The organism is Actinoplanes derwentensis (genome assembly GCF_900104725.1).
Lineage (GTDB): Bacteria > Actinomycetota > Actinomycetes > Mycobacteriales > Micromonosporaceae > Actinoplanes > Actinoplanes derwentensis.
In genome coordinates, this window is record NZ_LT629758.1 from 8,881,041 (window position 1) to 8,936,721 (window position 55,681).

The 55,681-nt window shown below is 69.4% G+C and carries 59 protein-coding genes and 2 pseudogenes (2 of these 61 only partly in view); 39 read left to right on the forward strand and 22 right to left on the reverse strand.

The window, feature by feature from the left end:
- The 5 genes from BLU81_RS39690 to BLU81_RS39710 form a co-directional block, all read left to right on the forward strand.
- On the forward strand, positions 1-1,527 hold the 3' portion of the coding sequence (locus BLU81_RS39690) for a hypothetical protein (RefSeq protein ID WP_157751983.1). Its footprint begins 3 nt before the window's first position; 1,527 of the gene's 1,530 nt are visible here — the last part of the coding sequence; its start codon lies beyond the left edge, outside the window; its stop codon occupies positions 1,525-1,527.
- A complete protein-coding gene (locus tag BLU81_RS39695) occupies positions 1,524-2,480 on the forward strand; it encodes a glycosyltransferase family 2 protein (protein ID WP_092553482.1) in 957 nt (318 codons plus the stop codon). Before BLU81_RS39690 ends, BLU81_RS39695 begins: the two co-directional genes overlap by 4 nt.
- Positions 2,467-2,850, forward strand: a complete 384-nt coding sequence (locus tag BLU81_RS39700; protein WP_092553485.1) for a GtrA family protein — start codon at positions 2,467-2,469, stop codon at positions 2,848-2,850. Before BLU81_RS39695 ends, BLU81_RS39700 begins: the two co-directional genes overlap by 14 nt.
- A complete protein-coding gene (locus BLU81_RS39705; RefSeq protein WP_092553488.1) occupies positions 2,835-3,497 on the forward strand; it encodes a helix-turn-helix transcriptional regulator in 663 nt (220 codons plus the stop codon). The genes BLU81_RS39700 and BLU81_RS39705 overlap by 16 nt, the downstream gene beginning before the upstream one ends.
- A 128-nt stretch (positions 3,498-3,625) precedes the next feature.
- Positions 3,626-4,222 (forward strand): GNAT family N-acetyltransferase, encoded by a 597-nt coding sequence (locus tag BLU81_RS39710; RefSeq protein ID WP_231953730.1) that lies wholly within the window; start codon positions 3,626-3,628, stop codon positions 4,220-4,222.
- 24 nt (positions 4,223-4,246) lie between these two features.
- Here BLU81_RS39710 and BLU81_RS39715 read toward each other — a convergent pair.
- Positions 4,247-5,393, reverse strand: a pseudogene (locus BLU81_RS39715) (IS630 family transposase).
- 191 nt (positions 5,394-5,584) lie between these two features.
- A complete protein-coding gene (locus tag BLU81_RS39720) occupies positions 5,585-6,115 on the reverse strand; it encodes a MarR family winged helix-turn-helix transcriptional regulator (RefSeq protein ID WP_092553494.1) in 531 nt (176 codons plus the stop codon).
- Between the two features lie 64 nt (positions 6,116-6,179).
- On the opposite strand from BLU81_RS39720, the gene BLU81_RS39725 reads away from it, so the two are divergent.
- Positions 6,180-7,388 carry an FAD-dependent monooxygenase gene (locus BLU81_RS39725; protein WP_092553497.1) on the forward strand — a complete coding sequence of 403 codons (1,209 nt, stop codon included), beginning with the start codon at positions 6,180-6,182 and terminating at the stop codon, positions 7,386-7,388.
- 18 nt (positions 7,389-7,406) lie between these two features.
- Complete coding sequence (locus BLU81_RS48850) at positions 7,407-7,766, forward strand: hypothetical protein (RefSeq protein ID WP_157751985.1); 360 nt, start codon at positions 7,407-7,409, stop codon at positions 7,764-7,766.
- Positions 7,767-7,774: 8 nt separating this feature from the next.
- On the opposite strand, the gene BLU81_RS39735 is transcribed toward BLU81_RS48850, so the two are convergent.
- Complete coding sequence (locus BLU81_RS39735) at positions 7,775-9,037, reverse strand: nucleotide sugar dehydrogenase (RefSeq protein WP_092553503.1); 1,263 nt, start codon at positions 9,035-9,037, stop codon at positions 7,775-7,777.
- 14 nt (positions 9,038-9,051) lie between these two features.
- A complete protein-coding gene (locus tag BLU81_RS39740) occupies positions 9,052-10,791 on the reverse strand; it encodes a stealth family protein (protein ID WP_231953731.1) in 1,740 nt (579 codons plus the stop codon).
- A gap of 179 nt (positions 10,792-10,970) precedes the next feature.
- Here BLU81_RS39740 and BLU81_RS39745 point away from each other — a divergent pair, with 179 nt between their 5' ends.
- The 5 genes from BLU81_RS39745 to BLU81_RS39765 all read left to right on the forward strand — a co-directional run bounded on the left by BLU81_RS39745 (position 10,971) and on the right by BLU81_RS39765 (position 15,237).
- Positions 10,971-11,189: a hypothetical protein gene (locus BLU81_RS39745; RefSeq protein ID WP_092553509.1), complete on the forward strand. Its 219-nt coding sequence runs from the start codon at positions 10,971-10,973 to the stop codon at positions 11,187-11,189.
- 65 nt (positions 11,190-11,254) lie between these two features.
- Entirely contained in the window at positions 11,255-12,814 is a 1,560-nt protein-coding gene (ffh, locus tag BLU81_RS39750) for a signal recognition particle protein (RefSeq protein ID WP_092553512.1), read from the forward strand.
- A gap of 56 nt (positions 12,815-12,870) precedes the next feature.
- Positions 12,871-13,404, forward strand: a complete 534-nt coding sequence (locus BLU81_RS39755; protein ID WP_157751986.1) for a PDDEXK family nuclease — start codon at positions 12,871-12,873, stop codon at positions 13,402-13,404.
- A gap of 93 nt (positions 13,405-13,497) precedes the next feature.
- Positions 13,498-14,151, forward strand: a complete 654-nt coding sequence (locus BLU81_RS39760; RefSeq protein ID WP_231953732.1) for a Uma2 family endonuclease — start codon at positions 13,498-13,500, stop codon at positions 14,149-14,151.
- A gap of 9 nt (positions 14,152-14,160) precedes the next feature.
- Positions 14,161-15,237, forward strand: a complete 1,077-nt coding sequence (locus BLU81_RS39765) for an amidohydrolase family protein (RefSeq protein ID WP_092553518.1) — start codon at positions 14,161-14,163, stop codon at positions 15,235-15,237.
- Here BLU81_RS39765 and BLU81_RS39770 read toward each other — a convergent pair.
- Complete coding sequence (locus BLU81_RS39770) at positions 15,227-16,654, reverse strand: hypothetical protein (RefSeq protein ID WP_092553521.1); 1,428 nt, start codon at positions 16,652-16,654, stop codon at positions 15,227-15,229. The genes BLU81_RS39765 and BLU81_RS39770 overlap by 11 nt on opposite strands.
- Positions 16,644-17,147, reverse strand: coding sequence for a SigE family RNA polymerase sigma factor (locus tag BLU81_RS39775; protein WP_092553523.1), 504 nt, complete (start codon positions 17,145-17,147; stop codon positions 16,644-16,646). The genes BLU81_RS39770 and BLU81_RS39775 overlap by 11 nt, the downstream gene beginning before the upstream one ends.
- An 83-nt stretch (positions 17,148-17,230) precedes the next feature.
- On the opposite strand from BLU81_RS39775, the gene proS reads away from it, so the two are divergent.
- The 13 genes from proS to BLU81_RS39835 all read left to right on the forward strand — a co-directional run bounded on the left by proS (position 17,231) and on the right by BLU81_RS39835 (position 25,550).
- The gene (proS, locus tag BLU81_RS39780) at positions 17,231-18,637 is read left to right on the forward strand and encodes a proline--tRNA ligase (RefSeq protein WP_092553526.1); all 1,407 of its coding nucleotides are present in this window, start codon (positions 17,231-17,233) and stop codon (positions 18,635-18,637) included.
- A gap of 2 nt (positions 18,638-18,639) precedes the next feature.
- A complete protein-coding gene (locus BLU81_RS39785; RefSeq protein ID WP_092553529.1) occupies positions 18,640-19,293 on the forward strand; it encodes a DUF402 domain-containing protein in 654 nt (217 codons plus the stop codon).
- 173 nt (positions 19,294-19,466) lie between these two features.
- Complete coding sequence (rpsP, locus tag BLU81_RS39790) at positions 19,467-19,931, forward strand: 30S ribosomal protein S16 (protein WP_092553532.1); 465 nt, start codon at positions 19,467-19,469, stop codon at positions 19,929-19,931.
- The gene (locus BLU81_RS39795) at positions 19,909-20,166 is read left to right on the forward strand and encodes an RNA-binding protein (RefSeq protein ID WP_092553535.1); all 258 of its coding nucleotides are present in this window, start codon (positions 19,909-19,911) and stop codon (positions 20,164-20,166) included. Before rpsP ends, BLU81_RS39795 begins: the two co-directional genes overlap by 23 nt.
- 3 nt (positions 20,167-20,169) lie before the next feature.
- Complete coding sequence (rimM, locus tag BLU81_RS39800) at positions 20,170-20,739, forward strand: ribosome maturation factor RimM (RefSeq protein ID WP_092553538.1); 570 nt, start codon at positions 20,170-20,172, stop codon at positions 20,737-20,739.
- Positions 20,736-21,500: a tRNA (guanosine(37)-N1)-methyltransferase TrmD gene (trmD, locus tag BLU81_RS39805; RefSeq protein ID WP_092553541.1), complete on the forward strand. Its 765-nt coding sequence runs from the start codon at positions 20,736-20,738 to the stop codon at positions 21,498-21,500. Before rimM ends, trmD begins: the two co-directional genes overlap by 4 nt.
- A gap of 120 nt (positions 21,501-21,620) precedes the next feature.
- Positions 21,621-21,977 (forward strand): 50S ribosomal protein L19, encoded by a 357-nt coding sequence (rplS, locus tag BLU81_RS39810; RefSeq protein ID WP_092553544.1) that lies wholly within the window; start codon positions 21,621-21,623, stop codon positions 21,975-21,977.
- Positions 21,978-22,143: 166 nt separating this feature from the next.
- The gene (gene lepB / locus BLU81_RS39815) at positions 22,144-23,034 is read left to right on the forward strand and encodes a signal peptidase I (RefSeq protein ID WP_092553547.1); all 891 of its coding nucleotides are present in this window, start codon (positions 22,144-22,146) and stop codon (positions 23,032-23,034) included.
- Positions 23,031-23,690 (forward strand): signal peptidase I, encoded by a 660-nt coding sequence (lepB, locus tag BLU81_RS39820; RefSeq protein WP_092553550.1) that lies wholly within the window; start codon positions 23,031-23,033, stop codon positions 23,688-23,690. The genes lepB (BLU81_RS39815) and lepB (BLU81_RS39820) overlap by 4 nt, the downstream gene beginning before the upstream one ends.
- Before the next feature lie 24 nt (positions 23,691-23,714).
- The gene (locus tag BLU81_RS48855; protein WP_157751987.1) at positions 23,715-23,885 is read left to right on the forward strand and encodes a hypothetical protein; all 171 of its coding nucleotides are present in this window, start codon (positions 23,715-23,717) and stop codon (positions 23,883-23,885) included.
- 1 nt (position 23,886) lies between these two features.
- Positions 23,887-24,726, forward strand: a complete 840-nt coding sequence (locus BLU81_RS39825; protein WP_092553553.1) for a ribonuclease HII — start codon at positions 23,887-23,889, stop codon at positions 24,724-24,726.
- Positions 24,723-25,046, forward strand: coding sequence for a DUF2469 domain-containing protein (locus BLU81_RS39830; RefSeq protein ID WP_092553556.1), 324 nt, complete (start codon positions 24,723-24,725; stop codon positions 25,044-25,046). The genes BLU81_RS39825 and BLU81_RS39830 overlap by 4 nt, the downstream gene beginning before the upstream one ends.
- A gap of 66 nt (positions 25,047-25,112) precedes the next feature.
- The gene (locus BLU81_RS39835) at positions 25,113-25,550 is read left to right on the forward strand and encodes a murein hydrolase activator EnvC family protein (RefSeq protein WP_092553559.1); all 438 of its coding nucleotides are present in this window, start codon (positions 25,113-25,115) and stop codon (positions 25,548-25,550) included.
- Here the strand turns inward: BLU81_RS39835 and BLU81_RS39840 are convergent.
- Complete coding sequence (locus tag BLU81_RS39840; RefSeq protein ID WP_092553562.1) at positions 25,541-26,728, reverse strand: aminotransferase class V-fold PLP-dependent enzyme; 1,188 nt, start codon at positions 26,726-26,728, stop codon at positions 25,541-25,543. The two genes, BLU81_RS39835 and BLU81_RS39840, sit on opposite strands and share 10 nt — an antisense overlap.
- A 41-nt stretch (positions 26,729-26,769) precedes the next feature.
- Positions 26,770-27,912, reverse strand: coding sequence for a tyrosine recombinase XerC (locus BLU81_RS39845; protein WP_092553565.1), 1,143 nt, complete (start codon positions 27,910-27,912; stop codon positions 26,770-26,772).
- A 107-nt stretch (positions 27,913-28,019) separates the two neighbouring features.
- Between BLU81_RS39845 and BLU81_RS39850 the strand changes: the two genes are divergently transcribed.
- On the forward strand, positions 28,020-28,481 hold the full coding sequence (locus BLU81_RS39850) for a pyridoxamine 5'-phosphate oxidase family protein (RefSeq protein ID WP_092553568.1): 462 nt from the start codon (positions 28,020-28,022) through the stop codon (positions 28,479-28,481).
- A 476-nt stretch (positions 28,482-28,957) separates the two neighbouring features.
- On the opposite strand, the gene BLU81_RS39855 is transcribed toward BLU81_RS39850, so the two are convergent.
- Positions 28,958-29,362 (reverse strand): winged helix-turn-helix domain-containing protein, encoded by a 405-nt coding sequence (locus BLU81_RS39855; protein ID WP_092558300.1) that lies wholly within the window; start codon positions 29,360-29,362, stop codon positions 28,958-28,960.
- Positions 29,363-29,628: 266 nt separating this feature from the next.
- Positions 29,629-29,886 (reverse strand): hypothetical protein, encoded by a 258-nt coding sequence (locus tag BLU81_RS39860; RefSeq protein WP_231953733.1) that lies wholly within the window; start codon positions 29,884-29,886, stop codon positions 29,629-29,631.
- Positions 29,887-30,424: 538 nt separating this feature from the next.
- Here BLU81_RS39860 and BLU81_RS39865 point away from each other — a divergent pair.
- A complete protein-coding gene (locus BLU81_RS39865) occupies positions 30,425-30,610 on the forward strand; it encodes a regulator (protein ID WP_067698744.1) in 186 nt (61 codons plus the stop codon).
- Positions 30,611-30,751: 141 nt separating this feature from the next.
- Here BLU81_RS39865 and BLU81_RS39870 read toward each other — a convergent pair whose 3' ends face one another.
- From BLU81_RS39870 to BLU81_RS39880, 3 genes are all read right to left on the reverse strand, one after another.
- Positions 30,752-31,927: a DNA-processing protein DprA gene (locus BLU81_RS39870; RefSeq protein ID WP_231954879.1), complete on the reverse strand. Its 1,176-nt coding sequence runs from the start codon at positions 31,925-31,927 to the stop codon at positions 30,752-30,754.
- A gap of 619 nt (positions 31,928-32,546) precedes the next feature.
- Positions 32,547-34,082, reverse strand: a complete 1,536-nt coding sequence (locus tag BLU81_RS39875) for a YifB family Mg chelatase-like AAA ATPase (protein ID WP_092553574.1) — start codon at positions 34,080-34,082, stop codon at positions 32,547-32,549.
- Complete coding sequence (locus tag BLU81_RS39880) at positions 34,082-34,441, reverse strand: YraN family protein (protein WP_092553577.1); 360 nt, start codon at positions 34,439-34,441, stop codon at positions 34,082-34,084. Before BLU81_RS39880 ends, BLU81_RS39875 begins: the two co-directional genes overlap by 1 nt.
- 335 nt (positions 34,442-34,776) lie before the next feature.
- Between BLU81_RS39880 and rpsB the strand changes: the two genes are divergently transcribed.
- The 7 genes and pseudogenes from rpsB (at position 34,777) to BLU81_RS39915 (ending at position 41,853) form a co-directional block, all read left to right on the forward strand.
- On the forward strand, positions 34,777-35,724 hold the full coding sequence (rpsB, locus tag BLU81_RS39885) for a 30S ribosomal protein S2 (RefSeq protein ID WP_092553580.1): 948 nt from the start codon (positions 34,777-34,779) through the stop codon (positions 35,722-35,724).
- 74 nt (positions 35,725-35,798) lie between these two features.
- The gene (gene tsf / locus BLU81_RS39890) at positions 35,799-36,629 is read left to right on the forward strand and encodes a translation elongation factor Ts (protein WP_092553583.1); all 831 of its coding nucleotides are present in this window, start codon (positions 35,799-35,801) and stop codon (positions 36,627-36,629) included.
- Between the two features lie 108 nt (positions 36,630-36,737).
- Positions 36,738-37,493, forward strand: coding sequence for a UMP kinase (pyrH, locus tag BLU81_RS39895; RefSeq protein ID WP_172890879.1), 756 nt, complete (start codon positions 36,738-36,740; stop codon positions 37,491-37,493).
- A 72-nt stretch (positions 37,494-37,565) separates the two neighbouring features.
- A complete protein-coding gene (gene frr, locus BLU81_RS39900; protein WP_092553589.1) occupies positions 37,566-38,123 on the forward strand; it encodes a ribosome recycling factor in 558 nt (185 codons plus the stop codon).
- Positions 38,124-38,374: 251 nt separating this feature from the next.
- Positions 38,375-39,259: pseudogene (locus BLU81_RS39905) on the forward strand (phosphatidate cytidylyltransferase); the annotation flags it as partial.
- Positions 39,260-39,302: 43 nt separating this feature from the next.
- Positions 39,303-40,496: a 23S rRNA (adenine(2503)-C(2))-methyltransferase RlmN gene (rlmN, locus tag BLU81_RS39910; RefSeq protein ID WP_092553592.1), complete on the forward strand. Its 1,194-nt coding sequence runs from the start codon at positions 39,303-39,305 to the stop codon at positions 40,494-40,496.
- 37 nt (positions 40,497-40,533) lie between these two features.
- Positions 40,534-41,853, forward strand: a complete 1,320-nt coding sequence (locus tag BLU81_RS39915) for a DivIVA domain-containing protein (RefSeq protein ID WP_092553595.1) — start codon at positions 40,534-40,536, stop codon at positions 41,851-41,853.
- 56 nt (positions 41,854-41,909) lie between these two features.
- Here BLU81_RS39915 and BLU81_RS39920 read toward each other — a convergent pair whose 3' ends face one another.
- On the reverse strand, positions 41,910-42,143 hold the full coding sequence (locus BLU81_RS39920; RefSeq protein ID WP_092553598.1) for a DUF2631 domain-containing protein: 234 nt from the start codon (positions 42,141-42,143) through the stop codon (positions 41,910-41,912).
- 129 nt (positions 42,144-42,272) lie between these two features.
- On the opposite strand from BLU81_RS39920, the gene BLU81_RS39925 reads away from it, so the two are divergent.
- Positions 42,273-43,823 carry a Rieske 2Fe-2S domain-containing protein gene (locus tag BLU81_RS39925; protein ID WP_092553601.1) on the forward strand — a complete coding sequence of 517 codons (1,551 nt, stop codon included), beginning with the start codon at positions 42,273-42,275 and terminating at the stop codon, positions 43,821-43,823.
- Between the two features lie 9 nt (positions 43,824-43,832).
- Here BLU81_RS39925 and BLU81_RS39930 read toward each other — a convergent pair whose 3' ends face one another.
- Both BLU81_RS39930 and BLU81_RS39935 read right to left on the reverse strand, forming a co-directional pair.
- The gene (locus tag BLU81_RS39930; protein ID WP_092553604.1) at positions 43,833-45,386 is read right to left on the reverse strand and encodes a phytoene desaturase family protein; all 1,554 of its coding nucleotides are present in this window, start codon (positions 45,384-45,386) and stop codon (positions 43,833-43,835) included.
- A 10-nt stretch (positions 45,387-45,396) separates the two neighbouring features.
- Positions 45,397-46,209, reverse strand: coding sequence for a YhjD/YihY/BrkB family envelope integrity protein (locus BLU81_RS39935; RefSeq protein ID WP_231953734.1), 813 nt, complete (start codon positions 46,207-46,209; stop codon positions 45,397-45,399).
- A gap of 48 nt (positions 46,210-46,257) precedes the next feature.
- Here BLU81_RS39935 and dxr point away from each other — a divergent pair, with 48 nt between their 5' ends.
- Genes dxr through ispG form a run of 3 tightly spaced genes read left to right on the forward strand, consistent with a single transcriptional unit; the run spans position 46,258 to position 49,900 of the window.
- Positions 46,258-47,460, forward strand: coding sequence for a 1-deoxy-D-xylulose-5-phosphate reductoisomerase (gene dxr, locus BLU81_RS39940; protein WP_092558306.1), 1,203 nt, complete (start codon positions 46,258-46,260; stop codon positions 47,458-47,460).
- Positions 47,460-48,719: a M50 family metallopeptidase gene (locus BLU81_RS39945; RefSeq protein WP_092553610.1), complete on the forward strand. Its 1,260-nt coding sequence runs from the start codon at positions 47,460-47,462 to the stop codon at positions 48,717-48,719. The genes dxr and BLU81_RS39945 overlap by 1 nt, the downstream gene beginning before the upstream one ends.
- Positions 48,720-48,727: 8 nt before the next feature.
- Entirely contained in the window at positions 48,728-49,900 is a 1,173-nt protein-coding gene (ispG, locus tag BLU81_RS39950) for a flavodoxin-dependent (E)-4-hydroxy-3-methylbut-2-enyl-diphosphate synthase (protein WP_092553613.1), read from the forward strand.
- Positions 49,901-49,998: 98 nt separating this feature from the next.
- Here the strand turns inward: ispG and BLU81_RS39955 are convergent, their stop codons facing one another.
- Positions 49,999-50,838: a GNAT family N-acetyltransferase gene (locus tag BLU81_RS39955; RefSeq protein WP_092553616.1), complete on the reverse strand. Its 840-nt coding sequence runs from the start codon at positions 50,836-50,838 to the stop codon at positions 49,999-50,001.
- A gap of 123 nt (positions 50,839-50,961) precedes the next feature.
- Between BLU81_RS39955 and BLU81_RS39960 the strand changes: the two genes are divergently transcribed.
- Positions 50,962-51,552: a PadR family transcriptional regulator gene (locus tag BLU81_RS39960; RefSeq protein ID WP_092553619.1), complete on the forward strand. Its 591-nt coding sequence runs from the start codon at positions 50,962-50,964 to the stop codon at positions 51,550-51,552.
- 178 nt (positions 51,553-51,730) lie between these two features.
- Here BLU81_RS39960 and BLU81_RS39965 read toward each other — a convergent pair whose 3' ends face one another.
- The 5 genes from BLU81_RS39965 to BLU81_RS39985 form a co-directional block, all read right to left on the reverse strand.
- Entirely contained in the window at positions 51,731-52,702 is a 972-nt protein-coding gene (locus tag BLU81_RS39965) for an LLM class F420-dependent oxidoreductase (RefSeq protein ID WP_092553622.1), read from the reverse strand.
- A gap of 77 nt (positions 52,703-52,779) precedes the next feature.
- Positions 52,780-53,847 carry an ABC transporter permease gene (locus BLU81_RS39970; RefSeq protein ID WP_092553625.1) on the reverse strand — a complete coding sequence of 356 codons (1,068 nt, stop codon included), beginning with the start codon at positions 53,845-53,847 and terminating at the stop codon, positions 52,780-52,782.
- Positions 53,844-54,737 carry an ABC transporter ATP-binding protein gene (locus tag BLU81_RS39975; RefSeq protein ID WP_092553628.1) on the reverse strand — a complete coding sequence of 298 codons (894 nt, stop codon included), beginning with the start codon at positions 54,735-54,737 and terminating at the stop codon, positions 53,844-53,846. The genes BLU81_RS39970 and BLU81_RS39975 overlap by 4 nt, the downstream gene beginning before the upstream one ends.
- 34 nt (positions 54,738-54,771) lie before the next feature.
- The gene (locus BLU81_RS39980; protein WP_092553631.1) at positions 54,772-55,440 is read right to left on the reverse strand and encodes a response regulator; all 669 of its coding nucleotides are present in this window, start codon (positions 55,438-55,440) and stop codon (positions 54,772-54,774) included.
- Positions 55,437-55,681, reverse strand: partial view of a sensor histidine kinase gene (locus BLU81_RS39985; RefSeq protein ID WP_092553634.1) — the end only. Its footprint extends 994 nt past the window's final position; only the last 245 of its 1,239 coding nucleotides appear in the window; its start codon lies beyond the right edge, outside the window — the gene reads right to left on this strand; its stop codon occupies positions 55,437-55,439. Before BLU81_RS39985 ends, BLU81_RS39980 begins: the two co-directional genes overlap by 4 nt.

Here is a 55,681-nt window from a genome sequence, read left to right on the forward strand (position 1 = left end):
GTGGTGGAAACGGAGTCCGAAACTCCGCGACTGTGGGGTCACGTCGCCCGCCGGTGCGTCCTCGTCCCGCTCATCGTGCTGACCCCGCTGCTGGCCGTCGCACCCACCCGGGACCACCGGTTCAACGTCTACTGGCACGGCGGCATGTTCCGCGACGACCCGGCCGCCATCGTCTCGCACACCATCGCCAGCGGCGACGCCTACCTGCACCTGGGCAACTTCCGCCCACTCGGCCGGATGCTGGAGAAGAGCCTCGACCTGCTCGCCTTCACCGGCATGCAACAGCTCGGCCTGCCCGCCTCGGTCATGCTGCGGGCCGTCTCGATCCTCGCCGCGGTCGCGCTCACCTTCGCCACGGTCCTGCTCGCCGAGAGCCTGCTCAACCGGGGCCGGCTGCTCGGCTCCACCCCGTCCACGGTGGCGCTGCTGCTGCCGTACGCGGTCGGCGCCGGTTTTGTGGCCGCCGGCCAGGACAGCACCACCATCCTCTTCGGCGGACTCTACTTCGGCACCGCCGCTCTGGTCCTCGGTGTCGCCGCGATCGCCTGCCGCCTCGACCGGTTCCGCTGGTGGCACGGGGTGCTCGCGGTGACCGCCGGGGCGGCGCTGGCGGTCTTCAACGAACCGGCCTACTTCGCCGTCCCGATCACCACCGCGGCGGTGCTGCTGCGCGGCCGTTTCGTCCTCGGCCGGACCTCACGGGAACTGCTCGGCTCAGCCGGTCTCCGGTTCGCCGCCTTGCTCTGGATCGGCTTCCTGCCGGTCTTCGCCACGGTTCGCTGGCTGATCAGTGGTATCTGCGCCGGCGGCGGCTGCTACCAGGGTTCCGACCTGATCGTGGACGGCCGGACGATCCTGCTGCTGCCGGTCCGGATGACCGCCTGGCTGCCGCCGCTGCAGTGGCGGGCGGCCACCGCCTCAACGAGCGGGACCTGGCTGTGGGGGCTGGTGCCGGTGATCGTGCTGGTGCTGCTGACGGTGCTCGCCGTTCGTACCGGCAAGGCTCTGAGAAGCGCCCCGCGTCCGGCGAACCGGGACCTGACCGGCCTCGCCGCCCTCGCCGTCGTGATCGCCGCGGCCGGCGCTCTGCTGGCCGCCTTGAGCGTCGCTGTGCGCACCGCGATGAGCGGCCGGGAACTGTGGGAACAGGGCTGGCGCGATTCGGCGCTCACGGTACCCGGCGGGATGCTGCTGGCCGTCGCGCTGCTGCTGATGGCGGGCCGGCACGCACTGCTCGGGGTACTGGCCGCCGCGGTGCTCTGCGGCACGGTCTCGGCCACCGCGAACCGGGCCTTCGCCGACACCGCGGGCACGGTCCGGGCCGCCCAGCTGGACAACCGGATCGCGGCGGCGATGGGCTCGTTCGAACGCGGCCGTGCCGGAAACGCCCGCCGGTGCGCGCTGCTCGACGAGGCACTACGCGCCAACACCGGTAAACCGTTCCTGCAGCACCGCTACGCCGACTCACTGGACGTGGCGTCCCGGACCCTGGCCGAGGTGCCCTTCTGCGATCGGAGCGCCGGATGATCTCCGTGGTGGCACCGATCTACAACGAGGGGCCCGGCGTGGACCGGTTCGTGGCCCGGCTGTCCGAAGTGCTCGGCGAAGCCAAGATCGACTTCGAGCTGGTCCTCGTCGACGACGGCTCGGCCGACGACTCCTGGTCCCGGATCACCCAGCAGGCACTGATCGACCCGCGGGTCCGCGGCCTGCGGCTGTCCCGCAACTTCGGCAAGGAGGCCGCCCTGCTGGCCGGCCTCGAACACGCCAACGGCGACGCCGTAGTGGTGATCGACTCGGATCTGCAGCATCCGCCGTCCGCCATCCCGCCGATGGTGCGCCGCTGGCAGGAGGGCGCCCAGGTGGTCGAGGCGGTCAAACGCAACCGGGCCGGCCAGTCCCTCGGCAACCGGCTCTCCGCACGACTGTTCAACCGCACGTTCACCAGACTGACCCGGGTGGACCTGGTCGACGCGACCGACTTCCGGCTACTGGCCCGCCCCGCCGTGGACGCGTTGCGCCGCATGCCCGAACACTCGTCGTTCTTCCGCGGCACCAGCAGCTGGATCGGATTCACCCGCGCCACGGTCGAGGTGGAGATCGACCACCGCGAGGGCGGACCGTCCCGCTGGACCGCGCGCGGCCTGGCCCGGCTGGCCGTCAACGGGCTGACCTCGTTCACCTCCGCACCCCTGCACATGGTGACCCTGGCCGGCCTCGGATTCGCCGTGTTCTCCCTGTTCCTGGGAGTGCAGACACTGGTCCGCTGGATCGGCGGCGGCTCGGTGGCCGGCTTCACCACGGTCATCCTGCTACTGCTGGTGACCGGCACGTTCGTCCTGATCGGCCTGGGCGTGATCGGCGAATACCTGGCCCGCATCCACGAGGAGGTCCGCGGCCGCCCCCGCTACCTGATCCAGGAACGAGCCGGCGTCACCGTCCCGGACCGCTGGGTGGTCGAACAACGTGCCGAACGTTGACCAATTGCCCCGCCTGGCCCGCTACGGCGTCAGCGGGGCCCTGAGCGCATTGACACATTTCACCCTGGGGTTGACCGCCGCGACGATTCTCGGGTTCCCGCCGGTACCCGCCTCAACCACCGGTTTCGTAGCCAGCATCGCGGTCTCCTATCTGCTCCAGCGCACGTGGGTCTTCCACTCCGAAACCGGCCACACGGTGACCGCCCCCCGCTTCCTGACGGTGACAGCGGCAGCGTTCACACTGAACACGGTGGTCCTATGGGCCGGGGCCGAGCTGCTGGGCGCCCCGTTCGCCGTGGTCCAGATAGTCGCGATCCTGCTGATCCCCGGCTTGAACTACGCGATCAACTCCAGGTGGACCTTCGCCTGAAAACCCGCATTCGATACGCCTACACCGCCCGCGAATCCAGACCTCCCGCACCTACCACGCAAGGCCCGGCGTCCCTTTCGGTGGCGTCGATCCCGGTGTTGGCCCTGCTGCCGGACGTCATCCACATCCGCGCCAGCGCCGCCGACCCGGACCTCGCCGACACGGTCCGGCTGCTGGGCCGCGAGCTGGCCCGGCCCCGCGCCGCGACCGCGGTCCTGCTGGACCGCCTCGTCGACATCCTGCTCATCCAGGTCCTGCGCGCTTGGCTCGACTCCGGCACCAGCCCCGACATCTCCTGGTGGGGAGTCCTGCGCGATCCCCTGCTGTACCAGGCGGTCACCCGCATCCACGAGGACCCGGCCCGCGACTGGACCACCGCTTCTCTGGCCCGCGAGGCAGCCGTGTCCGCCAGCACCCTGAATCGGCGGTTCCTTGCGGCTACCGGCGAGACCCCGGGCGCCTACCTCACGCGATGGCGCATGACACTCGCGGCCAAACACCTGCGCGACACCGACGCGACGCTCGAAGCCGTCGCGGAGAAGGTCGGATACACCTCGGTGTACGCGTTCAGCCGCGCCTTCCGCCGCGAGCGGCACCTGCCGCCGGAACCGACAGGTTGTTGTCAGACGACGGTGCCGGCGGCCTAGTGCGGTGACCACATAGGTTCGCCTGGTCGATTGGGTGGCCGTCCTGCCGGTCATCAACATAGGTGTCTTCATCGTGTCCTGCCCGTCCAGGTCGAGCTGGTGAGATCGGGCAACATGCCGGGGTCTGAGTGCCGGAAATCCGCTTGCCCAGCTCTCCGCGCGACGCCGAAGATCGGCGCATGAACCACGTGGTAAGAGCCGTAACTGCGGAGGACTGGCAGCAGGTCAAGGAGCTGCGTCTGGAGGCACTGCGGGATCCGGTCGCGGAAATCGCCTTCCTGGACACGTATGACAACGCCGCCGCCCAGCTGGACGAGTTCTGGCAGGAGCGCGCGGCCGGCGCCCGCGGCGAAATGATCGCCCAGCAGTTCATCGCCGAGCGGATGGATGGCCGTTGGGACGGATCGGTGACGGTCTTGATCGAGCGGGCTGGACGCGGGGATGTCTTGGGCCGGCCGACCGACGTCGACCAGGCCCACTTGGTCGGTGTGTTCGTCCGCCGCGAGCAGCGCGGCACTGGCCTGGCCCGTGCCTTGTTCGATGCGGCGATCGCCTTCGCCCACGAGCTTGACGAGCCCAAGGTCTCCCGAGTCCGCCTCTACGTGCACCAGGACAATCAGCGGGCCGAGGCCTTCTACCGAAAGATCGGCTTCACTCGCAGCGGCCGTTCCATCCCGTTCCCGGGCGACGAGTCGTCCGTCGAGCACGAACTCGTCCTCGGTTGATCGTGTGACCGCCGGACCGCTTGATCACGCGACGAGCGCGGGTCTGCCGCCCCACCGGAGTCCTTTCTCGCTGCGGACGCGGGCGCGTTCTTTTCGTTGGGCGAGGATGACGTCGGGGTGCCGGGCGTTGGCGTTGCGCCAGCGTAGGTAGGCGTGCATGTCGCGGGCGAGCACGACGTGGTTGGGGTAGTCGGAGTTGGCCATGGTGAACATGCGTAGTGGCCCGAACTGGGCTTCGATCGGGTCGGCCCACGAGGTGCTGGTCGGGGTGAGGCACAGTTCGACCTTGTGTCTGGTCGCCCATCTGCGGATGGTGGGGGTTTTGTTCGCGGACAGGTTGTCCAGGATGACGTAGATCGGTGCCCCGTCCGGGCGTGCCGCGCGGATCGTCTTGAGCGCGGCGAGGGTGTGATCACCGCCTTTTGCGGCGGCGGATCACGCCCCGCAGTTTGTCGTTGGCCAGGTCGTAGCAGCCGTGGAAGTAGCGGATGCCGTGGGTGCGTTTGTAGGTGGCCCGCAGCCGGTCGGGATGGTTGCGGGCGGCCCAGCAGGTGCCGTGGCAGTGGCGGATCGACAAGGGCCCGAACTGGTCGAACGCGAAACACCGTGGCAGGAACTCGGTGGTGACCTGTTCGATGCGGTCCAGTTTGGTCTCGTAGTCCGGGTCGGTGGATTCCTTCCAGGTCCGGGTCCGTTGGAAGGTGATGTCGTGGTCGGCGAGGATCTGCCGTAGCCGTTCCCGGCCGATGACCACCTGCCGGGCTGGTACCCGTTTCGGGTCGCGGCGCCCGTAGTCACCTCGCACGTAGCCGGTCAGTTTCCGGATGCTGAACCGGGTGAACGGCAGGCCGAGTTTCTTGGGGCGCGTCTTGGCCGTGGTCACGATGAACGCGACGTCGTCGTCACTGATGCGCCGGGGTGCCCCGCCGGCCCAGTGCGGGTCCAGCGCGGCGAGTCCTCGATCGTTGAACGCGTGGATCACGTCGCGGACGGTGTCGGGGTCGGCGGCGACGAGGCGGGCGATCGCCGGGACCGGCGTCCCGGACGATGACGCGAGGATCATCAGCCCACGGCGGACCCGGATGGATTCCTGACGGCCTCGCCGGACCAGCCTCAGCAGGTATTGACCCTCGTCCGGGCTCAGGCGACGGACTCTGACAGGTACAGACATCACGCACCTCGACTCACCCCGTAGATCCAGGATGAACCTGTTCGAGCGCCGAACCCGGCATACGACCCGGCATCTCGCCAACCCGTCCAAAGTCCATGGTCAGCGCACTAGGCGGTGCTGGCATCGCTGGTCAGGGCGCGGGCGGACTGGTTGGTGAGGTCGCCGGCCAGCCGGACGGCCGGGTCGATCGCTCAGCACCCTGGGCGCCCGAGGGCCGGAAGCGTCCCAGCAGCCTGAGTGCCTGGTCCCGCCCGCAGTCCCGCGTTTCGCGCCGCCGTCGCCTCGACCACGTCGGTGAGCAGCTGTTCCATCTGGCCCAGGGTGTCGTCGTCATAGCCGTTCAGCACCCGGTCGACGCGCTCGCCGGTCGGGACGAAGAACTCCTCGGTCCGTGTGCGGGCCTGCGGTGTGAGGCGCAGCCGGATCACCCGCCGGTCCGAGTCCTCCCGGCTGCGGGCGACGAGACCGGCGGTCTCCAGTCGATTCAGCAGGTTCGCCGTGGCGCCGGAGGTGAAGCCGATGCGGTCGGCCAGGCGGGCGGGGGAGAGTGGGCTCTCCGTGCTCTCGGCCCACAGGATCTCTGCGATCGCTACCGCGTCGTTGGGTTGCACCCCCAGTTCCCGTGCCAGGTGCCGGGTCAGCTCGACGTGGGCGTCGGTGTAGGAGCGCAGCAGGAGCAGCACCCTGGCCCGTGGACCGGGCTTGAAGAGCGAGTCGGCCATGTGCGCACTTTACTCTTTCGTGTAGTAGCTTCAAATGAAAGTAGCTTTATAGAAAAGGTAAAACATGAAGGTGTTGATCACCGGCGGCAGCATCGCCGGGCCCGCGGTAGCGCTCGGGCTGTGGCGGGCGGGCTTCTCCGTGACTCTGCTGGAGCGTGCCGCGCAGGCCCGCGGTGCCGGGCAGAACGTCGACATCCGTGGCGCCGGCCATGAGGCCCTGCGGCGCATGGGGCTGCGCGACTCGGTGGCCGGTGCGAGTACCGGAGAGCTGGGTACCCGGTTCCTGCGCCCGGACGGCACCGTCTACGCCTCGGTACCGGGGCGGCCGGGCCGGGACGGGCCTACCGCGGAGCTGGAGATCCTGCGCGGGCAGCTCTCCCGCCTTCTGCTGCGCGCCACGGCCGATGAGGCCGAGCACCGCTACGGCGACCACCTGGTCCAGGTGGACCAGGACGAGCACGGGGTCGACGTGGTCAGCGCGGCCGACCGCCGGGAGCACTACGACCTGCTGGTGATCGCCGAGGGCCGCCGGTCCCGGACCCGCGATCTGGCCTTCACGTCGCGGGCCGGCTATCGAGACCTCGGTCAGTACGTTGCGTACGGCACGATCGACCGGGACGACACCGATGACCGGTGGTGGCGCTGGCTGACCGCCACCGGCAGCCGCGTCGCCTCGCTCCGGCCGGACAACCTCGGGACGATGCGGGCGGCGCTGGCGTTCCTGGCGCCGCCGCTGGGGCTGCACCGGCTCGACGTCGAGGCCCAGATCGCGGTGCTGCGCACGCGCTTCGCCGGGGTGGGCTGGGAGACCGGGCGTATCCTGGACGGCTTCGCCGCGCGGCCGGAGGAGTTCTACTTCGAGCGGGTCGAGCAGGTGCGCACGCCCCGCTGGTCCGAGGGCCGCGTCGCGATCGTCGGCGACACCGCGTGGGGCGCCCCGACCGGGATGGGCACCTCGCTGGCGCTACTCGGGGCGTATGTGCTGGCGGGCGAGCTCGCCGTCGAGCGGGACCGCGGCGGCGCGTTCGACCCGGCCCGCGCGTTCCGCGCCTACGAGCAGCGGTTGCGGCCGCACATCGACAAGACGCAGCGGGTGCCGCCGGGCGTGCCCGCGGCGGCCCTGCCGAAGTCCCGCTGGGGCCTGGCAGTGCTGCAGGGAGCCCACCGCCTCGCCGCGAGCCGCGCGCTGAACGGCCTCGCGGACCGCGCGCTGCCGACCTCGGCGTCGGCCGGGCTCACCCTCCCCGACTATCCGCTGCCGCGCCCGCGCTGATCAGTGTTGAGCGACAGGTTGTCGTCTTCGCCTACCGCCACGACCCGCGCCGACGGCCCACCGCCGTGCTGCGCGAGTCCGCGATCCGGCTGTGCGAGCGACATCCACGTCAACCCGCCCTGGCTGCACCGCGACCCGTGCAAGTACAGCGCCGACATCGGCCTGACCCCGCGGACCCACGGCTGGCTCATCGAGCGCGGCCTGGCCCTGGCCCACTACGCCACCAGCCGGCCGCAGCTCGGCCGGTTGAGGCGCTGGGGTGGGTTGGCGGTGCGGGGCATGCATGAGCCGGCGCCGGGGGACGGTCGTGAGGGGACGCCGGCGCCGGCCGGCGCTGGGCACGGGGCTTTGCGGACCCGTACCGAACAACGGTGTTGATCTTTGGTTTAGAGGCGGTGGGCTTCGCGGACCGTCGTGACGCCGCGGGTGTCGAAGAAGCGTTTTGCGATGCGGGCCAGGTGGTCCGGGTCGTAGCCGCGGTGGTTCTGTACCAGGATGACCAGGTCGGCGGAGGCGGCGGCGCCCTCCAGGTCGTCGGTGCGGGAGACCGGTACGCCGTCGAGTTCCCAAGTCGTCACGTGCGGGTCGTGGTAGGCGACGGTCGCGCCCAAGGCGGCCAGCTGGCGGGCCAACGGTGCGGCGGGGGACTCGCGCTGGTCGGCGATGTCGGCCTTGTAGGTGATGCCCAGGAGCAGGATGTTCGCGCCGCGGACCGCCTGGCCGTCGGTGTTCAGGAGGTTCTGCGCGCGCCGGGCCACGTAGGCCGGCATAGTGGTGTTGATCTCCTGGGCCAGCTCCACGAAGCGGAACGGGTAGCCGAGTTTGGTGCGGACGTTGTGCGAGAGGTAATTCGGGTCGATCGGGATGCAGTGTCCGCCGACGCCGGGGCCGGGATAGAACGCCTGGAAACCGAACGGTTTGGTGGACGCCGCGTGGATCACGTCCCACAGGTCGATGCCGAGTTCGTGGCAGAACCGGGCCATCTCGTTGACCAGGGCGATGTTGACGTGCCGATACGTGTTCTCCAGCAGTTTCGCGGTCTCCGCCTCCCGGGTCGACCGGGTCCGCACCACCGTCTCGACGAACCGGCCGTAGAACGCCGCGGCGGTCTCGGTGCACGCCGGGGTGTAGCCGCCGACCACCTTCGGGGTGTTGTGCGCGCCGTACACCGCGTTGCCCGGGTCGATCCGTTCCGGGGAGAACGCCAGGTGGAAGTCGATGCCCGCGGTCAGCCCGGACAGTTTCTCCAGTAGCGGCCGGACCTCCTCGTCGGTGGTGCCGGGATAGGTCGTCGACTCCAGTACCACAAGCATTCCGGAGCGCAGGTTCCGGCCGATCGCCGCGGTGGCGCCGAGCACCGCCCGCAGGTCTGGGCCGTCGCCTTCGGACAGTGGCGTCGGCACGCAGATCACCGCGGTCCGAGCCTGCCCGATCAGGGTCTCGTCGCTGGTGGCGGTGAAACCTCCGGACAGCATCACGGCCACGTCCGCGTCGGTCAGGTCGTCGACGTGGGAGCGGCCGGCACCGAGCGCCCGGACCACGGTCTCGTCGATGTCGAAGCCGAGGACCGTCAGGCCGGCCCGGATGGCCTGCTGCGCCAGGGGCAGCCCGACGTATCCGAGTCCCAGGATGACTACGTCGTAGCTCATGGAGGTCTCCCTTATCAGGAAATATCAGGCAACTTCATGGGGATGTCGGGTGACCCGACCGGCTGCCGGGGCGCCGCGACCGTCCGCAGACTCCGGTGGTGCAGTTCGAACGGGGAGGTGAACGGCAGGTAGGCCGGCAGGAACTCGGCGACCAGCGCCTCCTGGTCGGCGACCGCGGCGCTGTGCGCGTCCACGTCGTTGAGGCAGAACGCGTCCATGTTGCGGCCGCGCAGCAGCCGGGCCAGTTGCAGCGGCGTGACCGGCTGGGCCAGGTCGGTGTAGAGGTAGCGGATCTTGCCGGGGGCGGCTTTCCCGGTCAGGTACGCGTAGTACTGCTGCAGCGACGACAGCAGCGAGATGTCGTCCGGGTGCCGGAACTGGTGCCCGGCGGTGGCCGTCACCTGCTCGGTGAACCGTTGTTCGATCTCGGCGATGACGCTGCGCCGCGACGGATGCGGGGTGTGCATCATCTTGCGGGTCAGCATCCGGCCGAAGGTCTCCTGGATCAGCCGCCGGTTGTTCTTGGCGGCCGAGTCGGCGGGCCGGTCGGCGGGACCGCGGGGCGCGGTGTCCACCCGGGCCGCCGAGGCGAAGAACTTGGTCAGCCCGCCCGGGGTGAAGAACTGTCCGGGCATCACCGGGCGGCCCAGGATCACGTCGTCGTTGAGATAGAGGAAGTGTTCGGCCAGTCCGGGGATCCGGTGCAGCCGCGATTCGATGGCCTGCGAGTTGAAGGTCGGCAGGGTGCCGGTGTCGCCGAAGATCTCCCGGTGCGACACCACGGTCAGCCGGGGATGCTCGCGGTCCAGCCAGGCCGGCACCTGGTCGTCGGTGACCAGGAAGATCCGGCGCACCCAGGGGGCGAAACAGTGCAGGGCACGCAGCGAGTAGCGCAGTTCGTCGCGGCTGGTGTAGCGGGAGTCGTTGACGGCCTGTGCGCTGACCCCGCCGACCCACGTGTTCTCGGCCAGGGCCCGCTGCTTACGCCGTTGCCAGTCCGGGTCGGAACCGTCCACCCAGGTGTAGACCACGTCGATCGCGAAGTCGATCCGGTCCGGGTCCACCGAGGTGAAAATCCGGCGGGTGCGGTACGCGGTGACGTCGTCCGGTGAGCAGAACGGCCCGAACACCGGCTCGGTGGCGATCGTGACCGGTTCGGTGACCGGGATCGAGTCGGCCACCGGATTGCGGCGCGGCGCCACCAGCCGATCGCCCTGCTCCCGCCAGAACTCGACCTCGCACGCCAGGTCGTGCCCGAGGACCAGGCTGCCGCCCGGGTCGGCGACCGGCCAGCAGATCGCCATCACCGCGGGTTCACGGCGCTGGGATCCCCGCTGGGCCACCCGCAGCGAGCCGTGGTCGGCGATGGCCAGCCGGCGCAGCAGCGTCAGTACGTCCGCCCGGTCGGAGCTGCGGACCGCGACGGCGGTCCGGGCCGGGCTGCCGCACGGCACCCGGAACCAGTCGACCCCGGCCTCGTCGAGTGCCCGGACCACCCGGTCCAGGTTGCGGCGGCGGATCCCGGCCGGGTCGGCGGCCGGGTCGATCCGGGCGGTCAGCACGCCGGCCGCGGTCCGGACCCGGATCCGGCCGTCGACGACGCGGGTCCGCATCGGGCCGAGAGGCATGAAGGTGCGAGCGATCCGCAGTCGCCGTTCCGGGGCGACCCGGGGCAGGACACGAGCCTCGACGGTCTCGAAGATCCGCCGCCGGACTGACCAGGGGGTCAGTCGCAGGACCTGTCGCAGGGCCACGCCGTAGTCCTTTCGCCGCATATCCGCCAAATATTCAACGTGCTGCGTAAAGAGAAGTTGCGGTATATATGACCGGTTGTTCCCCCTAGGGGGAACGTGTGGGGGACACGGCCGATGCGGTTGTTGCGCGGGCCGGGCATGGTGGAAGACGGCGACGTGACGATGGCGGGAGGCCGGCGATGGGCAAGGCAATCGCATTCCTGGTGGCGGTGGTCGCGGTGGGCTGGGTGGCCAGTTCCCTGCTCGGACCGCTGATCTACTACTTGATCGTGGGCGCGCTCGTGATCGGCGGCGGGGCGTTCCTCTACTCCCGGGTCAAACGCGGCATAGCTCCCGGCACCCGCACTCAGCGGCGCATCGAGGCTGCGGCACGCACCTACCGCATGCGGAACCGGTGAGCGGGCGGCGGTGCGGCTAGGCTTGCGGTCTACGCCAACTTTTACGACCAACGGGAAGTCGCACCGTGTTTGACACTTTGAGTGACCGCCTGTCCGGGATCTTCGGCAAACTCCGCGGCAAGGGCAAGCTCACTGATGCCGACATCGACGCCACCGCACGCGAGATCCGTCTCGCGCTGCTCGAGGCCGACGTCGCGCTTCCGGTGGTCAAGGCGTTCATCGCCAGCCTGAAAGAACGTGCCCGTGGCGCCGAGGTCTCCCAGGCCCTGAACCCGGCCCAGCAGATCATCAAGATCGTCAACGAGGAACTGATCCAGATCCTCGGTGGCGAGGGGCGGCGGCTCCAGTTCGCCAAACAGCCGCCCACCGTCATCATGCTGGCCGGCCTCCAGGGTTCCGGTAAGACGACGCTGGCCGGCAAGCTCTCCCGCTGGCTGAAAGGCCAGGGCCACCAGCCGCTGCTGGTCGCCTGTGACCTGCAGCGTCCCAACGCGGTCAACCAGCTCCAGGTGCTGGCCCAGCGGGCCGGTGTGGACGTCTACGCGCCGGAGCCCGGCAACGGCGTCGGCGACCCGGTGCAGGTGGCTCGCGACTCGATCGAGCACGCCAAGCGGACGGCGAAAGACGTCGTCATCGTCGACACCGCCGGCCGTCTCGGCATCGACACCGAGATGATGCGGCAGGCCGCCGACATCCGCGACGCGGTCGACCCGGACGAGGTCATCTTCGTCATCGACGCCATGGTCGGTCAGGACGCGGTGCGCACCGCCGAGGCCTTCCGTGACGGCGTCGGCATCACCGGTGTGGTCCTCTCCAAACTCGACGGTGACGCCCGTGGTGGCGCCGCGCTCTCCGTCCGGCACGTCACCGGTCAGCCGATCCTCTTCGCGTCCACCGGTGAGAAACTGGAGGACTTCGACGTCTTCCACCCCGACCGGATGGCCGGCCGGATCCTGGACATGGGCGACCTCCTGACCCTCATCGAGCAGGCCGAGCAGGCCTTCGACGAGGACCAGAAGGAGAAGATGGCCAGCAAGCTGCTCGGTGGCGAGCAGTTCACGCTGGAGGACTTCCTGGACCAGCTGATCGCGGTCCGCCGGATGGGCCCGATCGCCAACATCATCGGCATGATGCCCGGCATGGGCCAGCTCAAGGGCCAGCTCGACGAGCTCGACGACAGCCACTTCGACCGGGTCACCGCGATCATCCGGTCGATGACGCCGGGCGAGCGCACCAACCCGAAGGTCATCAACGGTTCCCGCCGGCTGCGCATCGCCAACGGCTCCGGCGTCACGGTCATGGACGTCAATCAGCTGCTCAACCGCTTCACCGAAGCGCAGAAGATGATGAAGCAGATGACCGGCATGATGGGCCTGCCCGGGGCTCGCCGCAGCGCGACCAAGAGCCAGAAGAACAAGCGCAAGGGCACCAAGGGCGGCAACCGTCCCCGTGTCGGCGGCCGTCCCGGTGGCCTGCCGGCCGGTTTCCCCGGTGGTGGCATGCCGCAGCTTCCGCCGGGTCTGGACCCGAGCGCGCTGGCCGGTGGTGCCGGTCTGCCGCCCGGTTTCAAGCTGCCGAAGATCGACTTCAACAAGCTGAGCAAGCCGAAGGACGACGAGCGCTGATCGAAGTCACCCGCAGGTGTGACGTCATGGGGCAGTAGGCCCGCGACTATTGCTCCATGACTTTCGAATTGCCCGCTCAGGGCCGGTGGACCGTCGACGACATGGCCATCCTTCCGGAGAAATTCCGCTACGCGTTGATCGACGGCGTGGTCGACCTGCAGGACCGCGCCCCACTCGCCGGGCTGGCCGGCGCCGCGGTGATGGGCGCCCTCAAGATCGACTGTCCACCGGCGTTACGCGTGATCCCGCGGGCGCCGCTCCTGCCCGCCCCGCCGACGGTCGCGGTGCTGGGCGCCGCCGGCCCTGTCCTGGTGGCCGACGTGGTGCAGCCGCAGTGGACCTTCATCGACCTGCACACCCGGATCCGCCTGCTCGGGGCCCTCGGCGTCCCCCGTTACTGGGTGATCGAGCCGATGGGCTGGCACGAACTGGCCCTGACCGTCTTCGGGACCCCGGACGAAGAGGGTTACGTCGTCGAGTCGAGCACCCGGGACGTCTTCACCACCGAGGTCCCTTACCCGGTGACGATCGACCTGCCCGCGATGGCGATGCGCTGGCCCGCGGTCCGCGAGTTCGACAGGTGGTCCTGAATGGCCGTGGTGTTCAGTAAGCTTGATTCTCGGCACACGTCCAGGTGATACGAGACTACCTGACTTGCACTTACTAGGCAGGGGGCAAATTAGATGAACAGCGATCCCTTCGAGGAGGACGCGATGACCGCTGCATTGACGTTTGCCGCCCCTGAGCTGCCCGAACTGCTGAAGCGCCGAGACCTGACCGTCGACGACGTGGCTCACCTTCCCGCGGAGATCCACTATGAGTTGATCGACGGAAGGCTCGCCTTGTCCCCCTCTGCGCTGCCCCTGCACAATTGGATCGGTCAGCGTGTAGCGGCCGTTTGTGAGGTCAACCAACCACCGGACGTCATCATCGGCACCGATCAGTCGGTGATGATCGATTTTCATAACGAGCGGCGGCCCGATGTGGTGGCCATCTTCGAGGAAGGTGCCGGCGTCAGCCCCGTGCTCGCGTCCGACGTGCTCTTCGCCTTCGAGATCATCTCGCCGTCCTCCAAGTCGGTCGACCGGAAGGACAAGCGGAGGGTCTACGCGGCCAGTCGGATCTCCCGGTATTGGGTGATCGACCCGCTCGCTGAGCGGGTGAGCCTGACCGGGTTCGTGCTCGGCCCGGACGGGCAGTATCGGCAGACCGTGCACACCGACGAGCCGTTGACGATCGAGGAGCCCTGGAAGATCACGCTCGACCTGGCGGCGTGGACCGACCGGCGAGATCGTCTAGAGCAGGCCGTGCGTGATCGGCAACCGGACATCCGGTAGGACTGATGCATGGCGTTTCATGTGCGTGGGACGGTTCTGCCGGACGGCGAGGTCCGGGACCTGTGGCTGGTGGGGGATCGGGTCACCTTCGAGCCGGTGCGCGGTGCCGAGACGATCAGTGACGGCGGGTTCGTGCTGCCGGGGCTGGTCGACGCGCACTGTCACCTCGGGATCGCGTTCGGGGCGAAACCGATCGAGAGTGTCGATCAGGCCCGTGAACTGGCCGTGATCGACCGGGACGCGGGTGTGCTGGCGATCCGGGACGCCGGGTCGCCATTCCCGTACCCGGAGTTGGACGACGAACCGGGAGTGCCCCGCCTGGCCCGCGCCGGCCGGCATGTGGCCGCACCGCGGCGCTATCTGCGTGACATCGGCGTGGAAGTGGCCGGTGCCGAGGTCGCCGCCGCGGTGACCGCGCAGGCGAAAGCGGGTACCGGCTGGGTGAAGCTGGTCGGCGACTGGATCGACCGGGGCGTCGGCGATCTGGCGCCGAGCTGGGACGCCGCGACGATGACCGCCGCGGTCGAGGCCGCGCACGCCGCCGGGGCCAGGGCGGCGGTGCACACCTTCTCCGAAGAGGGGGTGGAGGTCATGGTGCGGGCCGGGGTCGACTCGGTGGAACACGGCACCGGTCTGACGCTGGATCTGGTCGACGAGATGGCGCGGAAGAGGATCGCCCTGGTCCCCACGATGATCAACATTCGGACGTTCGGGAAGATCGCGGACAGTGCGCGTGGCAAGTTCGACGGCTACGCGGACCACATGATCGCCCTGCGGGACCGGTTCCCGTCGGTGGTGCTGGCCGCCCACGAGGCGGGGGTGCCGATCTACGTGGGCACCGACGCGGGCGGCGGCATCCGGCACGGCCTGGCCGCTGAGGAGATGCTCTACCTGCACGAGGCCGGGATCCCGGCGGTGGACGTGCTCGCCGCCGCGTCCTGGAAGGCCCGGGAGTGGCTGGGTTTCCCGGGCCTGGTCGAGGGCGGCCTGGCCGACCTGGTGGTCTACGAGACGGACCCGCGCGCGGACCTCCGGGTGGTCCGCGCGCCGAGCCGCATCGTGCTGAAGGGGAACGTCATCGCGTGAACCGCCAGATCCACAGCTGTTTCCCGGCCGGGCAGGTGAGCAGTTCGGCGTTCCAGTCGCAGCGGCCGGAGATCTCCGGCACGGTGCCCAGCGTCACCTTCTGGAAGTCGATGTTGGAGACGCCGCGGGCGGTGAACCGGCCGTCCCCGGCGTCCCGGGTCAGGGTGAGCACGTTGCCGTCGTCGACGAAGCCGCCGATGCCGTTGTCGGAGTAACGGACCTCGCCGTTCTCGTCGTAGAGCGCGGTGCCCTTGTCGCCGCCGCCGCTGGTGAAGACGTGGCCGAGCCGGGTCGCGTTGAATCCGATCAGCGGCACCGCCGCGGTGGTCCGGAGCACTGTCCCGTCCGGCTCGGCGAGGAGGGTGAGGCGAGCCGAGGCGCCGTTCTGCTCGAAGACGCAGAGCCGGTCGGTTCCACAGCCGAAACTCCTGGTCACCGACCACGGAGGCGGTGGGCGGTAGAGGGTGCCCGCGGGTGATCCCACGCCGTTCGGCTCCGTCACGTAGGCCCGTCCCTCGTACGCCGAGAGGTCTTCGATCCCCGGCCGTCCCCGGTTCACTGCCAGGATCTTCCCGGTGTGGATGTTCCGGGTCTCGATCCGGCCCCCGGCCGACGCCAGGATCAGCCGGTCGTCGGTGACCGGGTAGACCTTCTCGCTCGACGGGTCGAAGAGCCCACCGGCCTCGTCGGGATCCCCGGCGGCCCGCATCCCGGTGATCATCCGAGGGGGGTCGCCCGACCCCGGTTCCGACCACAGCCGCTCTCCGGTGATCAGGTCGTACCCCTCGATCGTGCCGGTCACGCCGATCAGCCGGGCCAGCACCTTCTCGTGCAGCACCAGCCGGTCGTCGGTGGTGTGCGGTAGTTCCCAGCGCCGCGCGCCGGTCTGCGGATCGTGGAACTCCAGGATCCGGTCCTGCGGTTCGTCCACTGTCGATCCGTCCAGTTCGAGCAGGAGGATCACCGAGTCCTCGGTGGCCGCCATCCCGCGGTACCAGCCCCGGTCCGGTCCGGCGAGGTCGCTGAGGGTCCAGAGGGTCTTTCCGGTGGTGACGTCCCGAGCGGCCGTCACTTGCCGTCCCTCGGCGTCGCCGGAGAAGCCGATCACCCGGTTTCCAGAGATCCGCGCCCCGCTCCAGGTCCGGCCGTCGGTGATCCGGAACGGCTCGCCGGCCGGTGCGAGACCCCGGATCCGGGCCGGGGTGGTGGCCGGCAGGATCGGTTCGGCGTGCCGGTCCCGGTTCACCACCAGCCCGGCGCCGGTGAGGATCAGCAGCACCGCGGCGGCGGCCAGCACCACCCGGTTGCGGGTGCGGCGCCGCCGGCCGCGTTCCCGGGCGGGCTCGGCGCCGGCCAGCGGAATCGCATCGGCCTGCCGCCCCAGCGCGGTGAACAGGTCATCCAGGTCAGCGGACACGGTGGGCTCCTTCCGCGTTCTCATCACGCTCTTCGGAGGCCAGGGCGGCCGCGAGCGCGGCCCGGCCCCGGGACAGCCAGGACTTGACGGTGTTCTGCGAGCCGCCGGTCTCCTCGGCGATCTCCGCGATCGACCGGTCCAGCAGGTAGTGCAGAGCGAGCGCCCGCCGATGCTTGTCGGGCAGCTCCCGCATGGCCCGGACCAGCAGGACCACGTCCTCCGACGGCGGATCCACCGCGGGTGCCGGTGGTTCGGCGGCGGCCCGGGCCCGGCGGACACCGAGGCGGCGCCAGCGGTCCGCGGACAGCCGGTTCACCACCAGGCGCAGCCACGCCTCCGGGTCGTCGTACCCGGCCAGCCGCCGCCAGCGCTGCCACGCCCGGGCGTACGTCTCCTGCACCAGGTCCTGCGCCTCGGCCGCGTCTCCGGTGAGCCCGTAGGCGTACCGCAGCAGCCGCCGGGACGTGTCCCGGTAGAAGCCATCGAAGTCCATCCGTCACCCCGTCCTTCTCCGTTGAGGGACACGGGATGCCCACCCGGCCGGTTGCAGAAGGGACGCGACTACGATGCCTTCTCATGGCTCGCGTGCTCACTCCCCGTGCGGAGGATTTCCCCCGCTGGTACCAGGACCTCATCGCCAAGGCGCAACTCGCCGACAACGGCCCGGTGCGCGGCACGATGGTGATCCGGCCGGTCGGCTGGGCCATCTGGGAGCGTATGCAGGCCGACATGGACCTGCGCATCAAGGAACTGGGCGTGCAGAACGCCTACTTCCCGATGTTCATCCCGGAGAGCTACCTGCGCCGGGAGGCCGAGCACGTCGAGGGCTTCTCGCCGGAGCTGGCCGTCGTCACCCACGCCGGTGGCAAGCAGCTCGCCGAACCGCTGGTGGTGCGTCCCACCAGCGAGACCGTGATCGGCGAGTTCATGGCCAAGTGGGTCGACTCGTACCGGGATCTCCCTCTGCTGCTGAACCAGTGGGCCAACGTGGTCCGCTGGGAGCTGCGCCCGCGGACCTTCCTGCGGACCACCGAGTTCCTCTGGCAGGAGGGCCACACCGCGCACGCCACCGAGGCCGACGCCCGGGAGCACGCGCGTGACGTGCACAAGAACGTCTACGAGTCGTTCATGACCGACCTGCTGGCGATCCCGGTCGTGCCCGGCCGCAAGACCCGGGGCGAGCGGTTCGCCGGTGCCACCAACACGATGACCGTCGAGGCCATGATGGGCGACGGCAAGGCCCTGCAGATGGGCACCTCGCACGAGCTGGGCCAGAACTTCGCGAAGGCCTTCGACATCAGCTACTCGTCGGCGGAGCGCACCGTCGAGCACGCCTGGACCACCTCGTGGGGCACGTCGACCCGGATGGTCGGCGGTCTGATCATGGTGCACGGCGACGACAACGGCCTGCGGCTGCCGCCGCGCCTGGCGCCGATCCAGGTGCAGATCATGGTGGTCAAGGCCGGCGAGGGCGTCACCGAGGCCGCGACCCAGCTGCGCGACGATCTCAAAGCCGCTGGCGTACGGGTGAAGCTCGACGATCGTGCCGACATCCCGTTCGGGCGGCGTGCCGTCGACGCCGAGCTGCAGGGCATCCCGATCCGGGTCGAGGTCGGCCCGCGTGACCTGGCCAACGGCAACGCCGTGGTGGCCCGCCGGATCGACGGTTCCAAGTCGCCGATCGCCCTGGCCGAGGTGACGAACGCGGTGGTGGCCGCACTCAAGGCCGACCAGCAGCGGCTCTACGACGACGCGCTCGCGTTCCGTGAGGAGCGCACCGTCGACGTGAAGACGCTCGGCGAGGCGATCGAGGCGGCGCAGACCGGCTGGGCCCGGGTGCCGTGGTCGGCGGTCGGCGAGGCCGGTGAGAAGGAGGCGAACGGCAAGGCCATCACGGTCCGTTGCCTCACCCGCCCGGACGGTTCGATGCCGGAGTCGGACGAGGAGCCGGACCTGATCGCGTACGTGGGTCGTTCGTACTGATCGTGAGGTTCGAACCGGGTCGGCTGATCCTGCACCGCGACACCCACCACGGCCGGATCGCCTTCGTGCATCCCGGCCGGGTGATCTCGGACGATGACCGTGGGCTGCTCATCTGGGTGGCCCGCGGCGCGGCGATCGCGGTGGAGCGGACGCTGGACGGCCGTGGCCCGCGGGACTTCCCGTTCGCCGACTGGATGGCCGCTGCGAAACAGCCCCGGGCCGCTGCGTGGAACGGCCCCGGGGTGCTGCGGTTCTTCCCGCCGGGCGAGAACCACTCGGTGTGGTTCTTCCGGGATGACGAGGGCTCGTTCACCGAGTACTACGTCAACTTGGAGGAGACCGCGGTCCGCTGGGACGACGGCGAGGCCGCCGGGATCGACGTGACCGACCAGGACCTGGACATCGTGGCGCGAGCCGACGGCACCTGGTTCTGGAAGGACGAGGACGAGTTCGCCGAACGACTGGCCCGCCCGGACCTCTACTGGGTGCCCGACGAGGCGGCGGTGTGGGCCGAGGGCCGCCGGGTGATCAAGAAGATCGAGGCGGGGGAGTTCCCCTTCGACGGCACCTGGGTCGACTTCCGCCCGGACCCGTCCTGGACCGCCCCCACAGAGCTGCCGCAGGGCTGGGACCGGCCGGTGACGACCCGGTCCTAGGGCCGGTTGGGTGAGACGGCCGGTCGTCTGGCACAATGACTTGTTGGTATCCGGCATGCGACAGGCGCCCTCTAACCCCTGATCGTGACGCCAATCCACGAGGCTTCGGTCCCGCAATCCCCACGTGGGTTCCGGTCGGCTTCACCCACGTACTTACCAGGAGCGAAAACACCGTGGCCGTTAAGATCCGGCTCCTGCGGATGGGCAAGATCCGCAACCCGCAGTACCGCATCGTCATCGCTGACTCGCGCACCAAGCGCGACGGTCGCGCCATCGAGTACGTCGGCATCTACCAGCCGAAGGAACACCCTTCGGTCATTCAGGTGAAGTCCGAGCGTGTTCAGTACTGGCTGTCGGTCGGCGCGCAGCCGAGCGAGGCCGTGCAGCGCATCCTCGAGAAGACCGGCGACTGGCAGCAGTTCAAGGGCCTGCCGGCCCCGCCGCCGCTCCTGGTCAAGGAGCCGAAGGTCAAGCCCGAGGTCGTCGAGGCCGAGGCTGAGGTCAAGCCGGCCACCACGCCGAAGAAGGCGAAGTCCGAGGCCAAGGCTGAGGCCAAGACCGAGGACAAGACCGAGGCCAAGGCTGACGCTGCCGAGACCGCTGAGGACCCGGCCGGTGCCGGCGCCGACGCAAGCTGACGGGGCGCTCCGGCCCGCGCTGGAGCACCTCGTCAAGGGCATCGTCGACAGCCCGGACGACGTCCGGGTTCGTCTGGTCGACTCGCGCCGCGGCAAGCGGCTCGAGGTCCGTGTGCACCCCGAGGACCTGGGAACGGTCATCGGGCGTGGCGGGCGGACGGCCAAGGCCCTGCGTCAGGTGATCGGGTCGATCGGCGGTCGTGGCATCCGGGTCGACATCGTCGACGCGTACTGATCGATGCTTCTAGTCGTCGGCCAGATCGGTAAACCGCACGGTATCCGTGGCGAAGTCACGGTGGTCGTGCGGACCGACGAGCCCGAGGAACGCTTCACCGCCGGTTCGGTGTTCACCACGGAGGTCCCCCGGGACCGCCGGGTGAACGCCGGCCCGGCGGCCGCGCCCGCCTCCGGTGCTCGCTTCGAAGTCCCTGAACAGCTTCTCCTCGAGTCGATCCGCTGGCATCAGGGCCGCGGCATCGCCGTTTTCGAGGGCATTCACGACCGCAACGTCGCTGAGGCGTTGAAAGGCGTGTTCCTCCAGGTGGACAGCGCCACGGTGGCGGCGCCGGAGGACCCGGAGGAGTTCCACGACCACCAGCTCGTCGGGCTGCGCGTGGAGTCTCTGGAGGGTGTGGAACACGGCACGGTGCAGCGGATCGATCATGCCCCGGCTTCGGACCTGATCGTGCTCGCCAAGAAGGGCGGCGGGACGGCGCTGATCCCGTTCGTCACCTCGATGGTCCCGACCGTGGACATCCGGGGCGGCCGGATCGTCGTGGATCTCCCGGAAGGCCTGCTTGACCTGTGAAGGTCGACATCATCTCGATCTTCCCGGACTACTTCGCGCCGCTCGATCTCTCGCTGATCGGGAAGGCCCGGACCACCGGGACTCTCCAGCTCGCCGTGCACGACCTGCGGACCTGGACATCCGACGTGCACCGGACGGTGGACGACTCCCCGTACGGCGGCGGGCCGGGCATGGTGATGCGCCCGGAACCCTGGGGGCAGGCGCTGGACGCCGTCGTGTCGGACGCTGCCACTCTCGTCGTACCGTCGCCGGTCGGAAAGCCCTTCACGCAGGCCGACGCCCAGCAGCTCGCCGGCCTGGACCACCTGGTCTTCGCCTGTGGCCGTTATGAGGGCATCGACCAGCGGGTGATCGACGACGCCGCGGACCGGATGCCGGTGCGTGAGGTTTCGCTCGGTGACTACGTGCTGTTCGGCGGCGAGGTCGCGGTCATCGTGATCCTGGAGGCGGTCACCCGGCTACTGCCCGGGGTGCTCGGCAACGCCGACTCGCTCACCGAGGAGTCGCACGCGGCCGGCCTGCTGGAGGCTCCGGTCTACACCAAGCCGCAGTCGTGGCGCGACCGTGAGGTGCCGGACGTGCTGCGTTCCGGTGATCACGGCCGGATCGCCCGGTGGCGGCGTGAGCAGAGCCTCCTGCGGACCGCCGGCCGTCGTCCCGACATGTACGCCGCCTACTCTCCGGAACACCTCGACAAGAAGGACCGGAAAGCCATCGCCGAGGCTGGATTACAGCTCCCGGCTTCGCGTGTGGCAGAGTAGGGAGGTTGCCGTCCCAGTTCTGCGCCGCAGGCTGAGACGAGGGCCCCATGATCGTGTGGGGTCAGAATCACCCACCCGCGCGCCGAACTCCCGGCCGCCACAAGCTACAAGGATGCAGCGATGAACACGCTGGACACTCTTGACGCCCAGTCGCAGCGCACCGACCTCCCGGACTTCCGGGCCGGTGACACGCTCAAGGTGCACGCCCGGGTCGTCGAAGGTAACCGGTCCCGTGTCCAGGTCTTCCAGGGCGTGGTGATCTCTCGCCACGGCGCCGGCCTGCGGGAGACCTTCAAGGTCCGCAAGATCAGCTTCGGTGTCGGCGTCGAGCGGACCTACCCGTTCAACAGCCCGGCGATCGACAAGATCGAGGTCATCACCCGCGGTGACGTCCGTCGCGCCAAGCTCTACTACCTGCGTGAGCTGCGCGGTAAGAAGGCGAAGATCAAGGAGCTGCGGGACAAGCAGACCGCCTGATCTCCGCGGTGCGGCCGGGGCGAGTGCGGGCGAACTATGCTTGCCCGCGTCCCGGGCGCTGAAATTGGTGAACCATTCCAGTCCTACCGCCCGTAACTTCCCCTAGCCGGGAAACCCGGGCGGTAGTGCTGTATCCGGGGGCGGTTCGGCCGTTAGGCGGCGGGAGATGCGAAGCGTGGATCCGATGGAAGGCTATCGGCCGGCACGACGGCGGCGTGGTGTGGTGCGGAAGGAGATGCCTCTCTGGCAGGAACTTCCTCTGCTGCTGATCGTGGCGTTCTGCTTGGCGGTATTGATTCGGACCTTCCTGGTCCAGGCCTTCTACATCCCCTCCGGGTCGATGGAGAACACCCTGAGGATCAAGGACCGGGTGCTGGTCAACAAGGTCGTCTACGACATGCGTGACCCGTTGCGCGGCGAGATCGTGGTCTTCCGCGGCACCGACAACTGGGCACCCGAGGTGACCGAGGCGGTCAGTGACGCCTTCATCGCGAAACTCGGCCGGACCATCGGTGACCTGGTCGGCGTGAGCCGTCCCGGGGAGCGCGACTTCATCAAACGGGTGATCGGTCTTCCGGGTGACAAAATCGCCTGCTGCGACGCGCAGGGCCGGATCACCGTCAACGGGGTCGGCATCGACGAGGCGTACATCACCGAGGGCTTCAACTCCGATCTGAGTCAGCCGCCGATCCCCGGTCAGTGCACCAGCCGCCGGTTCACCGAGGTGACCGTCCCGGCCGGGCAGATGTTCGTGATGGGCGACCACCGTTCGGTCTCGCAGGATGCCCGCTGCCAGGGTCCGGTGCCGATCGAGAACATCATCGGCCGGGCGTTCGTGGTGGTGTGGCCGAGTGAGAACTTCACCAGCCTGGATATTCCCGACGTCTGGAAGCAGTTCGGCGAGCAGTACCCGGCGGCGCTCGCGGCGCAGCCGGTCAAGGCCCGGGAAAGCGAGCCGATCGTCGCGGCGAACCTCTTTCCCCTTCTTCTCGGTGTAGGTTTATCCGCGCGTTCCAGCATGTCGTTCGCGACTCGACGACGTAGGCTCCGAGCGTGATTGACGAGCAGACCGAAAAGCGCAAGGGATCTTTCTGGCGCGAACTTCCCATCCTGCTGGGGGTGGCGATCCTCGTCGCCGTCCTGGTTCGCGCCTTCGTCCTGCAGACCTTCTACATCCCGTCACCCTCGATGCAGCACACCCTCGAGCTGTGGGACCGGGTCCTCGTCAACAAGCTCGTCTACAACTTCCGGGACCCGCGCCGGGGCGAGATCCTCGTCTTCAAGGCGCCGACCGCGTGGCAGTCCGGCGCCGACGGCGAGGACTTCATCAAGCGGGTCATCGGCCAGGCCGGTGACAACGTGGTCTGCTGCGACGCCCAGCGGCGTCTGATGATCAACGGTCAGTCCCTGGACGAGCCGTACGTCTACGTGGAGTCCGACGGCACCCGCAACCAGGTCGCCGACCAGGACTTCGACATCACCGTCCCGGCGGGCCGCCTCTGGGTGATGGGCGACCACCGTGAGGCGTCCGGTGACTCCCTCGAACACTACGAGCAGAGCACCGCCGCCGACGAGGCCGGCAAGATCCAGGAGGCGACGATCCCGATCGACTCGGTGGTCGGCCGCGCCTTCACGATCTTCTGGCCGGCTGGCCGGGCGACCCTGCTCTCGGTGCCGGAGGAGTTCGACCCGGTCCCCGACGCGGGCAAGTAACTCCTCGCGCAATAGGCTTGTTCTGTGACCGAGGTGATAGACCGCCGCGCCGGCCGGGTCCGCCTGATCGACCTCGTCGGCCGCGTGCTGCCGCAGGGCAGCCCGGGGCTCCGCCGGTGGTTGACGCCCGGCGGCTTCGACCCGGTGGCCCCGCTCCGGTCGCTGACCGTCGGCGCCGTCCCGGAAGGGTCCTGACATGCTGGCCCCACCGCGCACCGTGATCCGTCGTGAAGCCGGGCTCTACGCCCTGGAACAGGCGTTGCAACGTCGTGGCTTCCAGCACGTGGCCGGTGCCGACGAGGCCGGCCGTGGCGCCTGCGCCGGCCCGCTGGTCGCGGCCGCCGCGATCCTGCCCGAGGGTAAACGCGGCGAGATCCCCGGTCTGGCCGACTCCAAACTGCTGACCGCCGCCACCCGGGAACGCGTCTACGACCTGGTCGTGGCGAAAGCGCTGGCCTGGTCCGTGATGATCATCCCGCCGGCCGAGGTCGACTCCCGTGGGCTGCACGTCTGCAACCTCGCCGCGATGCGCCGGGCGCTGGCCTCGCTGGAGATCCGCCCGGACTACGTGCTGACCGACGGATTCCCGGTCGACGGCCTGGGCGTCCCCGGGCTCGCGGTGTGGAAGGGCGACCGGGTCGCCGCCTGCGTCGCCGCCGCCAGCGTGCTGGCGAAAGTCACCCGGGACCGGCTGATGGTCGAGTTGGACGCGACGTTCCCGGAATACGGTTTCGCCGTGCACAAGGGTTACATCACCGAGGAGCACAGCGCCGCGCTGACCCGGCTCGGCCCATGTGCCGAGCACCGGTTCTCGTACGTCAACGTCGCCGCCGCCTCCGGGCGTGGCAACCGGCCGCCACGGGCCCGGCGCCCCGTTTCCGCGGCTGTTCCTTCTTTGTTCGACGATGTATCCGTTACCGAGCCGCTGCTGATTCCGGAGACCGCTGAGGGTACCGTCGGCGTGGCGTCGAGCGAGCAGCCTCAGCCGTCGCCGTCGGTGGGGGAAGATAAGGCCATGGAGGGCGAGAAACGATGAGCGCAGAGGATCTCGAGAAGTACGAGACCGAGATGGAGCTGCAGCTCTACCGGGAGTACCGCGACATCGTCCGCCAGTTCTCCTACGTGGTGGAGACCGAGCGCCGGTTCTACCTGGCCAACCAGGTCGACCTGCATGTGCGCAACGCCGACGGCGAGGTGTACTTCGAGGTCGAGATGCACGACGCCTGGGTGTGGGACATGTACCGGCCGGCCCGCTTCGTGAAGAACGTGCGAGTGATGACGTTCAAGGACGTGAACGTCGAGGAGCTGGAGAAACCAGACATCTCCCTACCCGACGACGCCAACTTCGGCTCGTAATCCACAGTCGGCGGCTGTCCACAGGGGCAGCCGCGGATTTCCGCCGATGCGGGCAGGCTTCTCGGCATGCCTGTTCTCGTCGCTCTTCTGCCGTTGCTGCTCTTCGGGTGGCCGGTCGGCCCGCCGCTGGTCACGCGGCCCTTCGATCCGCCTGATCAGCCCTGGCTGTCCGGGCACCGTGGGGTCGACCTGAGCGTCACCGCCGGGGCGGTGGTCCGGTCGGCGGGCGGTGGCACCGTCGTCTACGCCCAGCGGCTCGCCGGGCGGGGTGTGGTGAGCGTCGCCCACGCCGGCGGTCTGCGGACCACCTATGAGCCGGTCACCGCCACCGTCACGGCGGGGGAGACGGTCGCCGCGGGCGATCCGATCGGCACCGCGGAGCCGGGCCATCCGGGCTGCCCCGTCAGCGCCTGCCTGCACTGGGGGCTGCGGCGCGCAGACGTCTATCTCGACCCGCTCGCGCTGCTCGGGCTCGGGCGGGTGCGGCTGCTGCCCTACCGTTGATAGGCGTGCAACAGAGCCGGGAGACGCTCGGCGAACTGGTCGTACTCCTCCGGATGGTTGTAGACCTGGCCGCTCAGCCGCAGCATGCCGCGCCCACCCCAGGCACTGACCTGGACCTCGGCGGCGAGCTTGTCGGCGATGTGCAACCGCAGAGCGTTGGCCTCCGGCTGAGTGGTCGCCAGACCGGCCGGCAGCGGCACCACCCGCATGGCCACCCCCGGTCCGCCCGGGTGCGGCAGATCCGCGGGCGACAGGCCGAGAGCAACCCCGACAACCCATTGGGCGTACGCCGCCAGAGTCTCGTTGTGCTCCCGGATCTCGTCGAGCCCAAGTGTGCGCATCGCGAAGACACCCGCCGGGGCGGCCAGCCACGAGGTGTAGTCGATCGTGCCCTGGAACTCGACCGACAGCGGAAAACCCTGCTCCTGCTCCCACGAGACGACAAGCGGATCGATCCGCTTCCGCCAGGCCGGCGCCACCTGCAGCAGTGCCGTGCCCCGCGGCGCCCAGCCCCACTTGTGCAGATTACCGACCCAGAAATCGGCGCCGATCGCACTCACGTCCACCGGCAGCATCCCCGGCACGTGCGCGGCGTCCACCAGCACCGGAATCCGGTGCTCGCGGGCGACGGCGACGATCTCCCGGACCGGAAAGAGAGTAGCCGTGGCGGACGCCAACTGGTCGATCACCAGCAACCGGGTCCGCCCCGGGCGCAGCGCCGCCCGGACCCGGTCCACCGTCTCCGCCGCCGAGATCCCCAGCGGCACCGCCACCGTCCGTGCCGAGGCCCCGCTGCGGCGGCACTGACGGCGCACCGCCATCGTCACCGCACCGTAGGAGTGATCGGTCAGCAGCACCTCGTCGGCACTCCCCAACGTCACCGACTGGAGGACCAGCGACACCGCGGCCGTCGTGTTCGGCACCAGCGCGCTGCCGTCCGGGTCAGCGCCCAGGAACCCCGCCAGATGACGTCGGGTGTGGACGATCCGGTCCATCAGACCGGTTCCGTAGAAGCGCAGCGGGTTCGACTCCATCTCGTCGCGGAGCCGTTGCTGGGCACGCTGCACGCTGATCGGCAGCGCGCCGAAGGAGCCGTGATTGAGATAGGACACCGCCGGGTCCAGCGAGAACAGCAGGCGTGCGCCGGGAATGGGCCGGGGCTGCACCGGGGCACTCATGCTGTGGATCGTACGGCGCCGGGCTTGGTGATGGGCTTTGATCAGGCTCTCGGATGGGCCTGCTGGAAGGCCGCCCGCAAACGGTCGGTCGACACATGGGTGTAGACCTGGGTGCTCGCCAGGGAACTGTGCCCCAGCAACTCCTGCACGGCCCGCAGATCGGCGCCGCCGTCCAGCAGATGAGTGGCCGCCGAATGCCGCAGGTCGTGCGGACTGGTGTGCGGAAGCCCCGCCGCCCGCGCCGCGTCGCCGACGATCCGGCGGACCACCGTCGGTTGCAGGCGGCCACCTTTCGCACCCAGCAAGAGCGCGTCGCGACTGGCTCTGGTGCGCAGTTCGGGCCGGGCCAGGCGAAGATAGTCGTCCAGCGCCCGCCGAGCCGGATGGCCGAACGGAACCGCACGCTCCTTGGCCCCCTTGCCGAAGACCCGCACCACCTGGCGGGCGTGGTCGACGTCGGCGCGATTCAGGGCGCAGAGTTCACTGACCCGGATCCCGGTCGCATACAGCAGTTCCAGCACGGCCCGATCCCGAATCGCGATCGCCGCGTCACCCGCGCCGATGGTCGTCGCCGTGCCACCCGTGGCGATGGTTGTCCGGTCGGTGCTGCCTTCGGGAGGCTCGTCGGCAGCTGGGTCGCTGCCGACGGGCTCGGCGGCAGACCGGTCGCTGTAGCCGGGTTCGCCGGCGGCCGGATTGTTGGGTTCGGGTTCGTCGGCGGCCGGATCGCTGGGCTCGGGCTCGTCGGCAGGCGGGTCGGCGCGGCCGGCCGGGTGGGCTGGGGTCATCAGTGCGGCGGCCTGATCGGCGCGGAGCACGGTCGGCAGGGAGCGGTGGGCGCGCGGGCTGGCTAGTTGGGCGCCCGGATCACCCGGGGCACGGCCGGTGCGGTGCGCCCAGCCGGTGAAGACGCGGACCGCCGCGGCACGCCGGGCCTGCGAGGTCCGGGCGGCCCCGGAACCCATCCGGGCCGCCAGCCACCCACGGAGCACCACGATGTCCAGGTCGGCGAGGGTGGTCCGGCCCTCGTACGCCGCATGATCAAGAAGAGAGACCACATCGCCGACGTACGCCCGGACCGTGTGCTCCGACCGCCCCTCCACCATCGCCAGGTGCCGGCCGAACTCGTCCACCGCCTCCCGCAGGGCCGGAGGCAGCCGCTCGTGCAATTCCCGGATTCGCATCGCTTCGACCGTTCACCTCGCCGGATTCCCCGTCAAGCCGGTGGTCCGGCGTTTCGCATCGATCTTCCAGCCCGCGAATGTCGTACCCCCGGTCTAGCCTCCGAAGCATGGCACGCTGGGAGGAAATCGAGAGAGAAGCCCCGGAGTTCGCGGCCCGAGTGCGGGCCCTGTTCGAAGCCGGGACCAACAAGACCATCGCCACGCTGCGCCGCGACGGCTCACCCCGGATCAGCGCTTCGGAGGCCGAGTTCACCGACGGCGAGATCACCTTCGGCATGATGCCCGACTCGTTGAAACTGAGAGACATTCGCCGAGACCCCCGCCTGGCGATGCACAGCCCCACCTTGGAGCCCCCACCCGGCGACCCGTCCGCCGGCCCGGGCGACGCCAAGCTGGCTGGCCGCGCCGTTGAGATCCCACCACCGGCCGACACCCCACACGTCGGCGCGGGCTTCTTCCGCATCGACATCCAGGAGGTGGCCCTGACCTACGTCGGCACCCCCGCCGACCACCTGGTGATCGAGTCCTGGCACCCGTCCCGAGGCCACCACCGCCGAACCCGAGCCTGATCCCACCCGACACACCCAGCGGCCGATCACCGCCAACGCGCCACCAGCGTCTGCCCGAGGTTCGTTGGCGCCCGCCCAGCGTCCGTCCGGCTTCTACCTGGCGCCCGCCTGGAGTTTGGGGCTGGCCTCGGTCAACCCGCTACCAGCGGTCTATCTGGCTGCCGTCAACCTGCCACCAGGGCTCGTCCGGCGTATTGACCGGTCGCATCACGTCCTGAAGTTTCTGCAGTTCTAAAGGCGTTTCGGGGTCAGAGTTGCGTGACTACTTGGGGTACGAACCGAACCCGAACTCGCCACACCGAAAAGGCATCCGTACCTTGACGCCGAGCTTGCTTTCGCCGGTTTCGATGGTCGGCAGGTTCAAATCCGCGGTTCTGCGGGCCGGGCGGTGGTGTGTTGGTTACACCTCGGGGGTGAGGGTGTGGCTATGTCCGGACCGCGGCCGGGTGGCTCGTCGTTTTCAGGGGCGGGTCATTTCAGGGGCGGGTCAGTTGGACTCGGTCGGCTGGGTAGCTGGTGGCTGCGCCGTCGGGGGCGGTGACCACCAGGACGGGGACGCCGTCGCGGAGGCGGTGACGGCGGCGTTCGCTGGCGGTGGGCATCCGGGCGCTGACGCGTGCGCCAGTGGTCAGGGGGATCAGTTCGACCGGTTCGGGGACCCGGACGAACGTGCCGCGTGGGCGGTCCACGGTGACCAGGCCTTCGCTGCGCAGTTGGCCGATGGCCTGGCGCACCGTGGTTCGGCTGAGTTTGTGGTCCTCGGCCAGTCGCAACTCGCTGGGCAGTATGTCGCCCGGGGCGAGGTCACCGCTCTCGATCTGCCGTCGCAGCAGGTCAGCCAGCTGGCGAAAGACCGCGCGATCCGCTGAGTGATCGATCATGACCACTATTTTACGTGGTACGACCCTATGTACTCATGTGCCGACGACCGCCCGGAGAGCACCAGCCACAAGCGGGAGTGGCTGGTTGACCGGCAGGGTCCGGCGCCGAACCGGCCTGGCCGAGTCGGCCCGGGCCGAACTGATCCAGAGCCGAACCGTTCAGGCCGGGCGAGCCGGACAGTTCGAGCCGTTCAGGCCGAGCCGTTCAGGCCGGGTCCGAGCCGGGTCCGAGCCGAGCCGGTTTGGGGCGAGCCGGGCCGAGCCTGTCAGCCATGGGAGAGATCCTGGGCCCAGGCCAGGAACCGGTCGTGCAGGTTCAGCGGTGGGTGGTCGCCGCGGGTGGTCAGGTCTTCCAGTGCGTCGTACATCTGCGCGGACAGGTAGATCTTCAGTAGGGACGGGAACGCGCGGTACTCCGTGAGCAGTGCGGTTCGCGCTTCGGTGCAGGGCCAAGGGTGTCCGCAGACGCGGCAGAGCCACTGGGGACGGTCGCTCAGATGTTCGGGCCCAGGAATTGTGGACAAACGGTTTCCCCCGGAAGTGATCGATTGGCGGGCTCACGGCATCAGCGATTGCGGGGATGGCGGCGCGAACGTGTTCGGCGGCCGAAACCCGCGCGATGCTGCTGTGCGGGAGTGAGTCGACCGGGTCGTCCCACGTCCGAGTCGGGATCCGATGTGCGAATGGTGGAATCGGTATTGGGGGGAATCGGTTCGGTGTCCGGGTCGGGCTGTGCGTGCCGTGACCGGTAGAGGCCCCCCTGTCCGATCTCCGACCGCGTTTCCGCAGGTGAGGCGCGAGCCAATGGATAGGGCGGCGTCGGCGCAGCCGGGGGAATACGGTCGATGCAGGGGGCTTGCAGACCGCATATGCAGCGCCGCCAGAAGGTGCGCCAATCGCGCCGATGGTTGGGGTGGAACAGAACGGATCCCGTTGACGGGCGCTCTCTAGGCATGAGTCCACCTTATTTGGTCTGGGACTAGCTGTCCCGTACGAACTTGATAAGAGACTAATAGTCTCGCGCCTACGGTCGATCATGTGGGAGTGAAGCCGATCCGCCTCATGGGCGCGCACGAGATCCGTATCCGTCTCGGCGGCGTCAGCCGGCAGCGGGCGTACCAGATCACCAGCCGTGCCGATTTTCCGAAGCCAGCCGCTGACCTTGCGCAGGGGAAGGTGTGGTTGACCGAGGACGTCGAGGCGTGGATGAAAGTTCATCGCCGTGACCTGGACGAGTCCGAGGACTGACGCACCCGGCCACATGCTGTGGTCGTTCAACCGGCCCCGGGGCCGGCCACCGCCGCGACGGTGGCCGGCCCCCTCAACAGGCCGGCTTTCACCATGCCTGTGAACAGCCGTGAGTCCGTGAGTCCGTGAACGGCTGAGTGGTCAGCGGCCCTCGGAACGGGCGTGCCTGAGGGCGTAGCCGTCGCCGGCTCGTACCACCAGTCCGGCTATCTCCAGCAGCGACAGGCGCCGCAACACCGTGCGCAGAGTCAGCCGCGCCTCCGCGGCGATCCGCTCCGGAGTGGACGACCGGTTCGTGGGTAGCGCCTCCAGGACGAGGGCGCTCTCCTCGTCCAGCTGATCGTGGCGGCGTTCCGGTCCGCGGGGTGGATCAGCCAGGTACTCGCCGATCCGGCCGACCTCCTCGAGGATCTCCCGGGCGGACGTGACGATCCGCGCGCCCGGATTGCTTCGCAGGATCTCGTGGCAGCCGACCGACATCGCCGAGGTCACCGGCCCGGGCACGACCATCGCGGGCCGGCCCAGTGCCAGTACCCGGCTCATCGTCTGCGTCGCGCCGCTGCGGGCGGCGGCTTCGACGACGACGGTCCCGGCGGTGGCCGCGGCGATCACCCGGTTCCTGATCAGGAACCGGTGGCGGAGCGGGTCGGCGCCGATCGGCCACTCGCTGATCAGCAGGCCGGTTTCGGCGACCCGTTCGAGCAGGGCCGAGTTCCCGGCCGGATAGGGACGTTCAACCCCGCAGGCGAGGACCGCGACGGTACGCCCGTCAGCCGCGAGTGCTCCTCGATGAGCCGCCGCGTCGATGCCGAAGGCCCCGCCGGACAGGACCGTCCAGCCTTCGCAGGTCACCGAGTACGCCAGATCGCCGGTGACGTTCGTGCCGTAGTCGGTGGCCGCGCGGGCGCCGATGATCGAGACCGATCGTTCCAGCGTCGCGCCGAGGGACCACTCCCCGCGCACCCAGAAGCAGAGCGGCGGCCGGATGTCGTGATTGACCCGTCCGGAGGCGTCGAGTTCCAGCGTCGCCAGGTCGTTGAGCCGGCCCGGCCACTCGCTGTCGGACGGGACCACGAGCCGGGTGCCGAGTCGGTCCCCGCGCCGTAGTGCGATCTCAGCGATCCGCCGCGGGTCACCGGCGACGGCCCGTGCGGCGACCGTGGTGCGCAGTCCGCGGTCCGGTACATCACCGGTGAGCAGGCGATCGAGAGTCGCCGGCGCGCCATCCTGGTGAACCAGGGCCCAGACCGTCCGGTTCCCAGGCTCGGCCAGCCATGTCAGCGCCACCCGCGCGATCCGGTCCTCCAGCCCGCCGATGGAGGTCCCGCCGACGGAAATCCCGTCGACCGAAGTCCCGTTGGCTGAAGTCCGACTGGTTGAAGTACCGCTGGCCGAGACTCCGTCAGCTGCCGTCCCACTCATGCCGCGCCTCCGCCGTAGCGGGTCGAGGCAGGTCCGGGAGGAACGTTCGGAGGTCGAGGGGGACGGTCGAGCCGGCCGATCGGCGCACTGGGCGACCAGCGGGCGTGGCCGGACTGGGCGGCGAACGTGTGAACCCGGTCAGTCGTGAAGTTCATCAGCTTCTCCGTTCAAAGTGTCAAGAAGGGCAAACGGGACAGCGGTAATGCGAGGGGATGACGAGATCTCCGAGGCGCGAAAGGGCGGTGGCGCGGCGCGTCGGTGCGGATCCACGCGGGAAAGCGGTGCGGCCTGACGCGGGTGTTCGTGAGGGTGGTGGATGTGCCACAGGAGGTGGGTGTGGTGACGGGGAACAGGACCTGGCAGGGCAGTCCGAAAAGAGGCAGTGGAATCACCGGGGATAGGAGGGCCGGAAGCGGAACGGCGGGGGAACGGACGAGCGGAAGCGGAGCGGCCGGTAGCGGGACCACGGGGAGTGGGGCGGCAGGGAAGGGCGGTCCGGGAAGCTGAGGGTGGGTCAGCGGGCCGGCCGGGCACTGGCCTCGCCCATGCGCAGCTGGTAGGCCTCGAACACGTCACCGCCGTCGGGGCGTGGGCGGCCGTCGAGGTCGGCGATGGTCCAGGCGATGCGGAGGCAGCGGTCGTAACCGCGGGCCGAGAGCGCGCCCCGGTCCAGAGCGGAGTGCAGGACGACGGTGTCGCCGGCGGGTAGCCGCCACGGCGGCCGGCGCAGGTCGGAGCCGGGGACGTCGGCGTTGACCCGCCAGCCGTGACGGGCCCAGCGGTCGGCGGCCGCGGCCCGGGCCCGGGCGACCCGGCCGGCGACTGCCGCGGACGGTTCGGCGGGTTCCGGGCCGGCCAGGAGCTGGGCGGCCCGGACCGGTAGCAGGGTGACCTTCATGTCGATCCGGTCGAGCAGGGGCCCGGACAGCCGGCCGAGGTAGCGCCGCCGGATCACCGGCCCGCAGTGGCAGGCCTGGTCGCCGGCCGGTGACGCGCACGGGCAGGGGTTGGCGGCGACGACGAGCTGGGCACGCGCCGGATATTCGGTGGTGCCACGGGCCCGGGAGATCAGCACCCGCCCGCTCTCCAGCGGCTGCCGCAGCGCCTGCAGGGTGGCCCGGCCCATTTCGGGAATCTCATCCAGAAAGAGCACCCCGTGATGGGCGAGGGAGATCGCACCCGGCCGGATCAGCCCGGATCCGCCGCCGATCAGGGCCGCTATCGACGAGCTGTGGTGGGGCGCCTGAAACGGAGGCCGTCGCACCAGGCGCCCGTCGGGCGGCAGAACCCCGGCGATCGACTGGAGGGCGGTCACCTCGAGGGCCGCCTCGTCGTCGAGCGGCGGCAGGATCGACGGGAGGCGCTCGGCGAGCATCGTCTTACCGGCGCCGGGTGGCCCGAGGAGGGCCAGGTGGTGGCCACCCGCGGCGGCGACCTCCAGGGCGTGGCGCCCGGTCTCCTGGCCGGAGAGGTCGGCGAGGTCGGGCCCGGGCGGTTCGGGAGCGGGCGGTACGTCCGGCGGCTCCAGCAGCGTCCCGGTCCCGCCGGCGAACTCGACGAGGCGCTGGAGCGTGTCGACGGCCCGCACGGTCACGCCGGGCACGACGGTCGCCTCGCAGGCGTTGGCCAGCGGCACGATGACCCGGGTGATCCCGTCCCGGGCCGCGGCGGCGACCATCGGCAGCACGCCCCGCACCGGCCGGACCGTGCCGTCCAGGCCGAGCTCGCCGAGGAGTGCCACTCCGTCGAGCCGGGCCGGGGGGAGCGCGCCGGCTCCGGCGAGGACCGCCGCGGCGATCGCCAGGTCGAAGCCGCTGCCGTGTTTGTGCAGGGCGGCGGGGAGCAGGTTGACGGTGATCCGCCGGTTGGGCCAGTCGTGCCCGGAGTTGACCACGGCCGCCCGGACCCGGTCGCGGGCCTCGTTCAGCGCGGTGTCCGGCAGCCCGGTGAGGACGAGGGTGGGCAGGCCGTTGGAGAGGTCGGCCTCCACTTCGACGAGGTGGCCGGTGACACCGGCGAGACCGGCGCAGAGCACCCGGGCGTAGCCCATCAGAACGCGTCCCGGATGTGGTGGACCCGGGCTGCTCCACGGGGCTGGGGGAGGATCTCGACCACGTCGAAGCGGATCTGCGCCGCTCGTACCCCCGCCTCGGTCAGCCATCGGGAGGCCAGCTGCCGTAACCGGCGCACCTTGCGGTGATCGACGGCTGCCGCCGGCGGGCCGAAGGCGGTCGTGCGCCGGGTCTTCACCTCGCAGAACACCACGTCGTCGCCGTCACGAAGGATGAGATCGATCTCTCCTTCCGCGCAGCGCCAGTTCCGTTGCAGCAGCTCCAGGCCGTTTCCTTCGAGGTGCCGGGCGGCCAGCCGCTCGCCGTAGGCGCCGATCGCCCGTCGCTGAGTCGTCATGCCCCGGGACGTTCACAGGGTTTCCGGGATCGTGCGAGGCGGCCTGTGGACCGTCCGCCGGTGTGGATGACCGGCCACCTGCCGAGCGGATCGTGCTAGGCACGAGGGCGGACCTTCCGGCCGGGCGGCTTGGCGTATGCTTATCGACGGCGACCGCCCACGCGGTCGACCTCGCGTGCCCTCCGACGGTTCCGGGAGCTGATTCTCAGCGACGGTCGTCGGCGGTGGCCCTCCCTGGTCCCGATCTTCTCGGGCCCGACTGTGGCCATCGACCGGGCACCAGGACACCCACCGCCGGTGGGTGTGGCAACCAGGGATGATCAAGGAGTAACACCATGGCCGTAGTGACCATGCGCCAGCTGCTCGAGAGCGGCGTCCACTTCGGGCACCAGACCCGTCGTTGGAACCCGAAGATGAAGCGCTTCATCTTCACCGAGCGCAACGGTATCTACATCATCGACCTGCGCCAGACCCTCGAGTACATCGAGAAGGCCTACGCGTACGTCCGTGACACCGTCGCCGAGGGTGGCCACATCCTCTTCGTCGGCACCAAGAAGCAGGCGCAGGAGGCCATCGCCGAGCACGCGACGCGGGTCGGCCAGCCGTACGTGAACCACCGTTGGCTCGGCGGCATGCTGACCAACTTCCAGACCGTTTACAAGCGGCTCCAGCGCATGAAGGAGCTCGAGGCTCTGGGTGACCTGACCGGCACCGCCGCGGGTTACACCAAGAAGGAGACCCTCCAGCTCTTCCGCGAGAAGACCAAGCTCAGCAAGACCCTCGGTGGTCTGCGTGACATGACCAAGACGCCGTCGGCGATCTGGGTCGTGGACACCAAGAAGGAGCACATCGCCGTCGACGAGGCCCGCAAACTGGGCATCCCGGTCATCGCGGTGCTGGACACCAACTGTGACCCGGACGAGGTCGACTTCCCGATCCCGGGTAACGACGACGCGATCCGCTCCGCCGAGCTGCTGACCAAGGTCATCGCGGCTGCTGTCGCCGATGGTCTGATCCAGCGTCACGGTCAGCGCCGGGGCAACAACGCCGAGGAGAAGCCGGAGCCCGGCACCGTCGCCGCCGGCGAGCCGCTGCCCGAGTGGGAGCGGGACCTGTACGAGGGCACCGAGAAGAAGGCCGACGAGCCGGCTGCCGCCGCTGCTGCCGAGCCCGCCGCCGCTGCCCCCGTCGAGGCCGAGGAGCCGGCTGCTGCCGCTGCCGAGCCCGCTGCCCCCGCTGCGGAGCCGGAGCCCGTCGCCGCCGCTGCTGTTCCCGCCGAGTAAGTCAACCGACGTGCTTCCGGCCGCCGCTATCAAAAGCGGCGGCCGATTTCCCGACTGACATCGAGAGAAGAGTCATGGCTAACTACACCGCCGCGGAAGTGAAGAAGCTCCGCGAACTCACCGGTGCCGGCATGATGGACTGCAAGAAGGCGCTGGAGGAGTCCGAGGGCGACTTCGAGAAGGCCGTCGAGTTCCTGCGTGTCAAGGGCGCCAAGGACGTCGGCAAGCGGGCCGGTCGCACCGCAGCCAACGGCATCGTCAGCCACTCCGGCAAGGCGCTGCTCGAGCTGAACTGCGAGACCGACTTCGTCGCCAAGACCCCGGACTTCGTGTCCCTGGGTCAGCGGTTCGTCGAGTTCGGCGAGGCCAACAAGGTCGCCGACGCCGCCGCGCTGCTGGCTGCGACGCTGGAGGACGGCAAGACCGTCGCTGACACGATCCAGGAGTATTCCGCCAAGATCGGCGAGAAGATCGTCCTGAACCGCTTCACGATCGTCGAGGGCACCGTCGCGGTCTACCTGCACCGCAAGGCGCAGGACCTGCCGCCGCAGGTCGGCGTCCTGGTCGAGTACACCGGCAAGGACGACGAGGCGGCCGACAACGACGCCCGCGCGGTCGGCATGCAGATCGCCGCGATGCGGCCGAAGTTCCTGACCCGCGAAGAGGTCCCGGCCGAGGTCGTCGAGACCGAGCGTCGCGTGGCCGAGCAGACCGCTCGTGAGGAGGGCAAGCCGGAGCAGGCTCTGCCCAAGATCATCGAGGGCCGGGTGAACTCCTTCTTCAAGGACTTCGTCCTGCTGGAGCAGTCTTCGGTCGTCGACAACAAGAAGACGGTCAAGCAGGTCACCAGCGAGGCCGGTATCCAGGTCACCCGGTTCGTCCGGTACGAGGTCGGCCAGGAGTAAGGCTCCTCACGCACATGACACGGGAGGTCGGGCACGCGATTGAGCGTCCGGCCTCCCGGTCGCATAAGGTCTCCTCCAGACAGAGAAGGGAAGGCGGGTCTCATGACGATGGTGACCGAGCAGTCCGCCACGGTTGACGAGAACCCGCCGACGCTACGGCCGCGGCGGGTCGTTCTCAAACTCTCCGGCGAGGTGTTCGGCGGCGGCGCGGTCGGGGTCGAACCCGACGTCGTGCAGTCGCTGGCGAAGCAGATCGCCACGGTGACACGGCGCGGCATTCAAGTCGCGGTCGTCGTCGGTGGTGGCAACTTCTTCCGCGGCGCCGAGCTGCAGAAGCGCGGCATGGACCGTAACCGGGCCGACTACATGGGCATGCTGGGCACGGTGATGAACTGCCTGGCCCTTCAGGACTTCCTGGAGAAGGAGGGCATCGAGACCCGCGTGCAGACGGCGATCACGATGGCCCAGGTCGCCGAGCCGTACCTTCCGCTCCGCGCCATCCGGCACCTGGAGAAGGGCCGGGTCGTGATCTTCGGCGCCGGCGCCGGTATGCCGTACTTCTCCACCGACACGGTGACCGCCCAGCGCGCGCTGGAGATCCACGCGGACATGGTGCTGATGAGCAAGAACGGCGTGGACGGCGTCTACACCGCCGACCCGCGGATCGACCCCACCGCCAAGAAGCTCGAGACGATCACCTTCCAGGGCGTGCTCCAGCGGGGTCTGCGGGTGGCCGACCAGGCCGCGTTCAGCCTCTGCGAGGAGAACAAGCTCCCGATGCTGGTCTTCGGTGCTGAGGGTGACGACACCATCGTGCGCGCGTGTGCCGGAGAGCGGATCGGCACGTTGATCACCGCAGGCTGATCCCGCGTTCGGTTCCAAGGACGTACCCCACATCCCGCACCACCGAAGACAGCAAGGAGGCGAGAAGAGACGGTGATCGAGGAAACCCTCTTCGAGGCCGAGGAGAAGATGGAAAGCGCGGTCGAACACGCCAAGGAGGAGTTCGCCGCCATCCGGACCGGCCGGGCTACTCCCGCGATGTTCTCCAAGATCGTGGTGGACTACTACGGCGCGCCCACGCCGGTGACGCAGATGGCCTCGGTCGGCATCCCGGAGCCGCGCATGGTCATCGTCAAGCCCTACGACGCGTCCCAGCTGGGGCCGATCGAGCGGGCGATCCGTGACTCGGACCTCGGGGTCAACCCGAACAACGAGGGTACGCAGCTCCGGATCCACCTTCCGCAGATGACGGAGGAGCGGCGCCGCGAGATGGTCAAGGTCGCCCGCGGCAAGTCCGAGGACAGCCGCGTCTCGATCCGTAACGTGCGCCGTAAGGCCAAGGACCAGATCGACAAGCTGGTCAAGGACGGCGAGACCGGTGAGGACGAGGGCCACCGTGCGGAGAAGGAGCTCGACGACCTGACCCACCGCTACGTCTCGATCATCGACGAGCTGCTCAAGCACAAGGAAGCCGAGCTGCTCGAGGTCTGAGCGGCTGGACGGCCCGGCGCATCCCACGGAATGTGCCGGGCTTCGGCCTGTTCGGCCAGGGCCGGTTCACGGGCGGTCAATTTGCCCGTCACCTCGACCGCTGTTCAAACGTCGCCTTTGCAGTACGCTCTGCACGGTTCCTGTGAGGGGCGTAAACGTTGACATTCGGCAGGTAGGGGTTCGGTTTTGTCCTGGTGTTCGGCGGCGGTGCCGTCCACGATCCTGACCGAGCCCTGATGTCGTACGCCCCTGATGTAGAGGACCCGATGACCGAGCCCGGTGGCAAGGGCCGGCGCCGTGCCGGCCGGGGACGCAAGCCGCAGGGCGGTGGCCGTGCCGGGCGTAACCTGCCCGCAGCCATCGCGGTCGGCGTCAGCCTCGGCCTGGTGGTTCTGGCGTCGCTGCTGATCGAGCCGATGGCACTGCTGGCCGTGCTGGTGGTGGCATCCGGTATCGGCGCGTGGGAGATGACCCGCGCGCTGGCCGGCACCGGTGCCCGCCCGCCGCTGATCCCGCTGGTCGCCGGCAGCGTCGTGATGACCGCCCTGGCGTGGTACGAGGGTGCCGACGCCCTGTTCCTGGGCCTGCTCGCGACGATCGGCGCGGCCTCGTTGTGGCGTCTCGCCGACGGTGTCGCCGCGGTCCGCCGGGACTTCACCCCGAGCGTGCTGATCGCGGTCTACGTGCCGTTCCTGCTCAGCTTCGCGGCGATGCTGGTGCAGATGGACGACGGCCCCCTTCGAGTGATCTGCACCCTGGTCGCTGTTGTGCTCTCCGACACGGGCGGTTATGCCGCCGGCGTCTTCCTCGGTAAGCACCCGATGGCCCCGAAGATCAGTCCGAAGAAGTCCTGGGAGGGCTTCGCCGGCTCGGTGACGGCCGCCGCGATCGGTAGCGCCGCCCTGCTCTTCTTCCTGTTGGAGGTCCCGGTCCACTGGGGCCTTCTGTTCGGTGCGCTGATGTCGGTGGTGGCGGTCCTCGGTGACCTGGCCGAGTCGATGCTCAAGCGGGACCTCGGGGTGAAGGACATGAGCAACCTGCTGCCCGGCCACGGTGGTCTGATGGACCGGCTGGACTCGATCGTCTTCGCCGTCCCGACCGCCTACCTGCTCTTCTCGATCATCGCCCCGAGCTAGCTGTGGGCGACCGACTCCGCGGACGTGGGAGACTGGATACGCCATGACGATTCTTCCGGTCATCCCGATCAGTCCCGACCAGCCCGACACCCTGCAGTCCGGGACGGTGAACATCCGCCGCCGTCCCAGCATGCCGCCCCGCCATCTCGCCGACCTCGATCTGGCCGGCCGTAAGAGCGCGATGGCCGATCTCGGCGAGCCCGCCTTCCGGGCCAAGCAGATCTCCACCCACTATTTCGGCCGCCTGGTCCGGGACGCCGCGGCGATGACCGACCTGCCGGCCGCCACCCGCGAGCGGATCGCCGCCGAGCTGCTGCCCACGTTGCTGACCCCGATCCGGGAGCAGGCGTGTGACGACGGTGCGACCCGTAAGACACTGTGGCGCCTGCATGACGGCGCGCTCGTCGAGAGCGTCCTGATGGGCTACCCCGACCGGATCACCGCGTGTGTCTCCAGTCAGGCCGGGTGCGGCATGGCGTGCCCGTTCTGTGCGACGGGTCAGCAGGGCCTGACCCGCAACCTGTCGGTGGCCGAGATCGTCGACCAGGTGGTCTATCTGGCCGGGGTGGCGGCCTCGGGCAAGGTCACCGGTTCTCCGCCGCGCCTGTCCCGCGTGGTCTTCATGGGGATGGGCGAGCCGCTGGCCAACTATCCGCGGGTGATCGAGGCGGTTCGCCGTCTGACCACCCCGGCTCCGGAGGGTCTCGGGCTCTCACAACGGCACATCACGGTGTCCACGGTGGGTTTGGTGCCCGCTATGCGCCGGTTGATCGCTGAACAGCTCTCGGTGACTCTTGCGCTGTCACTGCACGCCCCCGATGATGATCTGCGCGATGAGCTTGTGCCCGTCAACCAGCGTTGGAAGGTAGCCGAAGTGCTCGATGCCGCGTTTGAATACGTGGCACAGACCGGCCGCCGGGTTTCCATTGAATACGCCCTGATCAGGGACGTAAACGATCAGCCCTGGCGCGCCGACATGCTGGGCCGCCTTCTGAACGGCAAGCTGGCTCATGTGAATCTCATCCCGCTGAACCCGACTCCGGGCAGCAAGTGGGATGCGAGCCCGAAACCGGTCGAGCGAGAGTTCGTCCGCCGGCTACGAGAAGCCGGTATCTCGACGACCGTTCGTGACACCCGGGGGCAGGAGATCGACGGCGCGTGCGGCCAGCTGGCCGCGGGCGAGCTGACGGACGCGAGCGCTGGGGGCGCCGCAGCCGACGCGGAGGTGGCACAGTGACTGGGCGCAGGTCCCAGCGAGCGGAGTGGGAGACGTTGTGACGAGTCAGGGGCAGCGTTTCCGAAGGCGTGCGCTGCGGCGTGGCTACAAGGTCGACGAGGTCGACGCCTTCCTCGACCGGGTCGAGGCGACCCTGGCCGGGGAGCAGGTGGGCCCGCCGGTCGCTGCGCAGGAAGTGCACGACGTCGTCTTCCGGGTGCGTTTCGGCGGCTACGACGAGTGGCAGGTCGACCTGCACCTCGATCGTGTCGAGCGCCAGCTCGCCGAGTTCGAGGAGCGAGGCGGGCGTCCTGCTCCGGACCCCATGCGCGACTCGATGCGCAGCGGCCTCACGACCGGTTCGGTCTCCGGTCCGCCTTCGATGGGCGGGATGGGCCATGGTGGCCCCGGCCAGGGCTTCGACCGTGGCGGCTTCGGCCAGGGAGGTCCCGGAGGGCCTGGTGGTCCGGGCGGGCCTGGTGGTCCGGGTGGACACAACGGCCCCGGCGGACCCGGCATGCAGGGCCCGCCGCCGACCCAGTCGCAGGGCTTTCCGCCGCAGGGCTATCCCGGCCAGCAGCAGCCGCAGGGCTACCCGGGCCAGCAGCAGATGAACCCGGCGGCCCGGATGGCCTCGCCGCCCACCGAGCGGCTCCAAGCGCCGGTGCGTGACGACCGGATGATGCCGCCGCAGATGCCGCAGCGCCCGCAACAGCAGCAGCTTCCGCCCGGCCCGGATCCGTACAACCGCTATGACGAGCCCACCGGTTACGGCCAGCAGCAGCCCCCGCAGCGTCCTGGTCCTCCGCCCGGCTACGACCAGGGTGGTTATGACCAGGGCGGCGGCTTCGACGGGTTCGAGCCGGGCCGGCACGGCAAGTCGGACATGACCGCCGAGATGCGGATGCCCGACCGGGACCCGCGCGGCGGTGGCGGTGGCTACGGTGGCGGCCAGATGCCGAACGGCCCGATGCCGGGTTCCCCGATGTCCATGCCGGGTTCGCCGATGCCGGGCGCTCCGATGAGCGGCCCGCCTTACGGCGGAGGTGGCGGTGGCGGCGGCGGTTACGGCCAGCCGCAGCAGCCTCCGCAGCCCCAGCTGGGCCCGCCGCTCGGCGAGCCGGGTGGCGAGCTGTACCGGGTGGATCAGCTGCGCCGGACGTTCCAGCCGCGCCGCTTCGGCAGTGGTTACGACCCTATGCAGGTGGACCGTCTGTTCGAGGGCATCCTCCAGGCGATGACCGGCCGTGGCCCGATGCCGGTGAACGAGAACGATCTCGACATGCTGCAGTTCGGGCTGGTCCCCAACGGTTACTTCGAGGCCGAGGTCGACGCCGCGCTGCGCGAGGTGAAGGACATCCTGCTAAGAGGCCGGTGACCGGAACGTGAAGAACGAAAGAGGGGGCCGCCGGCCCCCTCTTTCGTCGGAGCCGCTCAGTCGTTGGCGCGCAGGCCGTTCCGCCGCAGGATCGCGTCGCCGATCACGACGGCGATCAGGCCGACCGCGATCAGGGCGAGCCAGAGCATCTCGGTCTTGCCCTGCTGGTTGCCCCAGAAGTAGAGCAGCATGATCGCGGCCGAGATGATCGCGCCCTTCTGACCCCGCTTGCGGTTTCCCGGCTTCAGCTGGTCAGGCGCGTAGACCTCGTGGTGTTCGTCGGCAGCCACGATCGAACCTCCTACTAGATGGCGAATCGGAGAACAGTCTGTCACGGGGTCGCTGGGCGGAACCCGGCAACCCGGCTGTACTTTCGATGCGGCAACAAGGGCACACCCCCGTAAGCAGAGGAGCGACAAGTGCGGATCACGGGCACCGGCCACGCGAGCATGCGGATCGACACCGCTGCCGGCAGCATTCTGTGCGATCCGTGGGTGAATCCGGCGTACTTCGCCTCGTGGTTCCCGTTCCCGGACAACTCTCAGCTGGATTGGGAGACGCTCGGTGACGTCGACTACCTGTACGTCTCCCACCTGCACCGGGACCACTTCGACGCGGAGCACCTGAAGAGGTTCATCAGCAAGAAGGCGACGGTTCTGCTGCCGGAGTACCCGACCTCCCAGCTTGAGGACGAGCTGCGCGAGCTGGGCTTCAAGAGTTTCGTGCGGACCAAGTCCGACCAGGTGCACGAGCTGGACGGTGGCCTGAAGGTCATGATCCAGGCGCTGATCAGCCCGACCGACGGCCCGATCGGCGACTCGTCACTGTGGGTGGAGTACGACGGTGTCCGGGTGCTGAACCAGAACGACGCCCGCCCGTCCGACCTGTCCCGGTTCAACGAGCTGGGCCACGTGCACGCGCACCTGCTGCAGTTCTCCGGCGCGATCTGGTACCCGATGGTCTACGAGCTGCCGGACAGCGCGAAGACCGCGTTCGGCAAGCAGAAGCGGGATCGGCAGTTCGACCGCACCTGGCGCTACATCGACGATCTGAAGGCGGACTTCGTCTTCCCGATCGCCGGCCCGCCGTGTTTCCTCGACGACGACCTGTGGCAGTTCAACGACATCCACGGCGACGAGGGCAACATCTTCCCGGACCAGTCGGTGTTCCTGTCGGAGTACGCGAAGGTCGGCGGCACCAACGCGATCGTGCAGCTGCCGGGCAGTGTGACCGAACTTACAGCCGGCGGGACGCAGCAGTCCACCACGCACCCGATGCCGATCGACGAGTTCTTCGCGAACAAGACGCAGCACCTGGAGGAGATGCGGGAGCGTAAGCGCCCGGTCATCGAGGCGGAGAAGGCCTCCTGGCGGCACCCGGAGATCGACGTCCTGGGCGAGCTGAAGAAGCGGATCGAGCCGCTGCTCGAGGAGTCGATCTACATGGCCAAGGGCGTCGGTGGCCCGGTCCGGTTCGACCTGCTCTCCTACGACGGCGACGAGATCGAGTCGATCGTGGTGGACTTCCCCGGCAAGCAGGTCCGGCCGTACGCCGACGAGAAGGTCCGGTACCGCTTCAAGATGCAGCGGGAGCTGATCGAGCACCTCATCTTCATCGACGAGGGCGACTGGGTGAACTCGCTTTTCCTGTCCTGCCGCTTCTCCGCGGCCCGGATCGGGCAGTACAACGAGTTCGTCTACGCGTTCTTCAAGTGCCTCTCCGAGGAGCGCCTGCAGTACGCCGAGGGCTGGTACGACGAGCACGAGAAGCAGGTCGAGGCCGAGGACACCGAATTCGGTGACTGGACGGTCCAGCGGCGCTGCCCGCACCTGAAGGCCGACCTGTCCCGATTCGGTGTCATCGACGGCAACACCCTCACCTGCCAGCTGCACGGCTGGAAGTTCGACCTGCCCAGCGGCCGCTGCCTGACCAGCGTGGGCCACAAGATCAGGGCCGAGAAGAGGGCCTGAGACGAGGGCCTAGCGCCCCAGATCACGCAGGATGCGGCGGGCCGCGTTGTGGCCCGCCGCGCCGATCACACTGCCGGCCGGGTGTGCCCCCGCCGAGCCGTGATAGAGCCCGTCGAGCCCGGTGAAGTACGGCATCCGTTTGTCGAACGCGACCGTGTTGTCGACGTGGTGGATGTGCCCGCCGGTGATCCCGAAGTGCTTCTCGATCCCCGGCGGAGTGAGTGGGAACACATCGGCGACCAGGTCCGACGTCCCCGGCGCGTAACGGTCACAGATGGCGAGCAACCGTTCCACGTACCCGGCGAGTGACAGATCCCACGACGAACCCGCCGGCTCGAAGGGCACCGACTGCACGAAGAGCGCCGAGGAATGGTGTCCGGCCTCGTCGCGCAGCGACGGGTCGATCGTGGTGTGCAGGTACCACTCGATGGTCGGTTCGTCCGGCAGCCGTCCGGCCCGCACGTCCGCCCACATCGCGCGCAGATTCGCCATCGGCGACCCGGCACCGGGCAGCAGATGGATCGTCGAACCGAACGGCGACGGCGCGCCCGGCGGCAGGCAGGGGAAACGCGGCAGATCCCGTAGCGCGAGGTTGACCTTGAGGGTGGTTCCGGGCCGCTTGACCGCGGCCATCCGCTCGGTGAGCGCCGAGGGCAGAACCCCGTCAGGGACAAGATCCATCAGCTGGTACGGGTCACAACCGCCGAGCACGACCGTGGCCGACACCGTCCGCCCGTCGGCCAGCACCACTCCACTGGCCGCCCCGCCGTCCACCGTCACCGACGTCACCCGGGCATCGGTGAACAGCCGGGCTCCGGCGGCGCGCGCCGCGTCGGCGAAGACCCGGGACACGGTGCCCATCCCGCCCCCGGCGATCAACCACGTCCCGTCCGATCCGGGCAGCCGGCACATGTTGTGCACCAGGAAGTTGTGCCCGGTCCCGGGATCGTCCGGTCCCGCGTTCAGGCCGGACAGACCGTCGGTCACGGCGTACATCGCGGTCAGCAGTTCGCTCTTGAACCCGAACCGGGCCAGGTAGTCGGCGACCGAGCCACGGACCAGGTCCAGGAACGTGCTCTGCAACGGCGCCCGGATGTGCCGCTCGGCGATCTCCTCGACTCCAAGCGGTTCCTCCAGCCAGGACGGCGCCAGATCGGCACGCAGCGCGCCGATCTCCACGGCGAGGGCCTCGTCGGCGCGGGCGTCCTGCTCGTCGAGTTGTGCGCGGTTGGCGTCGGCGTCACTGCCGAAGAGCAGGTACGGCGAACCCGGTCCGGCCCCGGGCAGGAAGTAATGCGGATCACGCCGCAGTACCGGGATGTGCACGTCGAGGGTCCGCAGCAGTTCGGGCGGCATCAGCCCGAGCAGGTAGGAACCGGTGGACTGACCGAGACCGGGCACCTTGGCGAACGGCCGTTCGGTACGGGTGGCGCCGCCGAGGACTCCGGCGGCTTCTAGGACGACGACGTCGAGCCCGGCGCGGGCGAGCAGGATCGCGGAGACCAGCGCGTTGTGACCGGCCCCGATGATCACCACATCGGAACGGTCCGGAATGGGGGTCATGAATCGGACGCTACCCCGTGGTGATCGATACCGAACTCGGTGAATCGTCCGTTGACCCAGACTTCACGGCGTGGGTGACTGCGAAACCGGTCAGTAACACAGTGTGAAAGAGGTAGAGCCATAGGCCGATCGCCACAGTCGCGCCGACTTCGGTGAACCCGCCGAACGGCACCCCGAGGTCCATCGGCAGCGAGCAGAACAGCACGAAGCCGTGCAGGAACCCGGCCAGGTTGGCCGCGGTGAACGAACCGATCAGCACGGTCGGGATCCACGGCGGCCGGCCCGGAGCCACGTACCGGAACACCCAGATCACCACCGGGGTCAGCAGCAGCCAGCAGGCCAGGAACGACAGCACCACCGCCAGCACCGACCACCAGCCGCCGCGCAGCCACAACTCACTGGTCGTCGGCAGCGCCAGGAAGAGCGCGAGCAGCAGGGCGGGCGCCGCGGCCAGCAACGGCAGCCAGAGCAACCGGCCGCGCCAGCCGATCAGCCGCTCTCCGGAGCGGGGCCCGGCCAGGGACACGAAGGCACGGCGCAGGCCTTCCCCGTACAAAGTCGCCGGAAGAAGGCTGGCCAGCGCGAACAGTGGGCTGAGCGCCAACCCCGCGTCGATGAGCGCGCCCAGCGCGCGCGGAGCGCCGATCTCGTCCGGCAGCGCCGCGAGAGTCAGGCCGGTCAGACGCCGGACCCGGTCCGCGCCCACCGCCAACCCGGTCAGCCAGATCGCCAGCAGCGCCGCCGGAACCACCGCGATCCCGCTGTAGAACGTGATGGCCGCGGCGTGCAGGGCCACGTCCTTTCCCCGCAGGAGTCGGAACATGGCGGTGGACATACCCACGCTCGCCCGGTCGTGCACCAGCAGGGGAAGATGTGCGATATGCGTGACCTCGTACTGCTCGGCTCCACCGGGTCCATCGGGACCCAGGCCATCGACATAGTCCGCCGCAACCCCGATCGGTTCCGGGTGGTGGCCCTCGGCGCGGGTGGCGGCAACATCGCACTGCTCGCCGCCCAGGCCCTGGAGCTGGGGGTCGAGGCGGTCGGGGTGGCCCGCGCCTCGGTCGTCCAGGATCTTCAGCTCGCCTTCTACGCCGAGGCGCAGAAACGTGGCTGGGCCAGCGGTGACTTCAAACTTCCCAAGATCGTGGCGGGGCCGGACGCGATGACCGAGCTGGCTCGGTGGCCCTGTGACGTGGTTCTCAACGGCGTCGTCGGCAGCCTCGGCCTGGCACCCACGCTGGCCGCCCTGGAGTCAGGCCGGATCCTGGCCCTGGCCAACAAGGAGTCCCTGGTCGCCGGTGGCCCGCTGGTCCGGCGGATCGCCAAAGAGGGGCAGATCGTCCCGGTCGACTCGGAGCACTCGGCGCTGGCCCAGTGCCTGCGCGGCGGGACCGCGGACGAGGTACGGCGTCTGGTGCTCACCGCGAGCGGCGGCGCGTTCCGGGGTCGGCGACGCGAGGAGTTGTCGAACGTCACTCCCGAGGAGGCGCTCAAGCACCCGACCTGGGACATGGGCCCGGTCGTCACGATCAACTCGGCCACCATGGTCAACAAGGCGCTCGAGGTGATCGAGGCACACGAGCTGTTCGCCGTGCCGTACGACGACATCGAAGTCATGGTCCACCCCCAGTCGGTGCTGCACTCGCTCGTCGAGTTCACCGACGGATCGACCCTCGCCCAGGCCAGCCCGCCGGACATGCGGCTGCCGATCGCGCTCGCCCTGGCCTGGCCGGAGCGGGTGCCGCAGGCCGCGGCGGCGGTCGACTGGACGCAGGCGCACAACTGGGAACTGCGCCCGCTCGACGAGGACGCCTTCCCCGCGGTGCGGCTGGCGAAGGAGGCCGGCCGGGTCGGGCGGTGCCGTCCGGCGATCTTCAACGCGGCGAACGAGGAGTGTGTGGCCGCTTTCGTGTCCGGTCGGCTACCTTTCTTGGGCATCGTCGACACCCTGGAACGTGTGCTCGCCACGGCCCCTGATTTCGCGGAGCCGGGTACCGTCGATGACGTGCTTGCCGCCGAGGCGTGGGCGCGGGCCCAGGCACAGCGGACAATTGAGGCTGAAGGAGCCTGATGCTTTTCTGGCTGGGTGCGGCTGCCTTCGCGCTGACCATCTTGATCTCGGTGAGTCTCCACGAGCTGGGTCACATGGTCACCGGCAAGCGCTTCGGAATGAAAGTCACCAAGTACTTCGTCGGCTTCGGGCCGACGATCTTCTCGTTCCACCGGGGTGAGACCGAGTACGGGCTGAAACTGATCCCGCTCGGCGGCTTCTGCAAGATCGTCGGGATGACGCCGCAGGACGACGACGTCGCTCCCGAGGACCAGCACCGCGCCATGTGGCGGTTCCCGGTCTGGAAGCGGACCGTCGTGATGGCGGCCGGCTCGTTCGCCCACTTCACACTCGCTCTCGTCGGTGCCTGGGCGATGGCCTGGAGCATCGGCCTGCCCAACACCGAGTTGCCGCAGAACGCCGAGCAGCAGCGGGCCGCTCCGGCGATGATCGGCGTCGCCGACTGCATCCGCACCTCGCTGACCGACACCGCCCCCGACTGCGTGCCCGGTCAGAACAGCGCGCTGGCGGCTCCGTCCAAGGCGGCCGGCCTGCGGACCGGCGACGTGATCACCAAGGTCGGCACCACCGCGGTCGCCAACTATGGCCAGCTCACCGACGCCATCCGGGCGGCCCCGGCCGGCCCCACCCCCTTCGAGTACGTACGGGCGGGTCAGACGGCTGTCGCCTCGGTCGACCTGATCACCGCCGAACGGCGCCCCATCGACGACCCGAAGGGCGCGATCTCGCAGGTCTCGGTCGCCGGTGTGAGTTGGGAGACGGACCAGCCGGCGGTCATCGAATACAGTCCGCTCAGCGCGATCCCTGCCTCCGGCGAGTTCAACTGGTACCTGGTCAAGAACTCGCTCAAGGCGATGGCCCGGATCCCGGAGAAGGTGCCCGCGCTGTGGAACTCGATCGTCGGTGACGAGCGTGACCCGGAGACCCCGATCAGTCTGGTCGGAGCCACCCGGATCGGCGGCGAGGCCATCGAGAAGGGTGTGCCCGAGGTCTTCTGGCAGGTCTTCATCTCGCTTAACGTGTTCATCGGCCTGTTCAACCTGCTGCCGCTGCTGCCGGTCGACGGTGGTCACATCGCCATCGCCTGGTTCGAAGCGGCCCGCTCGTGGCTCTACAAGCGCTTCCGAAGGCCTGATCCGGGCCGGGTCGACTACTACAAGCTGATGCCTGTGACCTACGCAGTCATCCTCATCGGCGGTGCGTTCACCCTGTTGACCGTCACCGCCGACATCATCAACCCGATCTCGATCTTCAAGTGAGTAGTGAGATGACTGCGATCAGTCTCGGAATGCCGGCCGTCCCTCCGCCGCCTCTGGCTCCGCGCCGTCGGAGCCGCCAGATCAACGTCGGCGGAGTGCTGGTCGGTGGCGGCGCTCCGGTCAGCGTCCAGTCGATGACCACCACCCTCACCTCCGACATCAACGCCACGCTGCAGCAGATCGCCGAGCTGACCGCGTCCGGCTGTCAGATCGTCCGGGTTGCCGTGCCGTCCCAGGACGACGTCGAGGCGCTGCCCGCGATCGCCAAGAAGTCCCAGCTCCCGGTGATCGCCGACATCCACTTCCAGCCGAAGTACGTGTTCGCTGCGATCGACGCCGGCTGTGCCGCGGTCCGGGTCAACCCGGGCAACATCCGGCAGTTCGACGACAAGGTCAAGGAGATCGCCAAGGCGGCCGGTGACGCCGGCATCCCGATCCGGATCGGCGTCAACGCCGGTTCGCTCGACAAGCGCCTGCTGGAGAAGTACGGCAAGGCCACCGCCGAGGCGCTCGTCGAATCGGCGTTGTGGGAGTGCTCATTGTTCGAAGAGCACGGCTTCCGCGACATCAAGATCTCGGTCAAGCACAACGACCCGGTCGTGATGATCCGGGCGTACAGGCAGCTCGCTGAGCAGTGCGACTACCCGCTGCACCTCGGCGTCACCGAGGCCGGTCCGGCGTTCCAGGGCACCATCAAGAGCGCCGTCGCGTTCGGGGCCCTGCTTGCCGAGGGCATCGGCGACACCATCCGGGTGTCGCTGTCCGCCCCGCCGGTCGAGGAGATCAAGGTCGGCAACCAGATCCTGGAGTCGCTGGGTCTGCGCGAGCGTGGCCTGGAGATCGTGTCCTGTCCGTCCTGCGGCCGGGCCCAGGTCGACGTCTACACACTCGCCGAGCAGGTCACCGCGGCTCTCGACGGGTTCCCGGTGCCGCTGCGGGTGGCCGTGATGGGCTGCGTGGTCAACGGTCCCGGCGAGGCGCGCGAGGCCGACCTGGGTGTGGCGTCCGGCAACGGCAAGGGCCAGATCTTCGTCAAGGGCAAGGTCATCAAGACCGTCCCCGAGTCGATCATCGTGGAGACCCTGGTCGAGGAGGCGCTGCGGCTCGCCGACGAGATGGGCGCCGAACTCCCCGACGAACTGCGCGAGTTGATCCCCGGCCCGATCGTCACGGTCCACTGACACTTCCAGCGTGGTGACTTCGGGTGCGATCCGGCCCCCGAGTCACCACGCTGTCGTGTGTCCGGCCTTGCGTGGTGACCTGTGGTTCGCGAAGTCACCTAGAACAACACTGTGGCGAAGCTGCCGGCGGAGACGAAGCCGCAGTTCGCGTAGACCCGGCGGGCCGGGGTGTTGTAGTCGTTCACGTAGAGGCTGACCGTGGGCGCCACTCGCCGCAGCGCGTCCGCCGCCACCGCCGCCATCGCGCTGGTGGCCAGGCCGTGTCCCCGGTACTCCGGGTGGACCCAGACGCCCTGCACCTGCGTGGTCCGGCGGGTCACGATCGCCAGTTCGGCCTTGAAGACGACCAGGTCGCCGTCGAATTTCGCATAGGCGCGCCGGGCTTTCACCAGCTCCGCGATCCGCCGCCGGTAGCCCCGCCCGCCGTCGTCCTGCAGCGGTGAGACGCCGACCTCTTCGGTATACATCGCCACGGCCGCCGGGAACAGCTGATCCACCTCGCCGGATCGGACCAGGCGGACCCCGGGGTCGGGACGGACCAGCGGATCCCGGTCGGTCACCAGCAACGGCTGGTGGGGGCGCACGTCACGGGCCGGGCCCCAGTTGCCACCGAGGCGGTTCCACAGGTCGAGCACCGCCTCGGAACGGCCGATGATCGACGAGCAGATCCGCGGCTCGGCCCCGAGCAGGTCGGCGAAGGCCGCGGTCGCCGACGGTGTCGCGCCGACCGGCACCAGGTGTGCCCCGGACCAGATGAGCGACTCGATGTGGCGGGCCGGCTCATAGCCGTAGATCCGCCCGTCGGAACGCCACCAGTTCAGCCCGTGAGCGGCCACGCGCTCCGCGATCTGGGCGCCCGCATAGGGGTCGGCGTCGAGGATTCGCTCGACGGCCGCGCGCTCGGGCTCACCGAGCTGGCGAATGGGCACCGTCAACACAGGTACCAGATTGCCAGATGAGGGCGCTTCGACACCTACCGCAACCCGTCGTTCCCAGAAACCCTTGCCGGCGACACGTTGCCGATATATCGTCTAACTATCGACGACAGAACGGAGAAGATCATGAGGCACTCTCATGGACCCCACGACCACGAAGGTTTCGGGGGATTCGGCGGATTCCGCCAGCGCGGCTTCGGGTTCCCTCCCGGGTTCCCCTTCGGGCCTGGTGGGCCGGGGCCGGAGTTCGGTGGCCGGCCCGGCCCGCGCCGCGGCCGAGGCGGCCGGCCGAACGTCCGGCCCGCCATCCTGGCGCTGCTCGTGGAGCGTCCGATGCACGGCTACGAGATGATCCAGGAGCTCGACTCCCGCACCGGTGGCGTCTGGCGCCCGAGCCCCGGCTCGGTCTACCCGACCCTCCAGCTGCTGGAGGACGAGGGCCTGATCGAGGTCACCGCCGAGGGCGGCCGCAAGAGCTACCGCCTCACCGAGGACGGCCGGCCCGAGGCCGAGACCGCGGCACAGAACCCGCCGTGGTCCCAGATCGGCGAGGACACCATGTCCCAGGTGCAGGACTTCCGCGACGCGGCGGTCGGCATCATGGGGGCGCTCAAGCAGGTCGGTTTCAACGGCACGCCGGAGCAGCGGCAGAAGGCCCTGGAGATCCTCAACGAGACGAAGCGCAAGCTCTACTCGATCCTCGCCGAAAGCGAGTGACCTTGCCGGAAGCGAGTGACCTTGCCGGAAGCGAGTGAGGCGATCCACCACGAAGACGCACCCGGCTGGTCCGGGTGCGTCTTTCCGTTTCTTCAAACCCGAGATCAAAACCCTTGCGCCGGTACGATCACCGCTGCTCGTCCGCCCTCGCGGCGCCTTCTCACGCCCGCGCCGCCGGTCAGGCGGTCGTGCGGCCCAGCCCGTCGATCAGTTCCAGCAGCGCGGGGAGTCCACCGGACGTCAGCTCCGGGGTGGGCATCAGCGCCATGATCGGGATCGTCACGCCGGCGTCGGCGTAAGCCTGGACACGGGCGCGGCATGCGGCGGGGGATCCGTGCACGATCAGCTCGTCCACCAGACTGTCCGGGATCGCGGCCAGCGCGCCCTTGCGATCACCGGCCTGCCACGCCGCCCACATCGGCGCCAGTGTCTCGGAACGGCCCAGCCAGCGGTGGAAGGCCGCGTAAGCCGGCACGGTCAGGTAGGACGTGATCAGGCGGCGGCCGATGGTCCGGGCGTACCCGGCGTCCTCGGTCGGCACCAGGAAGATCCGGGTGGCCACCTCGAAATCGGGACCGGCCTGTTTCGTCTCGGCCAGCGCGGTGGCCACGTCGGCGGACGAGAGCCAGTTGAGGATCACCCCGTCGGCTTCGGCTGCGGCGAGCCGGAGCATACCGGGGCGCAGTGCGGCCAGCATGATCCGCGGCGGGACGGCCGGCGGCCGCTCCAGGCGGAAGCGGCGCACGGTGAACGTGTCGAAGTCGCCGTCGACCAGTTCACCGGCGAGTGCCGGGCGCAGGAATCGCAGTAGGTCACGGCTGCGGGCGAACGGTTTGTCGAACGCGACGGCGTTCCAGTCGCCGACGACGACCGGGGACGAGGCCCCGATGCCGAGCTGGAAACGGCCGGGCGCCGACTCGGCCAGGGCGGCGGCGGTCATCGCGAGCAGGCCGGGGCCGCGGGTGAAGACCGGGGCGATGGCGGTGCCGAGTCGCAACCGGGGCTCCCAGGCGGCGGCCAGGGTCAGCGGGGTGAACCCGTCGGTGCCGTTGACCTCGGCCGACCAGGCGTCGGTGAACCCCGCGTCGGCCAGCGCCGTGAACACGGCGGCGTGTCCGGCGAGCGGAACGCCGTTGAACGGCACGGTCATGCCCCATCGCATCGACATGACCCCGATCTTGCCCTCGCTCCGGAGGTGATGTCCACCACCTCCGGAGGTCGAGGCGGTCAGGCGATGGTGCTGCGGGTGCGCCAGGCGGTCGCGAACGAGGTCTTTCCGCTGGTCCGCAGCAGTGAGTTCTGGTAGACCCGGGCGCCGACCAGGAGCATGCCGAACGCGCTGGCGGCCAGGAGCGCGAGGGCGGCGAACGGTTCCCACCCGGCCGCGTCGTGTTCGAAGATCCGGATCGGCATGGCCATCGGAGCAGAGAACGGGAAGTACGAGAGGGCGGTCAGCGCGACGTCGTTGTCGCGCAGGAAGATCACCGCGAAGAACGGGATCAGGACCAGCATCTGTACGGTTCCCGAGGTGCTGCCCAGGTCCTCCTGCCGGGCGGCCAGCGCGCCGACCGCGGCCCAGATGGTGGCCAGCATCACGAAGCCGAGTGTGAAGAACGGCAGGAACCATCCGATGGCCGGCCGGATCACACTCACCACCCCGGAGTCGAGTCCGGCGATCTTCGTTCCGGCCAGCGCGATCACCGACAGCAGCGCGATCTGGGCGAAGGCCAGCACCGTCATCGCGGCGACCTTGCCGGCGAGCAGAGCCCGGACCGGGATGGCGGCGACCAGGATCTCGACGATCCGGGTCTGCTTCTCCTCCACCACGCTCTGCGCGATCTGCATCCCGAACAGCAGTGACGTGATGTAGCAGAGCATGGCGAGAGCCAGCGGCACGAGGATCGCCAGGACCGGGTCGAACGGCGGCGGGTCCAGCAGTTCCAGTTCCGGGACCGTGCTCAGGGCGCCGAGCACCTCGTCCGGCCCCTCCTCCATGGCCAGCACCTTGGGGCCGGGCAGCACCACGGCCTCCACCTCGCCGTCGCGGAGCAGTTGTTCGGCGGCGGCCGCGTCCGGAGCCACCACGATCTCCAGTGCGGCGGCGCGCAGGGCCGTGGTGGACACGCTGTCGATCACCGCCACCTTGGTGGGGCCACTCTGGAGCATGGCCGGGATGGCGATCGACGCGATCAGCACCACCAGGAACGACACGGTGCTGAAGATGAACGCCTTGTCCCGGAGCTTGGCGCGCAGTTCGCGGCCGAAGACCAGCCGGGCGGCTTGGAAAGTCGTCACTGGATGACCTCTCGGAAGATCTCGGCGAGGGTGGGGCGGACCGGGCCGAACGCGCGGACCGGGCCACGGTCCAGGGCGGACCGCAGCACCACCTGCTCGTCGGCGCCGTCGGCCAGGTCGAACACGGCGGTCGCGCCGTCCAGTTCGACCAGGGTCACCCCGGGGTGGTCGCGCAGCCAGCCCGCGTCACCGTCCACCTCGATCCGGTAGCGGGGCAGGGTGTACTTGCGGCGCAGCCAGGTCCGCTCACCGGCAGCCCGGATCGTGCCGTCGCCGATGATCACCAGGTCGTCGCAGAGGCGTTCGACCAGTTCCAGCTGGTGGCTGGAGAAGAGCACGGCGGCACCGTCGCGGGCTCGCTCGCGGAGCACGGCCAGCACGTTCTCGACGGCGAGCGGGTCCAGACCGGAGAACGGCTCGTCCAGGACCAGCAGCTCCGGGTCGTGGATCAGGGCCGCGGCGATCTGGGCCCGCTGCTGGTTGCCGAGCGACAGTTTCTCCACCGTGTCCCCGGCGCGTTCGGCCAGTTCCAGGCGCTCCAGCAGGGCGGTGGTGCGGCGTTTGGCGTCGGCGGTGCTCAGGCCGTGCAACCGGCCCAGGTAGACGATCTGCTCGCCGACGGTCATCTTCGGGTAGAGCCCGCGCTCCTCCGGCATGTAGCCGAACCCCTGCCGCGCGGCCCGGGTCATCGGGGCGCCGCGCCAGGTCACCGTGCCGCTGTCGGCGGCGAGGACACCCAGGACGATCCGCATGGTGGTGGTCTTGCCGGCACCGTTCGCACCGACGAAGCCGGTCAGCCGGCCGGTCCCCACGGTGAACGACACGTCCTTGAGGACCTGGCGTTCCCCGAAGGACCGGTTCACGGCCTCCACGTTCAGGACGGTTGTCATGCGTCCACGCTATTGATCGAACGCCGTGGTGTCGTCAGGCGCGGGGATGTCCTCCTCCGGGAGGACCCGGAACGACCACCCCCAGCTCGTACGCCAGCACCACGGCCTGCGTGCGGTCCCGTGCCCCGATCTTCATCAGCACCCGGCTGACGTGTGTCTTCACCGTGGTCTCGCCGAGACGCAGCGCCGCCGCGATCTCCGCGTTGGTGGCTCCGCCGGCGAGCTGGACCAGCACCTCGTGCTCGCGCGGGGTGAGCTGGTCGAGACGGATGCCCGGGGTGCCGCCGGTGGTGAAAGTGGAGATCACCCGGCGGGTCACGGCCGGGGCGAGCAGGGCCTCACCGGCCGCGATCACCCGTACGGCCTCGGTCAGGTCCTCCGGGGTGCCGTTCTTCAGCAGGAATCCGCTGGCCCCGGCCCGCAGCGCGGCGAAGAGATAGTCGTCGCGGTCGAACGTGGTCAGGATCAGCACCGACGGCCCGCCGCCGGCCGCGATCCGCCGGGTCGCCTCCAGCCCGTCCATGCCGGGCATCTCGACGTCCATCAGCACCACGTCGGGCCGCAGTCGGAGGGCCATCTCGACGGCTTGAGTACCGTCGGCGGCCTCACCCACCACGACGATGCCGTCCTCCATCTCGAGGATGACCCGGAACCCGGTCCGGACGAGCCGCTGATCGTCGACGAGCAGCACACTGACGCTCACGCGGTCGCCCCGGTCGTGTATGGGAACCGGGCCCGGACCCGGTAGCCGCCGTCCGGGTGCGGCCCGTGCTCCAGCGAACCGTCGTGAACGGACACCCGCTCGCGCATGCCGACCAGCCCCATTCCGCCGGCCGTCGTGGATCCGCCCCGCCCGTCGTCGGTGACGTCGAGTTCCAGCTGCCCGTTGAGGTAGCGGACCCGCACGTCGAGCGTCTGCGCGTGCGCGTGTTTGAGGGTGTTGG

Excerpts from the sequence above, each read along its gene's own strand:
- BLU81_RS39865 (WP_067698744.1), top strand. The coding sequence starts at position 30,425 with ATGGGCGCGCACGAGATCCGTATCCGTCTCGGCGGCGTCAGCCGGCAG.
- BLU81_RS39755 (WP_157751986.1), top strand. The coding sequence starts at position 12,871 with ATGACTTTCGAATTGCCCGCTCAGGGCCGGTGGACCGTCGACGACATG.
- BLU81_RS39765 (WP_092553518.1), top strand. The coding sequence starts at position 14,161 with ATGGCGTTTCATGTGCGTGGGACGGTTCTGCCGGACGGCGAGGTCCGG.
- BLU81_RS39760 (WP_231953732.1), top strand. The coding sequence starts at position 13,498 with ATGAACAGCGATCCCTTCGAGGAGGACGCGATGACCGCTGCATTGACG.
- BLU81_RS39720 (WP_092553494.1), bottom strand. The coding sequence starts at position 6,115 with ATGGCCGACTCGCTCTTCAAGCCCGGTCCACGGGCCAGGGTGCTGCTC.
- BLU81_RS39830 (WP_092553556.1), top strand. The coding sequence starts at position 24,723 with ATGAGCGCAGAGGATCTCGAGAAGTACGAGACCGAGATGGAGCTGCAG.
- lepB (WP_092553547.1), top strand. The coding sequence starts at position 22,144 with ATGCGAAGCGTGGATCCGATGGAAGGCTATCGGCCGGCACGACGGCGG.
- BLU81_RS39935 (WP_231953734.1), bottom strand. The coding sequence starts at position 46,209 with ATGTTCCGACTCCTGCGGGGAAAGGACGTGGCCCTGCACGCCGCGGCC.
- BLU81_RS39930 (WP_092553604.1), bottom strand. The coding sequence starts at position 45,386 with ATGACCCCCATTCCGGACCGTTCCGATGTGGTGATCATCGGGGCCGGT.
- rplS (WP_092553544.1), top strand. The coding sequence starts at position 21,621 with ATGAACACGCTGGACACTCTTGACGCCCAGTCGCAGCGCACCGACCTC.
- rlmN (WP_092553592.1), top strand. The coding sequence starts at position 39,303 with ATGACGATTCTTCCGGTCATCCCGATCAGTCCCGACCAGCCCGACACC.
- BLU81_RS39695 (WP_092553482.1), top strand. The coding sequence starts at position 1,524 with ATGATCTCCGTGGTGGCACCGATCTACAACGAGGGGCCCGGCGTGGAC.
- BLU81_RS39850 (WP_092553568.1), top strand. The coding sequence starts at position 28,020 with ATGGCACGCTGGGAGGAAATCGAGAGAGAAGCCCCGGAGTTCGCGGCC.
- BLU81_RS39875 (WP_092553574.1), bottom strand. The coding sequence starts at position 34,082 with ATGGGCTACGCCCGGGTGCTCTGCGCCGGTCTCGCCGGTGTCACCGGC.
- rpsB (WP_092553580.1), top strand. The coding sequence starts at position 34,777 with ATGGCCGTAGTGACCATGCGCCAGCTGCTCGAGAGCGGCGTCCACTTC.
- BLU81_RS39975 (WP_092553628.1), bottom strand. The coding sequence starts at position 54,737 with ATGACAACCGTCCTGAACGTGGAGGCCGTGAACCGGTCCTTCGGGGAA.
- BLU81_RS39960 (WP_092553619.1), top strand. The coding sequence starts at position 50,962 with ATGAGGCACTCTCATGGACCCCACGACCACGAAGGTTTCGGGGGATTC.
- BLU81_RS39840 (WP_092553562.1), bottom strand. The coding sequence starts at position 26,728 with ATGAGTGCCCCGGTGCAGCCCCGGCCCATTCCCGGCGCACGCCTGCTG.
- BLU81_RS39775 (WP_092553523.1), bottom strand. The coding sequence starts at position 17,147 with ATGGACTTCGATGGCTTCTACCGGGACACGTCCCGGCGGCTGCTGCGG.
- BLU81_RS39825 (WP_092553553.1), top strand. The coding sequence starts at position 23,887 with ATGCTGGCCCCACCGCGCACCGTGATCCGTCGTGAAGCCGGGCTCTAC.
- ispG (WP_092553613.1), top strand. The coding sequence starts at position 48,728 with ATGACTGCGATCAGTCTCGGAATGCCGGCCGTCCCTCCGCCGCCTCTG.
- tsf (WP_092553583.1), top strand. The coding sequence starts at position 35,799 with ATGGCTAACTACACCGCCGCGGAAGTGAAGAAGCTCCGCGAACTCACC.
- rimM (WP_092553538.1), top strand. The coding sequence starts at position 20,170 with ATGCTTCTAGTCGTCGGCCAGATCGGTAAACCGCACGGTATCCGTGGC.
- BLU81_RS39745 (WP_092553509.1), top strand. The coding sequence starts at position 10,971 with ATGGGCAAGGCAATCGCATTCCTGGTGGCGGTGGTCGCGGTGGGCTGG.
- BLU81_RS39965 (WP_092553622.1), bottom strand. The coding sequence starts at position 52,702 with ATGACCGTGCCGTTCAACGGCGTTCCGCTCGCCGGACACGCCGCCGTG.
- BLU81_RS39945 (WP_092553610.1), top strand. The coding sequence starts at position 47,460 with ATGCTTTTCTGGCTGGGTGCGGCTGCCTTCGCGCTGACCATCTTGATC.
- pyrH (WP_172890879.1), top strand. The coding sequence starts at position 36,738 with ATGGTGACCGAGCAGTCCGCCACGGTTGACGAGAACCCGCCGACGCTA.
- BLU81_RS39735 (WP_092553503.1), bottom strand. The coding sequence starts at position 9,037 with ATGAGCTACGACGTAGTCATCCTGGGACTCGGATACGTCGGGCTGCCC.
- dxr (WP_092558306.1), top strand. The coding sequence starts at position 46,258 with ATGTGCGATATGCGTGACCTCGTACTGCTCGGCTCCACCGGGTCCATC.
- BLU81_RS39855 (WP_092558300.1), bottom strand. The coding sequence starts at position 29,362 with ATGATCGATCACTCAGCGGATCGCGCGGTCTTTCGCCAGCTGGCTGAC.
- BLU81_RS39835 (WP_092553559.1), top strand. The coding sequence starts at position 25,113 with ATGCCTGTTCTCGTCGCTCTTCTGCCGTTGCTGCTCTTCGGGTGGCCG.
- BLU81_RS39725 (WP_092553497.1), top strand. The coding sequence starts at position 6,180 with ATGAAGGTGTTGATCACCGGCGGCAGCATCGCCGGGCCCGCGGTAGCG.
- BLU81_RS39845 (WP_092553565.1), bottom strand. The coding sequence starts at position 27,912 with ATGCGAATCCGGGAATTGCACGAGCGGCTGCCTCCGGCCCTGCGGGAG.
- proS (WP_092553526.1), top strand. The coding sequence starts at position 17,231 with ATGGCTCGCGTGCTCACTCCCCGTGCGGAGGATTTCCCCCGCTGGTAC.
- BLU81_RS39880 (WP_092553577.1), bottom strand. The coding sequence starts at position 34,441 with ATGACGACTCAGCGACGGGCGATCGGCGCCTACGGCGAGCGGCTGGCC.